The organism is Marinactinospora endophytica, from assembly GCF_054780875.1.
The window spans coordinates 170,047-226,220 of the sequence record NZ_BAAGVM010000008.1 but is presented as its reverse complement, the minus strand read 5'-3'; the positions used below and the strand labels follow the sequence as shown (position 1 = coordinate 226,220).

At 68.8% G+C, this 56,174-nt stretch carries 58 protein-coding genes and 4 tRNA genes (1 of these 62 running past the window's edge); 6 read left to right on the top strand and 56 right to left on the bottom strand.

Annotated features, from left to right (window positions below; translation table 11 throughout):
• Positions 1 to 123 precede the first annotated feature (123 nt).
• The 39 genes from ACYVHU_RS16905 to ACYVHU_RS16715 form a co-directional block, all read right to left on the bottom strand.
• Positions 124 to 576, bottom strand: coding sequence for a DUF1707 SHOCT-like domain-containing protein (locus ACYVHU_RS16905; RefSeq protein ID WP_078763317.1), 453 nt, complete (start codon positions 574 to 576; stop codon positions 124 to 126).
• Between the two features lie 101 nt (positions 577 to 677).
• Entirely contained in the window at positions 678 to 1,502 is an 825-nt protein-coding gene (gene map / locus ACYVHU_RS16900) for a type I methionyl aminopeptidase (protein ID WP_078763277.1), read from the bottom strand.
• Positions 1,502 to 2,152, bottom strand: a complete 651-nt coding sequence (locus ACYVHU_RS16895; RefSeq protein ID WP_078763276.1) for an adenylate kinase — start codon at positions 2,150 to 2,152, stop codon at positions 1,502 to 1,504. Before ACYVHU_RS16895 ends, map begins: the two co-directional genes overlap by 1 nt.
• Positions 2,152 to 3,468: a preprotein translocase subunit SecY gene (gene secY / locus ACYVHU_RS16890; protein ID WP_078763275.1), complete on the bottom strand. Its 1,317-nt coding sequence runs from the start codon at positions 3,466 to 3,468 to the stop codon at positions 2,152 to 2,154. Before secY ends, ACYVHU_RS16895 begins: the two co-directional genes overlap by 1 nt.
• 291 nt (positions 3,469 to 3,759) lie before the next feature.
• The gene (gene rplO / locus ACYVHU_RS16885) at positions 3,760 to 4,224 is read right to left on the bottom strand and encodes a 50S ribosomal protein L15 (RefSeq protein WP_078763274.1); all 465 of its coding nucleotides are present in this window, start codon (positions 4,222 to 4,224) and stop codon (positions 3,760 to 3,762) included.
• On the bottom strand, positions 4,221 to 4,406 hold the full coding sequence (rpmD, locus tag ACYVHU_RS16880) for a 50S ribosomal protein L30 (protein WP_078763273.1): 186 nt from the start codon (positions 4,404 to 4,406) through the stop codon (positions 4,221 to 4,223). The genes rplO and rpmD overlap by 4 nt, the downstream gene beginning before the upstream one ends.
• A gap of 3 nt (positions 4,407 to 4,409) precedes the next feature.
• Positions 4,410 to 5,012, bottom strand: a complete 603-nt coding sequence (rpsE, locus tag ACYVHU_RS16875) for a 30S ribosomal protein S5 (RefSeq protein WP_078763272.1) — start codon at positions 5,010 to 5,012, stop codon at positions 4,410 to 4,412.
• Between the two features lie 49 nt (positions 5,013 to 5,061).
• The gene (gene rplR, locus ACYVHU_RS16870; RefSeq protein ID WP_078763271.1) at positions 5,062 to 5,448 is read right to left on the bottom strand and encodes a 50S ribosomal protein L18; all 387 of its coding nucleotides are present in this window, start codon (positions 5,446 to 5,448) and stop codon (positions 5,062 to 5,064) included.
• A 2-nt stretch (positions 5,449 to 5,450) separates the two neighbouring features.
• Positions 5,451 to 5,987, bottom strand: a complete 537-nt coding sequence (rplF, locus tag ACYVHU_RS16865; protein ID WP_078763270.1) for a 50S ribosomal protein L6 — start codon at positions 5,985 to 5,987, stop codon at positions 5,451 to 5,453.
• Positions 5,988 to 6,002: 15 nt separating this feature from the next.
• On the bottom strand, positions 6,003 to 6,401 hold the full coding sequence (gene rpsH, locus ACYVHU_RS16860; protein WP_078763269.1) for a 30S ribosomal protein S8: 399 nt from the start codon (positions 6,399 to 6,401) through the stop codon (positions 6,003 to 6,005).
• Positions 6,402 to 6,645: 244 nt separating this feature from the next.
• Positions 6,646 to 6,831 carry a type Z 30S ribosomal protein S14 gene (locus ACYVHU_RS16855; RefSeq protein WP_078763268.1) on the bottom strand — a complete coding sequence of 62 codons (186 nt, stop codon included), beginning with the start codon at positions 6,829 to 6,831 and terminating at the stop codon, positions 6,646 to 6,648.
• Positions 6,832 to 6,844: 13 nt separating this feature from the next.
• Positions 6,845 to 7,420 (bottom strand): 50S ribosomal protein L5, encoded by a 576-nt coding sequence (gene rplE / locus ACYVHU_RS16850; RefSeq protein ID WP_078763267.1) that lies wholly within the window; start codon positions 7,418 to 7,420, stop codon positions 6,845 to 6,847.
• The gene (gene rplX, locus ACYVHU_RS16845) at positions 7,420 to 7,725 is read right to left on the bottom strand and encodes a 50S ribosomal protein L24 (protein WP_078763266.1); all 306 of its coding nucleotides are present in this window, start codon (positions 7,723 to 7,725) and stop codon (positions 7,420 to 7,422) included. The genes rplE and rplX overlap by 1 nt, the downstream gene beginning before the upstream one ends.
• A gap of 3 nt (positions 7,726 to 7,728) precedes the next feature.
• Positions 7,729 to 8,097: a 50S ribosomal protein L14 gene (rplN, locus tag ACYVHU_RS16840; RefSeq protein ID WP_078763265.1), complete on the bottom strand. Its 369-nt coding sequence runs from the start codon at positions 8,095 to 8,097 to the stop codon at positions 7,729 to 7,731.
• Between the two features lie 102 nt (positions 8,098 to 8,199).
• The gene (rpsQ, locus tag ACYVHU_RS16835) at positions 8,200 to 8,472 is read right to left on the bottom strand and encodes a 30S ribosomal protein S17 (RefSeq protein ID WP_078763264.1); all 273 of its coding nucleotides are present in this window, start codon (positions 8,470 to 8,472) and stop codon (positions 8,200 to 8,202) included.
• Positions 8,469 to 8,723, bottom strand: a complete 255-nt coding sequence (rpmC, locus tag ACYVHU_RS16830; RefSeq protein WP_078763263.1) for a 50S ribosomal protein L29 — start codon at positions 8,721 to 8,723, stop codon at positions 8,469 to 8,471. Before rpmC ends, rpsQ begins: the two co-directional genes overlap by 4 nt.
• Positions 8,723 to 9,139: a 50S ribosomal protein L16 gene (rplP, locus tag ACYVHU_RS16825; protein WP_078763262.1), complete on the bottom strand. Its 417-nt coding sequence runs from the start codon at positions 9,137 to 9,139 to the stop codon at positions 8,723 to 8,725. The genes rpmC and rplP overlap by 1 nt, the downstream gene beginning before the upstream one ends.
• Positions 9,140 to 9,142: 3 nt before the next feature.
• Positions 9,143 to 9,958, bottom strand: a complete 816-nt coding sequence (gene rpsC / locus ACYVHU_RS16820; protein ID WP_078763261.1) for a 30S ribosomal protein S3 — start codon at positions 9,956 to 9,958, stop codon at positions 9,143 to 9,145.
• A complete protein-coding gene (gene rplV / locus ACYVHU_RS16815) occupies positions 9,958 to 10,335 on the bottom strand; it encodes a 50S ribosomal protein L22 (RefSeq protein ID WP_078763260.1) in 378 nt (125 codons plus the stop codon). The genes rpsC and rplV overlap by 1 nt, the downstream gene beginning before the upstream one ends.
• A gap of 71 nt (positions 10,336 to 10,406) precedes the next feature.
• Positions 10,407 to 10,685: a 30S ribosomal protein S19 gene (gene rpsS, locus ACYVHU_RS16810; RefSeq protein ID WP_078763259.1), complete on the bottom strand. Its 279-nt coding sequence runs from the start codon at positions 10,683 to 10,685 to the stop codon at positions 10,407 to 10,409.
• 12 nt (positions 10,686 to 10,697) lie between these two features.
• Entirely contained in the window at positions 10,698 to 11,531 is an 834-nt protein-coding gene (gene rplB / locus ACYVHU_RS16805; protein WP_078763258.1) for a 50S ribosomal protein L2, read from the bottom strand.
• Between the two features lie 54 nt (positions 11,532 to 11,585).
• Positions 11,586 to 11,876: a 50S ribosomal protein L23 gene (gene rplW, locus ACYVHU_RS16800; RefSeq protein ID WP_078763257.1), complete on the bottom strand. Its 291-nt coding sequence runs from the start codon at positions 11,874 to 11,876 to the stop codon at positions 11,586 to 11,588.
• Complete coding sequence (gene rplD / locus ACYVHU_RS16795; RefSeq protein ID WP_078763256.1) at positions 11,873 to 12,544, bottom strand: 50S ribosomal protein L4; 672 nt, start codon at positions 12,542 to 12,544, stop codon at positions 11,873 to 11,875. Before rplD ends, rplW begins: the two co-directional genes overlap by 4 nt.
• A gap of 3 nt (positions 12,545 to 12,547) precedes the next feature.
• Entirely contained in the window at positions 12,548 to 13,198 is a 651-nt protein-coding gene (gene rplC / locus ACYVHU_RS16790) for a 50S ribosomal protein L3 (RefSeq protein WP_078763255.1), read from the bottom strand.
• 13 nt (positions 13,199 to 13,211) lie between these two features.
• Complete coding sequence (gene rpsJ, locus ACYVHU_RS16785) at positions 13,212 to 13,520, bottom strand: 30S ribosomal protein S10 (RefSeq protein ID WP_013156110.1); 309 nt, start codon at positions 13,518 to 13,520, stop codon at positions 13,212 to 13,214.
• Between the two features lie 224 nt (positions 13,521 to 13,744).
• Positions 13,745 to 14,938 (bottom strand): elongation factor Tu, encoded by a 1,194-nt coding sequence (gene tuf / locus ACYVHU_RS16780; protein ID WP_078763254.1) that lies wholly within the window; start codon positions 14,936 to 14,938, stop codon positions 13,745 to 13,747.
• 54 nt (positions 14,939 to 14,992) lie between these two features.
• A complete protein-coding gene (gene fusA / locus ACYVHU_RS16775; protein ID WP_078763253.1) occupies positions 14,993 to 17,107 on the bottom strand; it encodes an elongation factor G in 2,115 nt (704 codons plus the stop codon).
• A gap of 46 nt (positions 17,108 to 17,153) precedes the next feature.
• On the bottom strand, positions 17,154 to 17,624 hold the full coding sequence (rpsG, locus tag ACYVHU_RS16770) for a 30S ribosomal protein S7 (RefSeq protein ID WP_078763252.1): 471 nt from the start codon (positions 17,622 to 17,624) through the stop codon (positions 17,154 to 17,156).
• Positions 17,625 to 17,626: 2 nt separating this feature from the next.
• Positions 17,627 to 17,998 (bottom strand): 30S ribosomal protein S12, encoded by a 372-nt coding sequence (rpsL, locus tag ACYVHU_RS16765; protein ID WP_078763251.1) that lies wholly within the window; start codon positions 17,996 to 17,998, stop codon positions 17,627 to 17,629.
• 530 nt (positions 17,999 to 18,528) lie between these two features.
• Positions 18,529 to 20,988 carry a DUF4190 domain-containing protein gene (locus tag ACYVHU_RS16760; protein ID WP_498948960.1) on the bottom strand — a complete coding sequence of 820 codons (2,460 nt, stop codon included), beginning with the start codon at positions 20,986 to 20,988 and terminating at the stop codon, positions 18,529 to 18,531.
• A gap of 526 nt (positions 20,989 to 21,514) precedes the next feature.
• On the bottom strand, positions 21,515 to 25,390 hold the full coding sequence (locus ACYVHU_RS16755) for a DNA-directed RNA polymerase subunit beta' (RefSeq protein WP_078763249.1): 3,876 nt from the start codon (positions 25,388 to 25,390) through the stop codon (positions 21,515 to 21,517).
• A gap of 31 nt (positions 25,391 to 25,421) precedes the next feature.
• Positions 25,422 to 28,889: a DNA-directed RNA polymerase subunit beta gene (gene rpoB, locus ACYVHU_RS16750; protein ID WP_078763248.1), complete on the bottom strand. Its 3,468-nt coding sequence runs from the start codon at positions 28,887 to 28,889 to the stop codon at positions 25,422 to 25,424.
• Positions 28,890 to 29,477: 588 nt separating this feature from the next.
• On the bottom strand, positions 29,478 to 29,864 hold the full coding sequence (gene rplL, locus ACYVHU_RS16745; RefSeq protein ID WP_432937098.1) for a 50S ribosomal protein L7/L12: 387 nt from the start codon (positions 29,862 to 29,864) through the stop codon (positions 29,478 to 29,480).
• Between the two features lie 99 nt (positions 29,865 to 29,963).
• Entirely contained in the window at positions 29,964 to 30,485 is a 522-nt protein-coding gene (gene rplJ, locus ACYVHU_RS16740) for a 50S ribosomal protein L10 (protein WP_078763246.1), read from the bottom strand.
• Between the two features lie 366 nt (positions 30,486 to 30,851).
• Positions 30,852 to 31,556: a 50S ribosomal protein L1 gene (gene rplA, locus ACYVHU_RS16735; protein WP_078763245.1), complete on the bottom strand. Its 705-nt coding sequence runs from the start codon at positions 31,554 to 31,556 to the stop codon at positions 30,852 to 30,854.
• 75 nt (positions 31,557 to 31,631) lie between these two features.
• The gene (rplK, locus tag ACYVHU_RS16730; RefSeq protein ID WP_078763244.1) at positions 31,632 to 32,063 is read right to left on the bottom strand and encodes a 50S ribosomal protein L11; all 432 of its coding nucleotides are present in this window, start codon (positions 32,061 to 32,063) and stop codon (positions 31,632 to 31,634) included.
• Between the two features lie 223 nt (positions 32,064 to 32,286).
• Positions 32,287 to 33,051, bottom strand: a complete 765-nt coding sequence (gene nusG, locus ACYVHU_RS16725) for a transcription termination/antitermination protein NusG (RefSeq protein WP_078763243.1) — start codon at positions 33,049 to 33,051, stop codon at positions 32,287 to 32,289.
• Positions 33,052 to 33,180: 129 nt separating this feature from the next.
• Positions 33,181 to 33,429, bottom strand: coding sequence for a preprotein translocase subunit SecE (secE, locus tag ACYVHU_RS16720; protein WP_078763242.1), 249 nt, complete (start codon positions 33,427 to 33,429; stop codon positions 33,181 to 33,183).
• Positions 33,430 to 33,529: 100 nt separating this feature from the next.
• A tRNA-Trp gene (locus ACYVHU_RS16715) sits at positions 33,530 to 33,602 on the bottom strand.
• A gap of 211 nt (positions 33,603 to 33,813) precedes the next feature.
• Between ACYVHU_RS16715 and ACYVHU_RS16710 the strand changes: the two genes are divergently transcribed.
• Together ACYVHU_RS16710 and ACYVHU_RS16705 are read left to right on the top strand one after the other, a co-directional pair.
• The gene (locus ACYVHU_RS16710) at positions 33,814 to 35,022 is read left to right on the top strand and encodes a pyridoxal phosphate-dependent aminotransferase (protein WP_078763241.1); all 1,209 of its coding nucleotides are present in this window, start codon (positions 33,814 to 33,816) and stop codon (positions 35,020 to 35,022) included.
• Between the two features lie 104 nt (positions 35,023 to 35,126).
• Complete coding sequence (locus ACYVHU_RS16705) at positions 35,127 to 36,152, top strand: adenosine deaminase (RefSeq protein ID WP_078763240.1); 1,026 nt, start codon at positions 35,127 to 35,129, stop codon at positions 36,150 to 36,152.
• A gap of 28 nt (positions 36,153 to 36,180) precedes the next feature.
• On the opposite strand, the gene ACYVHU_RS16700 is transcribed toward ACYVHU_RS16705, so the two are convergent.
• The 16 genes from ACYVHU_RS16700 to ACYVHU_RS16625 all read right to left on the bottom strand — a co-directional run bounded on the left by ACYVHU_RS16700 (position 36,181) and on the right by ACYVHU_RS16625 (position 51,541).
• Positions 36,181 to 36,777 carry a TMEM165/GDT1 family protein gene (locus tag ACYVHU_RS16700; protein ID WP_078763239.1) on the bottom strand — a complete coding sequence of 199 codons (597 nt, stop codon included), beginning with the start codon at positions 36,775 to 36,777 and terminating at the stop codon, positions 36,181 to 36,183.
• A gap of 341 nt (positions 36,778 to 37,118) precedes the next feature.
• Complete coding sequence (locus tag ACYVHU_RS16695; protein WP_078763238.1) at positions 37,119 to 38,201, bottom strand: UDP-N-acetylmuramate dehydrogenase; 1,083 nt, start codon at positions 38,199 to 38,201, stop codon at positions 37,119 to 37,121.
• Between the two features lie 71 nt (positions 38,202 to 38,272).
• Positions 38,273 to 38,701, bottom strand: coding sequence for a MaoC family dehydratase (locus ACYVHU_RS16690; RefSeq protein ID WP_078763237.1), 429 nt, complete (start codon positions 38,699 to 38,701; stop codon positions 38,273 to 38,275).
• 11 nt (positions 38,702 to 38,712) lie between these two features.
• Positions 38,713 to 39,174: a MaoC family dehydratase N-terminal domain-containing protein gene (locus ACYVHU_RS16685; protein WP_078763236.1), complete on the bottom strand. Its 462-nt coding sequence runs from the start codon at positions 39,172 to 39,174 to the stop codon at positions 38,713 to 38,715.
• A gap of 171 nt (positions 39,175 to 39,345) precedes the next feature.
• Positions 39,346 to 39,510, bottom strand: coding sequence for a 50S ribosomal protein L33 (gene rpmG / locus ACYVHU_RS16680; RefSeq protein ID WP_159457292.1), 165 nt, complete (start codon positions 39,508 to 39,510; stop codon positions 39,346 to 39,348).
• An 86-nt stretch (positions 39,511 to 39,596) separates the two neighbouring features.
• Positions 39,597 to 39,669: transfer RNA gene (locus tag ACYVHU_RS16675), tRNA-Met, on the bottom strand.
• A gap of 109 nt (positions 39,670 to 39,778) precedes the next feature.
• Positions 39,779 to 39,851: transfer RNA gene (locus ACYVHU_RS16670), tRNA-Thr, on the bottom strand.
• 115 nt (positions 39,852 to 39,966) lie between these two features.
• Positions 39,967 to 42,072: an AAA family ATPase gene (locus ACYVHU_RS16665; protein ID WP_078763234.1), complete on the bottom strand. Its 2,106-nt coding sequence runs from the start codon at positions 42,070 to 42,072 to the stop codon at positions 39,967 to 39,969.
• 179 nt (positions 42,073 to 42,251) lie between these two features.
• Entirely contained in the window at positions 42,252 to 46,613 is a 4,362-nt protein-coding gene (locus ACYVHU_RS16660) for a TIGR02680 family protein (protein WP_498948959.1), read from the bottom strand.
• 181 nt (positions 46,614 to 46,794) lie between these two features.
• Positions 46,795 to 48,018 (bottom strand): TIGR02678 family protein, encoded by a 1,224-nt coding sequence (locus ACYVHU_RS16655; RefSeq protein ID WP_078763316.1) that lies wholly within the window; start codon positions 48,016 to 48,018, stop codon positions 46,795 to 46,797.
• A gap of 94 nt (positions 48,019 to 48,112) precedes the next feature.
• A complete protein-coding gene (locus ACYVHU_RS16650) occupies positions 48,113 to 48,835 on the bottom strand; it encodes a DUF2397 family protein (protein ID WP_078763232.1) in 723 nt (240 codons plus the stop codon).
• Positions 48,836 to 48,987: 152 nt separating this feature from the next.
• On the bottom strand, positions 48,988 to 49,512 hold the full coding sequence (locus tag ACYVHU_RS16645) for a hypothetical protein (RefSeq protein ID WP_078763231.1): 525 nt from the start codon (positions 49,510 to 49,512) through the stop codon (positions 48,988 to 48,990).
• Between the two features lie 266 nt (positions 49,513 to 49,778).
• Complete coding sequence (locus tag ACYVHU_RS16640; RefSeq protein WP_235001108.1) at positions 49,779 to 50,108, bottom strand: hypothetical protein; 330 nt, start codon at positions 50,106 to 50,108, stop codon at positions 49,779 to 49,781.
• A gap of 26 nt (positions 50,109 to 50,134) precedes the next feature.
• The gene (locus ACYVHU_RS16635; protein WP_078763230.1) at positions 50,135 to 50,353 is read right to left on the bottom strand and encodes a hypothetical protein; all 219 of its coding nucleotides are present in this window, start codon (positions 50,351 to 50,353) and stop codon (positions 50,135 to 50,137) included.
• Between the two features lie 56 nt (positions 50,354 to 50,409).
• Positions 50,410 to 50,634 (bottom strand): hypothetical protein, encoded by a 225-nt coding sequence (locus ACYVHU_RS16630; RefSeq protein ID WP_078763229.1) that lies wholly within the window; start codon positions 50,632 to 50,634, stop codon positions 50,410 to 50,412.
• A gap of 825 nt (positions 50,635 to 51,459) precedes the next feature.
• Positions 51,460 to 51,541, bottom strand: a tRNA-Tyr gene (locus ACYVHU_RS16625).
• A gap of 248 nt (positions 51,542 to 51,789) precedes the next feature.
• Between ACYVHU_RS16625 and ACYVHU_RS16620 the strand changes: the two genes are divergently transcribed.
• Positions 51,790 to 52,287 (top strand): YajQ family cyclic di-GMP-binding protein, encoded by a 498-nt coding sequence (locus ACYVHU_RS16620; RefSeq protein WP_078763228.1) that lies wholly within the window; start codon positions 51,790 to 51,792, stop codon positions 52,285 to 52,287.
• Positions 52,288 to 52,379: 92 nt separating this feature from the next.
• Here ACYVHU_RS16620 and ACYVHU_RS16615 read toward each other — a convergent pair whose 3' ends face one another.
• Positions 52,380 to 53,240, bottom strand: coding sequence for a M48 family metalloprotease (locus tag ACYVHU_RS16615; protein ID WP_078763227.1), 861 nt, complete (start codon positions 53,238 to 53,240; stop codon positions 52,380 to 52,382).
• Positions 53,241 to 53,441: 201 nt separating this feature from the next.
• Between ACYVHU_RS16615 and ACYVHU_RS16610 the strand changes: the two genes are divergently transcribed.
• The 3 genes from ACYVHU_RS16610 to ACYVHU_RS16600 form a co-directional block, all read left to right on the top strand.
• The gene (locus tag ACYVHU_RS16610) at positions 53,442 to 53,540 is read left to right on the top strand and encodes a putative leader peptide (RefSeq protein WP_327308997.1); all 99 of its coding nucleotides are present in this window, start codon (positions 53,442 to 53,444) and stop codon (positions 53,538 to 53,540) included.
• A gap of 213 nt (positions 53,541 to 53,753) precedes the next feature.
• Positions 53,754 to 55,607: a 2-oxoacid:acceptor oxidoreductase subunit alpha gene (locus ACYVHU_RS16605; protein WP_078763226.1), complete on the top strand. Its 1,854-nt coding sequence runs from the start codon at positions 53,754 to 53,756 to the stop codon at positions 55,605 to 55,607.
• An 82-nt stretch (positions 55,608 to 55,689) separates the two neighbouring features.
• Positions 55,690 to 56,174, top strand: the beginning of a protein-coding gene (locus tag ACYVHU_RS16600) for a 2-oxoacid:ferredoxin oxidoreductase subunit beta (protein WP_394330073.1). Its footprint extends 502 nt past the window's final position; the window shows 485 of its 987 coding nt (coding positions 1-485); it begins with the start codon at positions 55,690 to 55,692; the stop codon falls past the right edge of the window.

Genomic DNA, 56,174 nt, shown 5'->3' with positions numbered 1-56,174 from the left:
TCAGGTCAACTGCAATAGCATACGCCAACGCGACGAACGGACGCGAATGAAGGCAGACCGACCCAACAGCCCGCGTGTGGGCACACCCAGTCTAGCGGGTTCGACCCGGTCCCCACGCCCTTGTCAGGGCGCGTCGCCCCCACGGCGGGCGATGATCGCGCCGATGGTGATGAAGGCCATGACCACACCCCAGGGACCGGCCACCCACAGGAACCACGGGTAGTCGCTGCCCCCTCCGGCGAGGTAGGCGATCAGCCAGATCAACAGGCACAGGGTGTTGACCCCGGCCCACAGCAGCCACGGGATCAGCAGCGCCGGATCGCGAAGCGCCGAACCGGCACTCCGTCCGGCCGGGACGTGCTCGGGCACCACGGGAAGATCGGCGAGGTCGCGTTCTGGCAGGTCCGCGGTGAGCGGGACGAGCTCGCCGAACGTCCGGGCCTGATAGACCTGTTCCAGCCGGGTGGTGAACTCGCTGTCGTCGAGACGCCCCTGTGCGAAGTGCTCCTGGAGCTGCTTGGCCACCCGGTCACGATCGGAGTCGGAGGCCCTGGTCTCCGGGGAGAACTCGGACATGCGGTTCACCATCCCCATCCTCACGTCGGGCCTCTCGGCCAAGGGTCCGCCACCGATCATCGTAGTCGTGCGGCGCACCCTTCGGTCCGGCTCCTGAGGACTCAGAACCCCGGGTCGGGCAGCCCCAGGCGGGCGATGGTCTCCCGGTTCTCCTCACGCGCGGTCAACACGAGCGGGCCGTCCTCGGTGATGGCCACCGAGTGCTCGAAGTGTGCCGAACGCTTCCCGTCGCGGGTGACGACCGTCCACCCGTCGTCGAGCTGGAGGACGTGCCGGGTGCCGAGGTTCACCATGGGCTCGATCGCCAGGCACATCCCCTCGACCAGCTTGATACCGCGGTTGGGCCGGCCGTAGTTGAGGACATGCGGTTCCATGTGCATCTCGGTGCCGATGCCGTGGCCGCCGTACTCCTGGACGTTGCCGTAACGGCCGCGCGTGTTGATGGCGGTCTCGATGGCGTGCCCGATGTCCCCCAGGCGGTTGCCCGCGCGGGTGGCGAGGATGCCCTGCCACATCGCCTCCTCGCACACCTCCATCACCGTGCGGTCCTCGTCGGAGACCTCGCCGACCGCGACCGTGATCGCGGAGTCGCCGTGCCAGCCGTCGAGGATGGCCCCGCAGTCGATGGCGATGATGTCGCCCTCGGCCAGCACCCTGGTGGCGCTGGGGATGCCGTGGACGACCTCCTCGTTGACCGAGGCGCAGATGGAACCGGGGAAGCCGTGGTAGCCCTTGAAGGACGGCACGGCCCCCGCGTCACGGATGCTGCGCTCGGCGATGGCGTCGAGGTCGAGCGTGGTCATGCCCGGACGGACCGCCGCGCGCAGCGTGTCAAGGGTGCGGGCCACGATCCGGCCCGCGGCCCGCATTTTCGCGATCTCAGCCTTCGACTTCAGCTGCACCGCGTCTTGCCCTTTGCGAAACATCAATCCTTGCCCTTGAGAGCGGCCAGGGCGCGCTCCGTGACCTCTTCCACGGTGCCGGTGGCCGTGATCGCCACGAGGATGCCCTCCTTCTCGTAGAAGGACACCAGGGGGGCGGTCTGTTCCCGGTAAACGTCCAGACGGTGGCGGATGGTCTCCTCGCGGTCGTCATCGCGCTGGAAGAGCTCACCCCCGCAGGAGTCGCAGACGCCCTCCGTCGCCGGCGGGTTGTAGACGACGTGCTGGACGTGGCCGCAGGAACGGCAGGTCCGTCGTCCGGAGAGACGACGGACGACCTCCTCCTCGTCGACCTTGAGCTCCAGCACCACGTCCAGGCTCCGGCCCATCTCCTGCAACATCTTGTTGAGGGTCTCGGCCTGCGCGACGTTGCGCGGGAACCCGTCGAGCAGGAACCCGTTCTGCGCATCCTTCTCGGCCAGCCGGTCACGGACCATCGCGTTGGTGACCTCGTCGGGGACGAGGTCACCGCGGTCCATGAAGGCCTTGGCCTGCTTACCCAGTTCTGTGCCACCGCTGACGTTGGCACGGAAGATGTCCCCGGTGGACACCTTCGGAATCGACAACTCTGACGCCAAGATTTGGGCCTGGGTGCCCTTACCGGCTCCCGGAGGTCCCACCAATACGGCACGCACTATCGCAGAAAACCTTCGTAGTTCCTCTGCTGGAGGTGACTCTCGATCTGCTTCACCGTGTCCAGCCCGACACCGACCATGATCAGGATGCTCGTACCACCGAACGGGAAGTTCCCCGCGGCCCCGGAGGCTCCGAGGGCCAGCATCGGCAGTAGGGCGATCACACCCAGGTAGAGCGCGCCGGGGGTCGTCAGCCGGGTCAACACGTAGTCGAGGTACTCGGCGGTCGGACGCCCCGGACGGATGCCCGGGATGAAACCACCGTACTTCTTCATGTTGTCCGCGACTTCAGCGGGGTTGAAGGTGATGGCCACGTAGAAGAAGGCGAAACCCACGATCAGCAAGAAGAACGTGACCATGTAGACCGGGTGGGTGCCGTTGGGGTTGAAGTAGGTGGAGAGGAAGTTCACCACCGAGTTGTTCGTGTCGTTGCCCAGCAGGCCGATGACCAGCTGCGGCAGGTACAGCAGCGACGAGGCGAAGATGACCGGGATGACACCCGCCTGGTTCACCTTCAGCGGGATGTAGGTGGAGCTGCCGCCGTACATGCGGCGACCCACCATCCGCTTGGCGTACTGGACCGGGATGCGACGCTGGGCCTGCTCGATGAACACGACCCCGGCCATGAGGATCAGGCCCGCGACCACGATGATCGCGAACACCCACGGCCCCTGCTCCTCCCAGATGCGCATCATGGAGGACGGGAACATCGCGACGATCTGGGTGAAGATCAGCAGCGACATGCCGTTGCCCACGCCGCGCTCGGTGATGAGCTCACCGAACCACATGATGATGCAGGTACCGCCGGTCATGACGAAGACCATCGTGATGAGGGTCAGCGGGTCCTGCTGCGGCATGTAGGAGCTGGGCACACAGGCGTTCTGGAACAGCTGCCCGGTGCGGGCCATGGCGATGATGCTCGTCGACTGCAGGACCGCCAGCGCGACCGTGAGATAGCGCGTGTACTGCGTGATCTTGGCCTGCCCCGCCTGGCCCTCCTTCTTCAGGGTCTCCAGGCGCGGGATGACCACCGTGAGCAGGTTCAAGATGATGCTCGCGGTGATGTAGGGCATGATGCCCAGGGCGAACACGGCGAGCTGGAGCAGTGCGCCACCACTGAACAGGTTGATCAGCGAGTACAGGCCCGCGGAATCGCCGGCCTGGACACCCTGGAGACACTGCTTGATGGCCGCATTGTCGATACCCGGCGCGGGAATGACCGAACCGAGCCGGAAGATCGTCAGGATGAATATGGTGAACAGCAGCTTGTTGCGCAGGTCAGGCGTGCGGAACGCACGGACGAACGCTCTTAGCACGTCTCCTCCTGCGAGGCTTCGGCGGCGGCGGAACCGTTTCGAGACATCGCGGCCGATCCTGGATCGTCGTTGAACGTCAGCGCAGGGCGTTCACCCTGAGCCCCGGTAGTTTCTTGGTAAGCAGATGGAACTTTAACAGCCATTCGGGAGCTTGGCAGGAAGAACGCCCCTACGCTGCGGGAACGCCCTTCCGGCGCACCCTCCGCGGAACGCGACAAGGGCGCCCGCCGGCACCGCACTCGCGTGTGGTGTGCCCGGCAGACGCCCCGTGAGCCCACGTGGGGGTCGCCCCTACAGCTCGGTGACCGAACCGCCGGCCGCCTCGATCTTCTCCTTGGCGGAGGCGGAGAACGCGTTCGCGCTCACCTGGACGGCCACGGAGATCTCGCCGGTGCCCAGGACCTTGACGAGCTGGTTCTTGCGAACCGCGCCCTTGGCCACAAGGCTGTCGACGGTGACCTCGCCACCCTCCGGGTACAGCTCGGCCAGCTTGTCCAGGTTCACGACCTGGTAGGTCGTCTTGAACCGGGCGTTGCTGAAGCCCTTGAGCTTGGGAACCCGGCGGATGAGCGGCATCTGGCCACCCTCGAAGCCGACGGGAACGGTGGAACGAGCCTTGGTGCCCTTGGTGCCACGACCCGCGGTCTTGCCCTTGGACGCCTCGCCGCGACCCTTACGGATCTTCGACTTGTTGGCACCCGGGGCCGGGCGCAGGTGGTGGATCTTGAGCAGCTGGTCGGGAGAGTAGTCGCTCATTCGCTGACCTCCTCGACGGTGACGAGGTGCGTGACGACATTGATCTGCCCACGAACCTCGGGACGGTCCTCGCGGATGACGGACGAGCCGATCCGACCGAGCCCGAGCGAGCGCAGAGTGTCACGCTGCTTCTGCTTGCCGCCGATCTTCGAGCGGACCTGCGTGATCTTCAGCTTCGCCATGATCTAGGCCCCCGCCTTCGCTTCCGCACGAGCGCGCAGCATCGCGGCCGGAGCGACGTCCTCGATCGGCAGACCGCGGCGGGCCGCGATCTCCTCGGGACGGTTCAGGCCCTTGAGCGCTGCCACCGTGGCGTGAACGATGTTGATCGGGTTCGACGAACCGAGCGACTTGCTCAGAATGTCGTGGATGCCGGCGCACTCCAGGACGGCGCGGACCGGGCCACCGGCGATAACACCGGTACCGGGAGCGGCCGGACGGAGCAGGACGACGCCGGCGGCGTCCTCGCCCTGGACCTGGTGCACGATGGTGCCCTGGATCCGGGGGACCCTGAAGAAGTTCTTCTTGGCCTCTTCGACGCCCTTGGCGATCGCCGCCGGGACTTCCTTGGCCTTGCCGTAGCCGACACCGACCATGCCGTTGCCGTCGCCGACGACGACCAGGGCGGTGAAGCTGAAGCGGCGGCCGCCCTTGACGACCTTGGCGACCCGGTTAATGGTCACCACACGTTCGATGTAGGAGACACCCTTGTCTGCGGCGCCGCCGCGGCGATCGTCACGGCGGTCACGCCGCTCGCCACCGGCGCCGCGCCGCGGAGCTGCAGCCATCAGTGGTTCCTCTTCCCGTCGATGAAAATGCTCTTGGTCGGAGTCATCACTAGAACTCCAGACCGCCCGCACGCGCGCCCTCGGCCAGGGCGGCGATGCGGCCGTGGTAGCGGTAACCGCCACGGTCGAAGACGACCGCCGTGATGCCGGCGTCCTTGGCACGCTGCGCGAGCAGCGCACCCGTCTTCTGCGACTTCTCGGACTTCTTGCCCTCTTCGCCGCGGATGCTCGGGTCCATGGTCGAGGCCGAGACCAGGGTGATGCCCTTGGTGTCGTCCACGATCTGGGCGATCATGTGCTTGGAGGAGCGGGTGACGACCAGACGCGGCCGCGCGGGCGTACCCGAGATCTTCTTGCGGACCCGCAGGTGCCGCCGCGCACGGGAAGCCGCGCGCGAGGCCGTACCCTTGCGGACAGCCGTCGAGCTCTTCGCCATGCTTACTTACCAGCCTTTCCGGCCTTGCGGCGGATGTACTCACCCTGGTAGCGCACGCCCTTGGCCTTGTAGGGGTCGGGCTTGCGCAGGCTCCGGATGTTGGCCGCGACCTGACCCACGAGCTGCTTGTCGATCCCGTCGACGTGCAGCAGGGTCGGCTTCTCGACCCGGAAGCTGATGCCCTCCGGGGGCTCGACCACGACCGGGTGGCTGTAGCCCAGGGAGAACTCCAGGTTGGAGCCCTTGGCCTGGACGCGGTAACCCACGCCGTGGATCTCCAGGGTCTTGCTGTAGCCCTTGGAGACGCCCTCGATCAGGTTGGCGATCAGCGCACGGGTCAGGCCGTGCAGCGAGCGGTTCTCGGGCTTGTCGTCCGGACGCGCGACCTTGATCTGACCGTCCTCCTGCGAGACGGTGATCGGCGCGGCGACCGTGTGCTTCAGTTCGCCCTTCGGCCCCTTGACTTTGACGTCTTGCCCGTCAATCGTGACTTCGACGCCCTTCGGGACCGAGATCGGCAGTCGACCGATACGCGACATGCTGAAATCTCTCCCTTACCAGACGTAGGCGAGGACTTCGCCGCCCACGCCGCGCTTCTTGGCCTGCTTGTCGGTCATCAGGCCACCGGACGTCGAAATGATGGCCACACCGAGGCCACCCAGGACTCGCGGAAGGTTGTCCTTCTTCGCGTAGACCCGCAGACCCGGCTTGGAGACCCGACGGACGCCGGCGATGGAACGCTCACGCGTGGGCCCGTACTTCAGGTCCACCACGAGGTTCTGTCCAACCGCGGCCTCTTCGGTGCGCCAGCCCTGGACGTAACCCTCCTGCTGGAGGATCTCGGCGATGTGAGCCTTGATCTTGGAATACGGCATGGTCACACTGTCGTGATATGCCGAATTCGCGTTACGCAGACGCGTGAGCATGTCTGCGATCGGGTCGGTCATCGTCATGGCCGATTGGCCCTTCCTCACCGCGGTTTCCCCAAGGACAGACTTTCCCTTTGAGCCTGTTCCCCCGTCTGTGCGGAGGTTCCTCTAGGACCTACGGCGTGGTCATGGGCACCGTGCCGGTTCAGGCACCGTGCCCGGTCGATTTTTCTCTGTACAGCGGAGGTGTCCCACCGTCCGCTTCGTTGCAACGCTCGGCCCTACCAGGACCCGGGGGGCCGGCCCTGAAGGGCCGGCCGCACGAGTACTACCAGCTGGACTTGGTGATGCCGGGCAGCTCGCCCCGGTGCGCCATCTCACGGAAGCAGATGCGGCACAGGCCGAACTTCCGGAAGACCGAACGCGGGCGACCGCAGCGCGAACAACGAGTATATGCGCGAACCTCGAACTTCTGCTTCCGGTTCGCCTTGGCGATCAGAGCCTTCTTAGCCATCCGTCTTCACCCCTCAGGCTTCCTTGAACGGGAAGCCCAGCCGCTTGAGCAGGCTCCGGCCTTCGTCGTCGTTGGTCGCCGTGGTGACGACCGTGATGTCCATGCCGCGCTGCCGGTCGACCTTGTCCGGGTCGACCTCGTGGAACATGACCTGCTCGGTCAGACCGAAGGTGTAGTTGCCACGACCGTCGAACTGCTTCGGGGAGAGCCCGCGGAAGTCACGGATCCGGGGAAGCGCCAGGGAGAGCAGCCGGTCGAGGAACTCCCACATCCGGTCGCCGCGCAGCGTGACGCTGGCGCCGATCGGCTGCCCCTCGCGCAGCTTGAACTGCGCGATGGAGTTCTTCGCCCGGTTGATCCGCGGCTTCTGGCCGGTGATCGCCGACAGGTCGGCGATGGCGCCCTGGATCAGCTTCGCGTCCCGAGCCGCCTCGCCGACACCCATGTTGACCACGATCTTCGTCAGACCGGGGACCTGCATGATGTTGGCGATCTCGAACTCTTCCCGGAGGGCCGGGATGATCTCGGAACGGTACTTCTCCTTGAGGCGCGGCATCGCCGGAGCCGCGGCGTCAGTGGTGACCGTCATCAGATGTCCTTACCGGTACGGCGGGAGATCCGAACCTTGGTTCCGTCTTCCTCGAAGCGGTAACCGACGCGGGAGGGCTTGCCGTCCTCGACGATCGCCACGTTGCTCACGTGGATCGATGCTTCCTGGGTGACGACCTCACCCCGCTGGCCGCCCGCCTGGTTGGCCTTCTTGTGCTTCTTAACGAGGTTGACGCCCTCGACGATGACACGCTGCTCCTTGGGAAGGGCCTTGAGGACCTTCCCGGTGGCACCCTTGTCCTTGCCGGCGATGACGATGACCTCGTCGTCCTTCTTAATCTTCATCGCCTACAGCACCTCCGGCGCTAGCGAGATGATGCGCATGAACTTCTTGTCCCGCAGCTCGCGGCCGACGGGGCCGAAGATACGAGTGCCTCGCGGGTCCCCACCGTCCTTGATGAGCACGGCGGCGTTCTCATCGAAGCGGATGTAGGAGCCGTCGGGCCGGCGGCGCTCCTTGGTGGTGCGCACGACAACGGCCTTGACGACATCGCCCTTCTTCACGCCCGCGCCGGGAAGGGCGTCCTTCACCGTCGCCACGATGATGTCACCGATGCCCGCGTAGCGCCGACCCGAGCCGCCGAGGACACGGATGGTCAAGATCTCCTTGGCCCCCGTGTTGTCGGCGACCTTGAGTCGCGACTCCTGCTGAATCACGTCTGCTCCTGATATACCGCGCGGGTTCACTTCCCGCGCTTGCTAGGTGGTCTCACCCCTTCGGCGGCCGATCTCCACGAACCGGCCGCCGTAGGCAGGGGTTTACTTAGCCTTCTCCAGGATCTCCACGACGCGCCAGCGCTTGGTCGCGGACAGCGGACGGGTCTCCATCAGGCGGACCCGGTCCCCGATGCCGGCGGTGTTCGCCTCGTCGTGGGCCTTGTACTTCGTGGTGCGGCGGATGACCTTGCCGTACAGCGCGTGCTTGACGCGGTCCTCCACCTCGACAACGACGGTCTTGTCCATCTTGTCGCTGACGACGTAACCCTCGCGCACCTTGCGGTAGTTGCGAGCCACGGTCTTGTCTTCGCTCATTCGGCTGCTTCCTTCGTCTTCTCAGCCGACCCAGCAGCCAACGGCATGATGCCGAGCTCGTGCTCCCGCATGACCGTGTAGATCCGAGCGATCTCACGCTTGACGGTACGCAGCCGAGCGTGGTTGTCGAGCTGCCCGGTGGCGGCCTGGAAGCGGAGGTTGAACAGCTCTTCCTTCGCCTCCTTGAGCTTGGTGACCAGGTCCTCCAGGGACTGGTCCCGTAGCTCCTGGGCGGTCAGGGACTTCGCCATCACGCCTCCACTTCGCGCTTCACGAACTTGCACTTCATCGGGAGCTTGTGCATCGCGCGCCGCATCGCCTCCTTGGCGATGGGCTCCGGCACACCCGACAGCTCGAACATCACGCGTCCGGGCTTGACCGGAGCGACCCACCACTCCGGGGATCCCTTACCGGAACCCATGCGGGTCTCGGCGGGCTTCTTGGTCAGCGGACGGTCCGGGAAGATGTTGATCCAGACCTTGCCGCCACGGCGGATGTGCCGAGTCATCGCGATACGCGCCGACTCGATCTGCCGGTTGGTGACGTAGGCGGACTCCAGGGCCTGGATGCCGTACTCACCGAAGTTGACCGTCGTACCACCCTTGGCACGGCCCTTGAGGCTCGGGTGGTGCTGCTTGCGGTACTTGACCTTGCGGGGAATGAGCATTGGTCAGCTCCCCTCGTTCCCGGACTTCTCGGCGCCCTGCGTCGCCTCAGCCGGCGTGTTGGACTTCGCGTCGGCCTGCTGGCCGCCGCCCTGCTGGCCACCACGACGGCGGCGCTGCGGACGCTCGCGGCGCTGACCGCCACCGCCCGGGGCACGCTGCGCGGCCGCCTGGGCGGCCTCGCGCTCGGCCCGGGTCGCCGGGGCGTCACCCTTGTAGATCCAGACCTTCACACCGATGCGGCCGAACGTCGTACGGGCCTCGAAGAAGCCGTAGTCGATGTCGGCGCGCAGCGTGTGCAGCGGCACCCGGCCCTCGCGGTAGAACTCCGAACGCGACATCTCAGCGCCACCGAGACGGCCACCGCACTGGATGCGGATGCCCTTGGCGCCGCTCTTCATCGCGCTCTGCATCGCCTTGCGCATGGCCCGACGGAACGCGACCCGGCTGGACAGCTGCTCCGCGACACCCTGAGCGACGAGCTGGGCGTCGATCTCGGGGTTCTTGACCTCGAGGATGTTCAGCTGGACCTGCTTCTTGGTCAGCTTCTCGAGGTCGCCGCGGATGCGGTCGGCCTCCGCGCCGCGGCGGCCGATGACGATGCCCGGCCGGGCGGTGTGGATGTCGACGCGGACGCGGTCACGGGTGCGCTCGATCTCGACCTTGGAGATCCCGGCGCGCTCCATACCACGGTTCAGCATCCGGCGGATGGCCACGTCTTCCTTGACGTAGTCCTTGTACAGCTTGTCCGCGTACCAGCGACTCTTGAAGTCGGTGGTCACGCCGAGTCGGAACCCGTGCGGGTTGACCTTCTGCCCCACTATCGGGCCCCTTCCTTCGTCTTGGCCGACGAGGCGCCCGCGGTCTCACGCGGCTCGACGACCACGGTGATGTGGCTCGTCCGCTTGGTGACGCGGAACGCCCGGCCGAAGCCGCGGGGCCGGATCCGCTTCAGGGTCGGACCCTCGTCCACCCACGCGCGGCTGACGACCAGCGTCTCGCGGTCCAGCTTGTCGTTGTGCTCGGCATTGGCGATGGCGCTCGCGAGCACCTTGCCCACCGGTTCGCTCGCCGCCTGGGGCGCGAACCGGAGCACCGCCTGTGCCTCGTCAGCGGGCAGCCCGCGAATAAGGTCCACCACTCGGCGGGCCTTTCGGGGCGTAACACGGACGAACCGTGCTTGTGCCCTCGTTCCCATCGCTTTTCCCTCGCTCACGGAAATCACCCCCACGCACCGTGGGGCTTGGCTCTTACTCCTGGATGCAACCGCTAACGGCGGCTACGGCGGTCTTCCTTGACGTGGCTGCGGAAAGTGCGCGTGGGAGCGAACTCGCCGAGCTTGTGGCCGACCATCGACTCGGACACGAACACCGGGACGTGCTTGCGCCCGTCGTGAACGGCGATCGTGTGCCCGATCATCTCGGGGATGATCATCGAGCGGCGGGACCACGTCTTGATGACGTTCTTGGTGCCCTTCTCGTTCTGCTCGTCCACCTTCTTGATCAGGTGGTGGTCGACGAAGGGACCCTTCTTAAGGCTACGTGGCATCAGACGTGCTCCTTACCGCTTCTTCTTGCTACGCCGACGCACGATGAGCCGGTCGCTGGCCTTGCCGGGCTTGCGGGTGCGGCCCTCGGCCTGACCCCACGGGCTGACCGGGTGGCGACCACCGGAGGTCTTGCCCTCACCACCACCGTGCGGGTGGTCGATCGGGTTCATCGCGACACCGCGGACGGTCGGGCGCTTGCCCTTCCACCGCATACGGCCGGCCTTACCCCAGTTGATGTTTGACTGCTCGGCGTTGCCGACCTGTCCGACCGAGGCCCGGCAGGTGACCTCGACCTGCCGCATTTCACCGGAGGGCATACGCAGCGTGGCGTAGGCGCCCTCCTTGGCGAGCAACTGGATCTGCGAACCGGCGGAGCGGCCCAGCTTGGCGCCACCGCCCGGCTTCAGCTCGACCGCGTGCACGAACGTACCCGTGGGGATGTTGCGCAGCGGGAGGCAGTTGCCCGGCTTGATGTCGGCCTGGGGGCCGTTCTCGATCCGGTCGCCCTGCTTGAGGCCGGCCGGCGCCAGGATGTAGCGCTTCTCGCCGTCCACGTAGTGCAGCAGCGCGATCCGCGCGGTGCGGTTCGGGTCGTACTCGATGTGCGCGACCTTGGCCGGGATGCCGTCCTTGTCGTGGCGACGGAAGTCGATGACACGGTAGGCGCGCTTGTGGCCGCCGCCCTGGTGGCGAGCGGTGATCCGGCCGTGGCCGTTACGGCCGCCCTTGGAGTGGAGCGGACGCACCAGGGACTTCTCGGGCGTCGACCGCGTGATCTCGACGAAGTCGCTCACGCTGGCGCCACGACGACCCGGTGTCGTCGGCTTGTACTTACGAATGCCCATCTTCTTCGTGCATTCCTCTACGTATTACTGGAGATGAAGCGGTCGGGCGGCGGATCAGACGCCGAAGATGTCGATCCGGTCGCCCTCGCGCAGGCTCACGATCGCGCGCTTGGTGTCGGGACGCTTCCCGAAACCGAACCGCGTGCGCTTGCGCTTGCCCTGACGGTTGATCGTGTTCACGCTGGTGACCTTCACGTCGAAGATCTGCTCCACCGCGATCTTGATCTGCGTCTTGTTGGCGTCGGGCTTGACGATGAACGTGTACTTGTTCTGGTCGATCAGGCCGTAGCTCTTCTCGGAAATCACCGGTTCGATGATGATGTCCCGAGGGTCGGGGATCCTCACTGGTCGTCCTCCTGAGACGTCGCAGTCTTCGAGGCACCCTGGACGTGAGCCAGGAACTCGTCGTAGCCGCTCTCGGTGAACACGATGTCGTCGGCGACCAGGACGTCGTAGGTGTTGACCTGGCCGGCGTCGAGGATGTGCACCTCGGGCAGGTTCCGCAGCGCGGTCCGGTTGTGCTCGTCGGACTGGGCGAGGACAACGAGGACCTTGTCGGACTCGGTGACCTGGCGCAGCGCCTTCAGAGCGGTCTGGGTGCGCTTGGTGGTGACGTCCTCGGCGAGGAACTCGCTGATGACGTGCACGCGGCCGTGACGGGCCCGGTCGGAGAGGGCGCCGCGCAGCGCGGCGGCCTTCATCTTCTTGGGCGTCCGCTGGCTGTAGTCGCGCGGCTTGGGGCCGTGCACCACGCCACCGCCGGTGAACTGCGGAGCGCGGATGGAGCCCTGCCGGGCACGACCGGTGCCCTTCTGGCGGTACGGCTTCTTGCCGCCGCCGCGCACCTCGCCGCGGGTCTTCGTGGAGTGCGTACCCTGGCGGGCGGCAGCCTCCTGCGCGACCACGACCTGGTGGATCAGCGGGATGTTGACCTGCTGGTCGAAGATCTCACCCGGGAGCTCGACGCTCCGGCCGGTCGCGCCGTCGGGGTTCTTGACCTCGATCGTCGCCATGACTTACTTGTCCCCCTTCGCGGCGGTGCGGACGAGCACCAGCCCGCCGTTGGGGCCGGGAACCGCACCCTTGACCAGAATGAGGCCCTTCTCGGCGTCAACCGAGAACACGGTGAGGTTCTGGACGGTCTTGCGCACGTTGCCCATGCGACCGGCCATCCGCAGGCCCTTGAACACGCGGCCGGGCGTGGCGCAGCCGCCGATGGAACCCGGCGAGCGGTGCTTGCGCTGGGTGCCGTGCGTAGCGCTGAGGCCGCGGAAGCCGTGGCGCTTCATGACACCGGCGAAGCCCTTGCCCTTGCTCTTGCCCGTGACGTCGACGAGCTGGCCGGCCTCGAAGGTCTCGGCGGTCAGCTCCTGGCCCAGCGTGTACTCGCTGGCGTCAGCGGTGCGGACCTCGACGTAGTGACGGCGAGGCGTAAGCTCGTGCTTGCGCAGGTAGTCGCCCAGCGGCTTGTTGACCTTGCGCGGGTTGATGTGCCCGTAGCCGAGCTGAACGGCGGAGTAGCCGTCGGTCTCCGGGGTGCGGACGCGAGTCACGACGCACGGACCGGCCTTCAGAACCGTCACGGGCACGATCTTGCCCGAGTCGTCGAAGACCTGGGTCATGCCGAGCTTCTCGCCCAGAACTCCCTTGATCTGCTTGGTGGCCATGTCTGTGCGTCCCTTAAAGCTTGATCTCGATGTCGACGCCGGCCGGAAGGTCGAGTCGCATGAGCGAGTCGACGGTCTTCGGCGTCGGGTCGATGATGTCGATCAGCCGCTTGTGCGTGCGCATCTCGAAGTGCTCGCGCGAGTCCTTGTACTTGTGCGGCGAGCGGATGACGCAGTACACGTTCTTTTCCGTCGGCAACGGCACCGGGCCAGCGACCTGTGCGCCAGTTCGCGTCACGGTCTCGACGATCTTGCGCGCCGAGCTGTCGATGACCTCGTGGTCATAGGCCTTGAGCCGAATGCGGATCTTCTGTCCCGCCATGGTGGCCTTTTCGTCCTTCGCTTCAGTGTCCGTAGAGGCGCGGTGCCGGTGTCCGGCCCTAAGTCCGACCCGGGGCTGCCCTATTGCTTTCGCTGGCTCTATTCACCTGAGAAACTGCTACAGGGCTGTCCCCTGAGGTGGAATCACCGCTACAGAGCCCGATGACGTCGTTCATGGTGTGGCGGCCGAGCCGACGAGCGGCTCGACCGCCACATACGGTCGTGCTACTTGATGATCTTGGTAACGCGGCCCGCGCCGACGGTCCGGCCACCCTCACGGATGGCGAACTTCAGACCCTCTTCCATGGCGACCGGCTGGATCAGCGCAACCGTCATCTCGGTGTTGTCACCCGGCATGACCATCTCGGTGCCCTCGGGCAGCGTGACGACGCCGGTGACGTCCGTGGTGCGGAAGTAGAACTGCGGCCGGTAGTTGTTGAAGAACGGCGTGTGGCGGCCACCCTCGTCCTTGGACAGGATGACGACCTGGGCCTCGAACTCGGTGTGCGGGGTGGTGGTGCCCGGCTTGATCACGACCTGGCCGCGCTCCACGTCCTCGCGCTTGATGCCGCGGAGGAGCAGACCGACGTTGTCGCCCGCCTGGCCCTGGTCGAGCAGCTTGCGGAACATCTCGACACCGGTGACGGTGGTGCTCTGCTTCTCGTCCTTGATGCCGACGATGTCGACCGTCTCGTTGACGTTGATGACACCGCGCTCGATGCGGCCGGTGACGACCGTACCGCGACCGGTGATCGAGAAGACGTCCTCGATCGGCATCAGGAAGGGCTTGTCGATGTCGCGCTCCGGCTGCGGGATGCTCTCGTCCACAGCGTTCATGAGCTCGATGATGGCCTCGCCCCACTTGGCGTCGCCCTCGAGAGCCTTGAGCGCGGAGACCTTGACGACCGGAACCTCGTCGCCCGGGAACTCGTACTCGTTGAGGAGCTCACGGACCTCGAGCTCGACGAGCTCGAAGATCTCCTCGTCGTCGACCATGTCGGCCTTGTTCAGGGCGACGACGATGTAGGGGACACCGACCTGGCGGGCCAGGAGCACGTGCTCCTTGGTCTGCGGCATCGGGCCGTCGGTGGCGGCCACGACCAGGATCGCGCCGTCCATCTGGGCGGCACCGGTGATCATGTTCTTCACGTAGTCCGCGTGACCGGGGCAGTCCACGTGAGCGTAGTGGCGCTGCTCGGTCTGGTACTCAACGTGCGCGATCGAGATGGTGATACCGCGCTCGCGCTCCTCCGGCGCCTTGTCGATGTCCTCGAACGGCGTGAAGGGGTTGAGGTCCGGGTACTTGTCGTGCAGAACCTTGGTGATCGCCGCGGTCAGCGTGGTCTTACCGTGGTCGATGTGACCGATGGTGCCGATGTTTACGTGCGGCTTGGTCCGCTCGAACTTGGCCTTCGCCACTGGATTTCTCCTAGACGTACGAGTTGCTAGCTGACTGGTTACGTGTCGCGGCGACTATTCGCCGCGGGCCTTCGCAACGATCTCCTGCGAGACGTTGGAGGGGACCTCCGCGTAGGAGTCGAACACCATCGTGTAGTTGGCCCGACCCTGGGTACGGCTGCGCAGGTCGCCCACGTAGCCGAACATCTCCGACAGGGGCACCTGAGCCTTGACGACTCGCGCCCCGGCGCGCTCCTCCATGCTCTGGATCTGACCGCGTCGGCTGTTCAGGTCGCCGATCACGTCGCCCATGTAGTCCTCGGGCGTCGTGACCTCGACCGCCATGACCGGCTCCAGCAGAACCGGACTGGCCTTGCGCGCCGCCTCCTTGAACGCCATCGAACCGGCGACCTTGAAGGCGAGCTCGGAGGAGTCGACGTCGTGGTAGGCACCGTCCTGCAACGTCACCTTGACACCCACGAGCGGGTATCCGGCGAGTACGCCGAACCCGGCGGCCTCCTGGCAACCGGCGTCGACCGACGGGATGTACTCCCGCGGGATGCGACCACCGGTGATGTTGTTGACGAACTCGTAGCCGGCGCCGTCGCTGTCGCCGTCGGCCGCGATCGGCTCGAGGTCGATGATGACGCGACCGAACTGGCCGGAGCCACCCGTCTGCTTCTTGTGGGTGTACTCGACCTTCTCGACCTTCTTGCGAATGGTCTCGCGGTAGGCGACCTGCGGCTTACCGATGTTCGCCTCGACCTTGAAGTCGTCGCGCATACGGTTGACCAGCACCTCGAGGTGCAGCTCGCCCATACCCGCGATGATGGTCTGGCCGGTCTCCTCGTCGGTGGAGACCTGGAAGGAGGGGTCCTCCTCCGCCAGACGCTGGATCGCGATACCCAGCTTCTCCTGGTCGCTCTTGGTCTTGGGCTCGACCGCGACCTGGATGACCGGAGCCGGGAAGGTCATCGACTCGAGGACGATCGGGTCGGCGGGGTCGCACAGCGTCTCGCCGGTGGTCGTGTCCTTCAGGCCCATGACGGCGACGATGTCACCGGCGCCGACACGCGAGATCTCCTCGCGCTTGTTGGCGTGCATCCGGTAGATCTTGCCGATGCGCTCCTTGCGCCCCTTGACGCTGTTGAGCACCTGCGTGCCGGCCTCCAGAACACCGGAGTAGACGCGCACGTAGGACAGCTTGCCCAGGTGCGGGTCGCTCATGATCTTGAAGACCAGGGCGGAGAGCGGAGCGCTCTCGTCCGGCTTGCGGCTGAGCATGGTCTGCTCGGTCTCGTCCTTGGGGTCGTGGCCCTCGATGGCCTCGACGTCCAGGGGCGAGGGGAGGTAGTCGACGACCGCGTCGAGCAGGGGCTGGACGCCCTTGTTCTTGAACGCGGTGCCGCACAGGACCGGGATGGCGGTGCGGGCGATCGTCGTCCGGCGGATCGCGGCGATGGTCTGCTCCACGGTGGGCTCCTGGCCCTCCAGGAACAGCTCCATGACCTCGTCGTCGGCCTCGGCGAGGGTCTCGATCAGCTTCTCGTGAGCCTCGCGAGCGGCCTCGGCGTGGGTCTCGGGAATCTCGATCGTGTCGTACATCTCGCCCTTGGCGGCCTCGTCGCTCCAGACGTAGGCCTTCATGCGGACGAGGTCGATGACGCCCTTGAAGTCGGACTCGGCGCCGATCGGCATCTGGATCGCCAGCGGGTTGGCACCGAGGCGGTCGGAGATCATGTCGACACAGCGCTGGAACTCGGCGCCGATCTTGTCCATCTTGTTGACGAAGCAGATCCGGGGCACGTTGTAGCGGTCAGCCTGCCGCCACACCTGCTCCGACTGGGGCTCGACGCCCTCCTTGCCGTCGAACACGGCAACCGCACCGTCGAGGACACGCAGCGACCGCTCGACCTCGACCGTGAAGTCGACGTGGCCGGGCGTGTCGATGATGTTGATCGTGTGGTCGTTCCAGTGAGTGGTGGTCGCGGCGGACGTGATCGTGATGCCGCGCTCCTGCTCCTCCTTCATCCAGTCCATGGTGGCAGCGCCTTCATGGACCTCACCGATCTTGTAGTTCACACCGGTGTAGAAGAGGATCCGCTCGGTCGTCGTGGTCTTGCCCGCGTCGATGTGCGCCATGATCCCGATGTTGCGGACCTTGGCAAGGTCAAGAGCAGTGGTAGCCATGTGGCTCGTCTTCTCTCGGTCTCTCGTATCGAAAAGGCCGCGGGGATTACCAGCGGTAGTGGGCGAAGGCCTTGTTGGACTCCGCCATCTTGTGGGTGTCCTCGCGGCGCTTGACGCTCGCGCCCAGACCGTTGCTGGCGTCCACCAGCTCGTTCATCAGACGCTCGGTCATGGTCTTCTCGCGACGCTGGCGCGAGTACTGGACCAGCCAGCGGAGGGCGAGCGTGGTGCTGCGCGACGAACGGACCTCGACCGGCACCTGGTAGGTGGCGCCACCGACACGGCGGCTGCGCACCTCAAGGGCGGGCTTCACGTTGTCGAGCGCACGCTTGAGAACCACGAGCGGGTCCTGGCCGGTCTTCTCGCGGGCGCCCTCGAGAGCGTCGTAGACGATGCTCTGGGCGATGGAGCGCTTGCCGTCCAACAGCACCTTGTTGATCAGTGCCGTGACCAGCGGCGAGCCGTAGACCGGGTCGGTGATCAGCTGGCGCTTCGGCGCCGGCCCCTTGCGCGGCATACTTACTTCTCCTTCTTGGCGCCGTAGCGGCTGCGCGCCTGCTTGCGGTTACGAACACCCTGGGTGTCGAGCGAGCCACGGACGATCCGGTAGCGAACACCCGGCAGGTCCTTCACACGACCGCCACGAACGAGCACGATCGAGTGCTCCTGGAGGTTGTGGCCAACGCCGGGGATGTAGGCCGTGACCTCGATCCCGCTGCTCAGCTTCACACGGGCGACCTTGCGCAGGGCGGAGTTCGGCTTCTTCGGCGTGGTGGTGTAGACACGCGTGCACACGCCACGCCGCTGCGGACTCCCCTTCAGCGCCGGGGTCTTGTTCTTCGAGACCTTGTCCTGTCGGCCCTTACGGACCAGCTGCTGGATGGTGGGCACCGCGTCTCCGTCTTCCTCGTGACCTACGCCGGTTCTCTTAGCCGAATTCGCTATTGACCTGCTGGATTTCCCGTTCTCCCCGACCCCCGCACTCGGGCGTGTCGCGCCTTTCCCGAACATGGGGGCGTCGACCACAGCCCGACCGGACGGTCGATTCTCATGGGAGGAGGTGTCACGCGCCGCTCTCGTCCGCCGTCCATCTAGCGGGATCGGCCATAAAAGCGCACACGTGTGACCCGCTGACTCACGGGCACGAAGTTAAAGAGTACCGAAGAGCGACTACCCGGTCAAAACGACGCTGGTTGCCGTCGGCACCCTCACTCCGCAGCCGCATGCTGCCGTAGGTCTCCGTCCAGTGTACGACTCGGCAGGAGTGCTCGCGTAATTTTTCCACCACGGTCGAGGTGGGAGGCCGTGTTCCCGAGCGCCCTTCGCGACATTGTCATCTCTCGGACACCTGCGCCGTCCGCGGTTGACGGGCGCGGTGGCCCACCGGGAGGTTCCGGCGGGCCACCGCGAAATGACCAGCGTCACAGCACCAGGTAGAGGACGACCTCCACGACGGTCAGCACGGCACCGACGACGGCGAGAACCGTGCCGGCCTTCACCAGTCCGAGGCCCTCCAGCTCTCCGCGGGACTCACGGATGTCGCGTCGCGCCTTGGGGCCGACGACGAACACCCCCACCGCGGTGAACAGACCGATGACCGGGATCAGCGACGCGATGCCGAGCCACAGCGCGGCGGACGCCTTCGGCTCGGTCTCCGGCAGGGTGTCGAGGTTGTCGTAGCCGGGGTAGCCGTCCCCGGGGGAGGCGCCGAGCGGCCGGTCGTCGAAGCCGGGGAACTCCTCGGCCAGTTTGTCCCGTCGCCGCCCACGCGGCGCGCGCCGCGACGCGGCCCTGTCGGACCCGTAGTCGTCGTCATCGTAGCGCTCGTCTTCGACGTAACGGTCCTCGTCCACGGCCCCGCGGCCGCGGTCGTCCCGACCGTACTCCTCGTCGCGGTCGTCGTAACCGCGCTGCCCGTAACGCTCGTCTTCGACGTAACGGTCCTCGTCCACGGCCCCGCGGCCACGATCGCCCCGACCGTACTCCTCGCCACGGTCGTCGTAACCGTAGCCGTAGCCGTCGTCGTCCCCTTCATCGGAACGGAGATCCGGGCCGCCGGCCCTGTCATAGTCCTCGCGACCGTAGTCGTACCCCGGCTCATCCGAACCACGACGACCGTCCACACCGAGCTCATCCCCGGCCCACCGGTCACCCGGACCACGACCGTAGTCGTACCCCGGCTCATCCGAACCACGACGACCATCGACACCGAGCTCATCCCCGGCCCACCGGTCACCCGGACCACGACCGTAGTCGTACCCCGGCTCATCCGAACCACGACGACCATCGACACCGAGCTCATCCCCGGCCCACCGGTCACCCGGCCGGTCGGTATCCGGCCCCATCTCGGGAGCGCCGTGGGGACCGGGGACTCCCACCGAGGGCGCGCCGTCCTCGTGGCGGCCTCCCAGCGCGCCGAGCGCGGGGAACTCCCGGGTCCCGTCCTCGCCGTCGAAGACGCGGGGACCGTGGTCCCGCTCCTCTTCCCACGCACGGGCCCGGGCCTGCTGTTCGGCGATCGCGGTGAGGGGATCGCTGACGGAATCTCCGCCGTAACCGCCGGGGGCATCGCCGTAGCCCTCCTCGGGACCCGCGGCCTCGTCCGCATACCCGAGGGGGTCGTCGCGGCGGCGCCGGTCCTGCGCCTCGGCCCCGATCCGGCGCACGCTCTCGGGCAGTCGGGGATCGTCCCGGCTGAAGGCCCAGGTGTCACCGCTTCCCATCGCCGGCTCGCCGGCGGGTGCGCCGGAGGACGAGGGCTCGTACCCCGCTGTGGGAACGTCGGGAGAAGCGGGAGCCTCGTCGCCGTATCCGGCCGTGGGCGCCGTACCGGTGTGGCCGGCGATCCGCTCGTCGGATTCCTCCGGGCCGGCACCGGCGCGCCGTCCGCTCGGTTCATCCCAGAACGGGACATCCGCCTGCTGACTCGGGGCGTCGCCGATGGAGGGGCCCCGTTGCGCGGCGTGGGCGCCGGCGGCTCCGTGGTCGGCGCCTCGCCCTGGAACGTCCGGCCGGGGCGTCTCCCGTTCGTGGGAGCCGTCCAGGTAGATCAGTCCGGTGGACAACGGGTCGTCATCGTGTCGCTCCGGACCGTCCAGGGGCCGGTCGTCCCCGGGGCCGGGAGAAGCCGGAGCGTCCGCGGGACCATATCCACCGTCCCCGAACCCCTCCGGACCCGAAGCGACATCCCCACGCCGCCCCGGCCCCTCATCCACCCGATCCCGATCCAGGTAGATCAGACCCGTGGACAACGGATCCTCACCACGACGATCCGAACCCCCCACATACGAATCCCAGGCGACATCCCCGCCCGGCTGCGCACCACCGTCCTGTGGGAGGCGTGCGGCCCCCTCCTCGCGGGCGTCGAGGGGGGACGCCGGGGTGGCGGGACCGCCGTCCTCCGTCCAGCGCGACGGCACGTCGCCGTCCCTCCAGAAGGGGAGTTCGCCGGTGGTGTCGCCGTCACGTCCCGAGAAGGCGGTCGCCGTCGCGGGGTCGGCATCGCTCTCCCACCGGTCGTTCCCGCGGTCCTCTCCCGCCCGCGGGTGCCGCTCGGTGGAGACCTCGTCCCGCCCCCAGGCGGTGTCGAACGGCCCGTTCCCGGTGTTCTCCCACACGGGGCGTTCCGGGGAGGAACGGTGGGCGTCCACGGAGGTGTCGGGGCCCGCGGGCGTGCCCTCCGGGGCCGGGTGGCGTTCCCCCGTCTGCTCCCAGGTCTGCTGCGGCTGGTGCCCTCCCGCCTCATTGCCGACCCCCTCACCGAAGGCCAGCAGAGCCGTCGAGGTGGTCTCCTCCGGCCGCGACGGAGCGGCCGGTTCGGCGGGGTCCGCCGGCCCGGCGAGAGAGGGGCCGCCCAGGGCCTCGGGGTAGGGCTCGGCCATCCCCGGCCGCGTGGTGCCGTATCCGAGGGACGGGTAGCCCCCGGTTCCGGGATAGCCGTCCAGCCCCGGGTACCCCCCCGTCGCTGTCTCCTCCCGGCCGCGTGCGCGGTCCTCCGCCTGAGAGCTCCCATAGGGGTACCACCCGGGCTCCTCCGCGGGCCTGGGTGTGGCGTCCCCTCCGGGAGCCTCACTCGCGGCGGTACCGGGCGCGCCCTCGGCACCGCTACCCGTGAGGTACGGATCCTGGTACTGCGCCTGCGTCCGGTGGCGTTCCCCGCTGGGCGTGAACCACGAGCCCGACTTCGGGGCCGGGGACTCGGGTTCCCCGTCCTCCGGCCTGTAGGGGCCTCCCCCGTTTTCCGTCACTGTGTCCGATCTCCCGACCGCGCCTGAGCGCTCTGCGAACTGTCCCCATCCGAGTATGGCGATGGACAAAGACGAACGGCGGTAGTACCGCCCCTTCCGGGGTGGACCACCGCCGTCGCCGGATCAACCGATCAATCTCATCGGCTGGTCTTCGTCAAGGTCACCTGTTGTAGGGACCGAAGTCGTACTCCTCCAGCGGGACGGCCTCGCCGGATCCCTGACCGAAGGTGTACTCGCTGGGCTCCTCGTACGCCGAGACGGAGTACATGGATGCCTTCGCCTCTTCGGTCGGCTCCACCCGGATGTTGCGGTACTGCGGCATACCGGTACCGGCCGGGATGAGCTTACCGATGATGACGTTCTCCTTGAGACCGAGCAGCGGGTCGCTCTTGCCGTGGATGGCGTTCTCGGTGAGGACCCGGGTGGTCTCCTGGAAGGAGGCCGCCGACAGCCACGACTCGGTGGCCAGCGACGCCTTGGTGATGCCCAGCAGGACGGGACGTCCGGCGGCCGGCTGGCCACCCTCCGCCACGACCTGGCGGTTGATCGCCTCGAACTTCGGACGCTCGACCATCTCGCCCGGCAGCAGCTCGGTGTCGCCGGACTCGAGGATGTTCACCCGCTTGAGCATCTGCCGCACGATGATCTCGATGTGCTTGTCGTGAATCGAGACACCCTGCGACTTGTAGACCTCCTGGACCTCCGACACCAGGTGCTGCTGGACCGCGCGCGGGCCCAGGATGCGCAGCACCTCGTGCGGGTTGATCGCACCCTGGATGAGCTGCTGGCCGACGGTGACGTGGTCGCCCTCGTTCACCAGCAACCGGGCCCGCATGGGCACCGGGTAGGCGATCTCGTCCGAGCCGTCGTCCGGGATCAGGACGATCTTGCGGCTCTTCTCGGTCTCGTCGATGCGGATACGGCCGTCCACCTCGCTGATCGGCGCCACACCCTTGGGGATGCGGGCCTCGAACAGCTCCTGGACACGCGGCAGACCGTGGGTGATGTCCTGACCCGCCGAACCACCCATGTGGAAGGTCCGCATGGTGAGCTGGGTACCCGGCTCACCGATGGACTGGGCCGCGATGATGCCGATGGCCTCACCGACGTCGACCGGCTTGCCGGTGGCCAGCGAACGGCCGTAGCAGGTCGAGCAGACGCCGATCTTGGCCTCGCAGACCAGCGAGCTGCGGATGCGCACCCGCTCGACGCCGGCCGCGATCAGCTTGTCGATGACGCTCTCGGTGGTGTCGGTCAGCGCCGGGACGATGACCTCGCCGTCCACGACGACGTCCTCGGCGAGCGTCCGGCCGAAGCCGGTGTTCTCGACGTTGTGCTTGCGCACGACGACGCCGTTGGCGTTCTTCTCGCCGATCTCGTGCCACAGCGACCGGTCGGTGCCGCAGTCGACCTCGCGGACGATGACGTCCTGCGCGACGTCCACCAGACGCCGGGTGAGGTAACCGGAGTCGGCGGTGCGCAGGGCCGTGTCGGCCAGACCCTTCCGCTGACCGTGGGTGGAGATGAAGTACTCCAGCACGGACAGGCCCTCGCGGTAGGAGGACTTGATCGGACGGGGGATCGTCTCACCCTTGGTGTTGGACACCAGGCCGCGGATACCGGCGATCTGGCGGACCTGCATGGGGTTACCACGGGCACCGGAGTTGACCATCATCCACACCGGGTTGTCGGCGGGGAAGTTGGACTCCATCTCCTTGGCGACCTCGTTGGTGGCCTTGGTCCAGATCTCGGTCAGCTCCTGACGACGCTCGTCGTCGGTGATCAGACCGCGGTCGTACTCGCGCTGGATCTTGTCGGCCTGCCGCTCGTAGCCGTCCAGGATGGTCTGCTTGTTCGGCGGCGCGACGACGTCGCTGATGCCGATCGTCAGACCGGACCGGGTGGCCCAGTGGTAGCCGGCGTCCTTCAGGGCGTCCAGCGTGGTGGCGACCTGGACCTTCGGGTACTTCTCGGCCAGCTCGGTCACCAGGGCGGACACCTGCTTCTTGCCCACCTGGTAGTTGACGAACGGGTAGTCGACCGGCGTGGTCTCGTTGAAGAGGTAGCGGCCCAGCGTCGTCTCAAGGACGTAGGGGCTGCCGGCCACGTGGCCCTCGGGCGCGACCCAGTCGCTCGGCGGCGGGACGTCGCCCTCGATCCGCAGCTTGATCCGCGCCTGCAGGTCGAGGTCACCCAGGTCGTAGGCCATGATCGCCTCGGCCGGCGTGTGGAACGCGCGGCCCTCGCCCTTCGCACCCTCCTTGAGGGTGGTCAGGTAGTACAGGCCGATGATCATGTCCTGCGTCGGCATGGTGACCGGCTTGCCGTCGGAGGGCTTCAGGATGTTGTTCGTGGCGAGCATGAGGATGCGCGCCTCGGCCTGGGCCTCCGCCGACAGCGGCAGGTGCACCGCCATCTGGTCGCCGTCGAAGTCCGCGTTGAACGCGGTGCAGACGAGCGGGTGGATCTGGATGGCCTTGCCCTCGACGAGCTGCGGCTCGAACGCCTGGATGCCCAGGCGGTGCAGCGTCGGAGCACGGTTGAGCAGCACCGGGTGCTCGGTGATGACCTCTTCGAGGACGTCCCACACCACCGGGCGGGAACGCTCGACCATCCGCTTGGCGCTCTTGATGTTCTGCGCGTGGTTCAGGTCCACCAGGCGCTTCATCACGAACGGCTTGAACAGCTCCAGCGCCATCTGCTTGGGCAGACCGCACTGGTGCAGCTTGAGCTGCGGACCGACGACGATGACCGAACGACCGGAGTAGTCGACACGCTTGCCGAGCAGGTTCTGGCGGAACCGGCCCTGCTTACCCTTCAGCATGTCGGACAGCGACTTCAGCGGACGGTTGCCCGGGCCGGTGACCGGCCGGCCGCGACGGCCGTTGTCGAACAGCGCGTCGACGGCCTCCTGGAGCATCCGCTTCTCGTTGTTCACGATGATCTCGGGCGCACCGAGGTCGAGCAGACGCTTGAGCCGGTTGTTGCGGTTGATGACCCGGCGGTACAGGTCGTTGAGGTCGGAGGTCGCGAAACGGCCACCGTCCAGCTGGACCATGGGACGCAGGTCCGGCGGGATCACCGGGATGCAGTCGAGGACCATGCCGTTGGGGCTGTTGCGCGTGTTGAGGAACGCCGAGACGACCTTGAGCCGCTTCAGGGCGCGGGCCTTCTTCTGGCCCTTGCCCGTGCGGATCGTCTCGCGCAGCTTCTCGGCCTCGGCGTCGAGGTCGAAGTTGGCCAGACGCTCCTGGATGGCCTGGGCGCCCATGCCGCCGCGGAAGTACTTGCCGAAGCGGTCCCGCATCTCGCGGTAGAGCAGCTCGTCGCCCTCGAGGTCCTGGACCTTGAGGTTCTTGAAGCGGTTCCAGACCTCTTCGAGGCGGTCGATCTCGCGCTGGGCGCGATCGCGGATCTGGCGCATCTCACGCTCGGCGCTCTCGCGGACCTTGCGGCGCGCGTCGCCCTTGGCGCCCTGCTCCTCCAGCTCGGCCAGGTCGGCCTCGAGCTTGCGGTGGCGCTCCTCGACGGAGGAGTCGCGCCGCTGCTCCATGTGCTGGCGCTCGACGGAGATGCGGGCCTCCAGGGACTGGAGGTCGCGCTCGCGGGCCTCGGTGTCGACCCACGTGACCATGTACGCCGCGAAGTAGATGATCTTCTCGAGATCCTTCGGGGCGAGGTCGAGCAGGTAACCCAGGCGGCTGGGCACACCCTTGAAGTACCAGATGTGGGTCACGGGCGCGGCGAGCTCGATGTGGCCCATGCGCTCACGCCGGACCTTGGCCCGGGTGACCTCGACACCACACCGCTCACAGATGATGCCCTTGAAGCGGACCCGCTTGTACTTGCCGCAGTAGCACTCCCAGTCCCGGGTGGGGCCGAAGATCTTCTCGCAGAAGAGCCCGTCCTTTTCCGGCTTGAGGGTGCGGTAGTTGATGGTCTCCGGCTTCTTGACCTCACCGTGCGACCACTGACGGATGTCGTCGGCCGTGGCGAGGCCGATTCGCAGCTCGTCGAAGAAGTTGACGTCGAGCACTTAATTCGTCCCCTGCTCTTGGATCGCGGAATTAGACCTCTTCGACGCTGCTCGGCTCGCGCCGACCCAGGTCGATTCCGAGTTCTTCCGCCGCACGGAAAACGTCCTCATCGCTGTCCCGCATTTCGATGGACATGCCGTCACTGGACAGCACCTCCACGTTCAGACAGAGCGACTGCATCTCCTTGATGAGCACCTTGAAGGATTCGGGGATACCCGGCTCGGGGATGTTCTCGCCCTTGACGATCGCCTCGTAGACCTTGACCCGGCCCACGACGTCGTCGGACTTGATCGTGAGGAGCTCCTGGAGCGCGTAGGCGGCACCGTAGGCCTCCAGCGCCCAGACCTCCATCTCGCCGAACCGCTGACCGCCGAACTGCGCCTTACCACCCAGCGGCTGCTGGGTGATCATGGAGTACGGGCCGGTGGAACGGGCGTGGATCTTGTCGTCCACCAGGTGGTGCAGCTTCAGGAAGTAGGTGTAGCCGACAGCGATCGGCTCCTTGAACGGCTCACCGGTGCGCCCGTCGTACAGCCGCGCCTTGCCGTTGGCGTCGACCAGGCGGTCGCCGTCGGCGTTGGGCAGGCTGGAGGCGAGCAGGCCGCCGATCTCGTCCTCACGCAGGCCGTCGAAGACCGGCGTGGCGACCTTCGTCCCCGGGGAGATGTCGTCGGCGCCGATCTCGCGCATGGCGCGCTTCCAGCCCTCGTCGTCCCCTTCGATCTTCCAGCCGCTCTTCGCCAGCCAGCCCAGGTGGATCTCCAGGATCTGACCGACGTTCATGCGGCCGGGCACGCCCAGCGGGTTGAGCACCATGTCGACCGGCGTGCCGTCCTCCATGAACGGCATGTCCTCCTGGGGAAGGATCTTGGCGATGACGCCCTTGTTGCCGTGCCGGCCGGCGAGCTTGTCGCCGTCGGTGATCTTGCGCTTCTGCGCGACGTAGACGCGCACCAGCTCGTTGACGCCCGGGGGCAGCTCGTCGCCGTCCTCGCGGCTGAACACGCGGACGCCGATGACCTTGCCGGACTCGCCGTGCGGCACCTTCAGGGAGGTGTCGCGGACCTCGCGCGCCTTCTCACCGAAGATCGCGCGCAGCAGGCGCTCCTCGGGGGTCAGCTCGGTCTCGCCCTTCGGGGTGACCTTACCGACGAGGATGTCGCCGTCGACCACCTCGGCGCCGATGCGGATGATGCCGCGGTCGTCCAGGTCGGCGAGGACCTCCTCGCTGACGTTGGGGATCTCGCGGGTGATCTCCTCGGGCCCCAGCTTGGTGTCACGGGCGTCGACCTCGTGCTCCTCGATGTGGATCGAGGAGAGGACGTCGTCTTGGACGATGCGCTGGGACAGGACGATGGCGTCCTCGTAGTTGTGGCCCTCCCAGGACATGTAGGCCACCAGCAGGTTCTTGCCCAGCGACATCTCGCCCTTGTCGGTGGACGGGCCGTCGGCGAGGACCTGACGCTCCTCGATCCGCTGCCCCTCCTCGACGATCGGGCGCTGGTTGAAGCAGGTGCCCTGGTTGGTGCGCTTGAACTTGGCCACGCGGTAGGTCTTGCGCGTGCCGTCGTCGTGCATGACGGTGATGTAGTCGGCGGTGACGTCCTCGACGACACCGGCCTTCTCCGCCAGGACCACGTCACCGGCGTCGGTCGCGGCGCGGTACTCCATGCCGGTGCCGACGAGCGGCGCCTCGGCACGCAGCAGCGGCACGGCCTGACGCTGCATGTTGGAGCCCATGAGCGCGCGGTTGGCGTCGTCGTGCTCCAGGAACGGGATCATGGCGGTCGCGACCGACACCATCTGGCGCGGCGAGATGTCCATGTAGTCGACCTCGGTGGCCGAGACCGCCTCGAACTCCCCGCCCTTCCGGCGGACGAGCACCCGCTCCGTGGCGAACGAGCCGTCGGCGTTGACCGGCGTGTTCGCCTGGGCGATGACGTACCGGTCCTCCTCGTCGGCGGTGAGGTAGGAGATCTCGTCGGTCAGCCGACCGTCGACGATCTTGCGGTAGGGGGTCTCGACGAACCCGAAGGAGTTCACCCGGCCGTAGGCGGCGAGCGAGCCGATGAGGCCGATGTTGGGGCCTTCAGGGGTCTCGATCGGGCACATGCGGCCATAGTGGGACGGGTGGACGTCACGGACCTCGAAGCCCGCCCGCTCACGCGACAGACCACCCGGGCCCAGCGCCGAGAGGCGACGCTTGTGGGTGAGGCCCGCGAGCGGGTTGGTCTGGTCCATGAACTGCGAGAGCTGGCTGGTGCCGAAGAACTCGCGGATGGAGGCGGTGACCGGCCGGATGTTGATCAGCGTCTGCGGCGTGATGGCCTCGACGTCCTGCGTGGTCATGCGCTCGCGGACGACGCGCTCCATACGGGCCAGACCCAGGCGGACCTGGTTCTGGATGAGTTCGCCGACGGTGCGCAGACGACGGTTGCCGAAGTGGTCGATGTCGTCGACCTCGATCGGGAACGTGTCGTGCGGACGCTGCAGCTCCTCCTCGCCCGCGTGCAGCCGGACGAGGTAGTCGATGGTGGCGACGATGTCCTCTTCGGTCAGCGTCCCCTGGGTGTACTCCTCCTGCAGCCCCAGCTTCTTGTTGAGCTTGTAGCGGCCGACCTTGGCGAGGTCGTAGCGCTTGGGGTTGAAGTACAGGTTCTCCAGCAGGGTCTGCGCCGACTCCTTCGTGGGCGGCTCGCCCGGGCGCAGCTTGCGGTAGATGTCCAGCAGCGCGTCATCGGTCCCCGCGGTGGGGTCCTTCTCCAGCGTGTTGCGGATGGACTCGTACTGACCGAAGCGCTCGAGGATCTGGTCGGTGGTCCACCCCAGCGCCTTGAGCAGGACGGTGACGCCCTGCTTGCGCTTGCGGTCGATGCGGACGCCGACGAAGTCGCGCTTGTCGACCTCGAACTCCAGCCAGGCACCCCGCGACGGGATGATCTTGCACCCGTAGAGATCCTTGTCCGAGGTCTTGTCGACCTGGCGGTCGAAGTACACGCCCGGCGAACGGACAAGCTGGGACACGACGACGCGCTCGGTGCCGTTGATGATGAAGGTGCCCTTGGCGGTCATGAGCGGGAAGTCGCCCATGAACACCGTCTGGCTCTTGATCTCACCGGTGTCGTTGTTGATGAACTCCGCCGTGATGAACATCGGGGCGGAGTAGGTCATGTCCTTGTCCTTGCACTCCTCTTCGGAGTACTTGGGCGGCTCGAACCGATGGTCGCGGAACGACAGCGACATCGTGCCCGAGAAGTCCTCGATGGGACTGATCTCCTCGAAGATCTCTTCGAGGCCAGACTGCTCCGGAACGTCCTTACGGCCTGCGTTACGGGCCGCCTCGACTCGGGCACGCCACTTCTCGTTGCCGAGCAGCCAGTCGAAGGACTCGGTCTGCAGGGCGAGGAGGTTGGGGACCTCGAGTGGTTCCTTAATGCGGGCGAAAGAAACGCGGTTCGGACCAAGGGCGTTAGCGGAGGCGTTGCGCGAGGCTGCCAACAGGGGTCCTTCCGAAGGCTTGTGGCGGTTGATGCGCGCGCACGCCGGACGACCTGAGTGGCGAGGAACCACCGGACAGGGGCGGTGCTCGTCTCAGAGCACGTGCGGACCGGGCCAATCACGTAAGAATTGGACACCAGACACGGACTCTGGCACAGAAGTCGTCAAAGGGCAGCGCAAAAGGGCAGTGTAGCCGAATACTACACCGCTGTCCAACAGCAGCCCCCCGAGTCAGTCACGACACCTGGCAGCATCGCCGCAACGAGCGAATCCGTCAAGCCCAGATCCGGCAGATCCGGCTATTCCACGCCCGTGAGAGGTCCCACAGCACCCGGTAGGTGTGAGCGAGCAGACATCCGGGAAGGAACTCCTGTTCAAAAGGAGACCACACGAGGGTCAAGATCCCCCTCGCGTCCCGCTCGGGCCGGCCCACTCACGCGTCCCGCCTCTCCCGATTATTTCAGGTATCCGGCGCTCCGTGTGCCGCCCGAGCCGCCACATCCCTCTTCCCACCAGGTCACAGGCCCCTGAGAACGGGAAAGGGCGACCGCCCCCGAAGGGACGGCCGCCCGAAGCAGCCGGAAACGACTACTTGAGGGTGACCGTGGCGCCGGCGCCCTCCAGGGCGGCCTTGGCCTTCTCCGCGGTCTCCTTGTTGACGCCCTCGAGCAGCGGCTTCGGAGCGTTGTCGACCAGGTCCTTGGCCTCCTTCAGGCCCAGGCTCGTGAGGCCACGGACCTCCTTGATGACCTGGATCTTCTTGTCGCCGGCGGCCTCGAGGATGACGTCGAACTCGTCCTTCTCCTCCTCGGCGGCGGCCGGAGCACCCGGGGCGCCCGCGGCGGCCACGGCCACGGCCGGGGCGGCGGCGGTGACGTCGAACTTCTCCTCGAACTTCTTCACGAAGTCGGAGAGCTCGAGAAGGGTCATCTCTTCGAAAGCGCCGAGCAGCTCTTCGGTGCTGAGCTTCGCCATGATTGGGGTCTCTCTTTCTCTTCCAGCGCGGACGCCTGTTGGCACCGCACCGAGTCTTTGCCGGCGACGGCCCGTGCCGCCCGCCGGTTGTTCGGGTTCTTAGGCTTCCGCTCGCTTGTCGTGCAGTGCCTGGGCCAGGCGCACGGTCTTGGACGGCAGCGCCTGGAACAGCGCGGCGGCCTGACCCTGCTTGGCCTTGAGCGCACCGGCCAGCTTCGAGAGCAGAACCTCGCGGGACTCGAGATCGGCCAGCTGGTTGATCTCGTCGGGGGTCATCGGCTTACCGTCGATGACACCGCCCTTGATCACCAGCGGCGAGTTCGCCTTCGAGAAGTCACGCAGGCCCTTGGCGGCCTCGACCACATCGCCCCGGACGAAGGCGATGGCGGAGGGACCCTCGAACAGGTCGAGAACCTGCTCGTCGAGGCCGGCCTCCTTAGCCGAGATCTTGCTCAGCGTGTTCTTCACGACGCGGAAACGCGCGTTCTGGCCGAGGCTACGGCGCAGCTCGGTCAGCTGCGCCACAGTGAGCCCACGGTATTCGGTCAGCACGGCGCCCTGGGAGCTACGGAATTCCTCCGTGAGCTCCGCGACGGCGGCTGCCTTATCCGGCCTCGCCATGGGACTCCTTCCAACAGTGAACACCGGTTAAGGAGCCAGGCGAACGGGGAGCAGGCGCATGAAAAAACGCCCCGGCGCAGGCGCGCGGGGCGTGGGGAACACGTGTACCCGTCACGGGGCACACGGCCACAGCTCGCATCTCACCTGCGCAGGCCGCCCATTCGCATGGGACCTTAGGTCACCCGACGGGTGACGACCGGCGGTCTTCGGCAATTACCAATGTTAAGCGATGACCGCGAATGGGCAAAACCAGGAATGCCGGGGCTCTCTGCGGGGAGCCCCGGCACCACCGCGCCCTTTCGCGGCCGGTAGGCGAAGGGGCGCCCCGGCCCGAGGACCGGGGCGCCCGCCTCACCCGGGGTCGAACTAGGCGGCGGCCGTAACGCGCGTCACGTTGGGGTCGACCGGGATGCCCGGGCCCATCGTGGTGGTCACGGTCGCCTTCTTGATGTAGCGACCCTTCGCCGCGGACGGCTTGAGCCGCAGCACCTCCTCCAGGGCGGCGGCGTAGTTCTCGACGAGCTGCTGCTCGCTGAAGGACGCCTTGCCGATGATGAAGTGGAGGTTGCCGTGGCGGTCGACACGGAACTCGATCTTGCCGCCCTTGATGTCGCTGACGGCCTTGGCGACGTCGGGGGTGACGGTGCCGGTCTTGGGGTTCGGCATGAGACCACGCGGACCGAGGACGCGGCCGAGGCGACCGACCTTGCCCATCAGGTCCGGGGTCGCGACGACGGCGTCGAAGTCGAGGAAGCCCTTCTGGATCTCCTCGACCAGGTCGTCGTCACCGACGAAGTCGGCGCCCGCCGCGCGGGCCTGCTCGGCACGCTCACCGGTGGCGAAGACCAGGACCCGAGCGGTCTTGCCGGTGCCGTGCGGCAGGTTGACGGTGCCGCGGACCATCTGGTCGGCCTTGCGCGGGTCGACACCGAGACGCAGGGCGACCTCGACGGTCGGGTCGAACTTGACGCTGACGGTCTCCTTGGCCAGCTTCACGGCCTCGGCCGGCGCGTAGAGCCGGTCGCGGTCCACCAGCTCACTGGCCTTGCGGTAGTTCTTGCTGCGCTTCACTGAAAACTCCTGTCAGGGGCTCTGTGGTGTGGGCCAGCGCCTGGCCCTGCCACGGATGTTCTCGGCCGAAGAGGGTCAGCCCGTGACCTCGATGCCCATGGAACGGGCGGTGCCGGCGATGATCTTCTCGGCGGCGTCGAGGTCGTCGGTGTTGAGGTCGGGCAGCTTGGTCTGCGCGATCTCACGCACCTGGTCGCGGCTGATGGAACCGGCGACGGTGCGGCTCGGGTCCGTGCTGCCCTTCTCCTGGCCGATCGCCTTGAGGATCAGCTTCGGCGCCGGCGGGGTCTTGGTGACGAACGTGAACGTGCGGTCCTCGTAGATGGTGATCTCTACGGGGATGACGTTGCCGCGCTGGGACTCCGTGGCAGCGTTGTACTGCTTGCAGAAGTCCATGATGTTCACGCCGTGCGGACCAAGAGCGGTACCGACGGGCGGAGCCGGGGTGGCCTGGCCAGCCGGAAGCTGGACCTTGACCAGGGCGGCGATTTTCTTCTTCGGAGGCATTTCGGGTCCTTTGCCTGATTGCGAATTGCGTTGGTCCCTGCCGGCCCGCGCGGAGGCGGGCTCCGTCACGCTCGCGCGAGCGCGGCGGCCTCAAGTGGGATCGCCCCCGGTGTACGGGGGCGGCGTGACCCGCCGGGACCCGAGCGGATCGCGAATAAGCCCCGCCGGGGCGGGGCGTGACGGGCCCGTCCTCGGGACGGGCCCGTCCAGTCTACGCGCCGGATCAGATCTTCGAGACCTGGTTGAACGCGAGCTCCACCGGGGTCTCGCGGCCGAAGATCGACACGAGCACCTTGAGCTTCTGGGTGTCGGGGTTGATCTCGCTCACCGTGGCGGGCAGCGTCGCGAACGGGCCCTCCATGACGGTGACGGACTCACCGATCTCGTAGGCGACGTCGGAGCGGGTCTCCGTCTCCTTCTTCTTCGCCTGCTCGGTCTCCTGCTCCGGCTCCGGGGCCAGGAGGTCGGCGACCTCCTGGATGCTCAACGGAGCGGGGCGGTTGGACAGTCCGACGAAACCGGTGACGCCCGGCGTGTTACGGACCGCGGCCCAGGACTCGTCGGTGAGGTCCATCCGGACGAGGACGTAGCCGGGCAGCACCTTCTCGGTGACCTGCTGCCGCTTGCCGCTCTTGACCTCGGTGACCTCCTGCGTGGGCACCTCGACCTGGAAGATGTACTCCTCCATGTTGAGCGACTGGGTGCGGCTCTCGATGTTGGCCTTGACCCGGTTCTCGTACCCCGCGTAGGTGTGCACCACGTACCAGTCGCCCGGCAGCATGCGGAGCTCGATCTTGAACTCCTCGACGGGGTCGAGCTTGGGAGCAGCGTCCTCCTCGGACCCGCCCTCGGCCGGCGTCACCTCGTCGGCGGCGTCGGAGGACTCGGCGGTCTCCGCCTGCTCGGTTCGCGGACCGGTCTCTTCCGCCGACGACTGATCCCGCTCCTCGTTGGGGAGGTCGTCAGAGGTCAGTGGGGACTCGGACACGGCTGCTCTTTCTCTCGTCGGGTACGCGCTCTCGGCTGCGCGGAGGCAGCCGATATGGCCAGCTTACGGTCTCGATCGACATGACGGGACCACCGCACCCACAAAGGTCACCGCGCGGTCCGAGCGCTCTTAGGAGGGGCTGCCGACAGTCCCGTAGAGCCAGGTGACGGCCTCGCCGAAACCGAAGTCCAGCAGCGAGATGTAACCGACCAGGATGAGGACGAACACGATGACGACGATCGTGTAGGTGATCAGCTCGCGGCGCGTAGGCCAGCGAACCTTGCGGAGTTCGCCGACGACCTGCTTGGTGAAGGTCACCGGACCGGTACGACGCTTGCGCTCCTTCTCGGGCTTGGCGTCGGCGTCAGTCTGTGTCACCTGAGGTCCTTAGAGGGTCGACGGGGCAACTGGTGCTTCCTGGCGGACGGCAACAGCCGGGCGCCGATCTTCTCGACTGCGCTCCTTCGGAACGTTCTTGCAGGGCAGGAGGGACTCGAACCCCCAACCGCCGGTTTTGGAGACCGGTGCTCTACCAATTGAGCCACTGCCCTTGGGTACCGCTTGGTTCCCACCATAGCCGGTTCCGGTTCCAGGCGCGCGTGGAAATCACCACCCCTTGGTCCCGTCCACCGGTCTATCGGCGGCATGAGTCTATGCCCTATCGGCCCGAAGGACCAACCCGCGGCCCTCGCCGCGGCGCCACGCGGCGGTTGTTCCCCCTTCGGGGGAGACCACCGGGAGCACGCATGGAACCATGGGGGCATGACTGACCGACCTCGTATCTCCGCACGTATCGGCGGCATCTCCGAGTCAGCGACCCTGGCCGTGGACGCGAAGGCCAAGGCCATGAAGGCCGCGGGCCGACCCGTCATCGGGTTCGGCGCCGGGGAGCCCGACTTCCCCACGCCCGACTACATCGTCGAGGCGGCGGCGCAGGCGTGTCGGGAGCCGCGTTTCCACCGCTACACCCCGGCCGGCGGCCTGCCCGAGCTGAAGGAGGCGATCGCGGCCAAGACGCTGCGCGACTCCGGTTACCAGGTCGAGCCGAGCCAGGTCCTGGTGACCAACGGCGGCAAGCAGGCCATCTACGAGGCGTTCGCCACGTTGCTCGACCCGGGCGACGAGGTCATCGTCATCGCCCCGTACTGGACCACCTACCCCGAGTCCATCAAGCTCGCCGGCGGTGTCCCGGTCTACGTCGTCACCGACGAGACCAGCGGTTACCTCGCCACCGTCGAGCAGCTGGAGGCGGCGCGCACCGAGCGCACCAAGGTCCTGCTGTTCGTCTCCCCCTCCAACCCCACCGGCGCGGTCTACTCCCCGGAGCAGGTCCGCGAGATCGGCCGCTGGGCCGCGGCCAACGACCTGTGGGTCCTCACCGACGAGATCTACGAGCACCTGGTCTACGGGGACGCGCGCTTCACCTCGATGCCGGTCGAGGTGCCCGAGCTCGCCGACCGGACGGTCGTCGTCAACGGTGTCGCCAAGACCTACGCGATGACCGGTTGGCGCGTGGGCTGGATCGTGGGCCCCAAGGACGTCGTCAAGGCCGCGGGCAACCTCCAGTCCCACGCCACGTCCAACGTGGCCAACGTGTCCCAGGTCGCCGCGCTCGCCGCGGTCTCGGGGGACCTCAGCGCCGTCGACGAGATGCGGACGGCCTTCGACCGCCGCCGGCGCACGATCGTGCGGATGCTCAACGAGATCCCCGGTGTCGTGTGCCCCGAGCCCCAGGGCGCCTTCTACGCCTACCCCTCGGTCAAGGGCGTGCTCGGCCGGGAGATCCGGGGCAGGCGCCCGCAGAGCTCCGGCGAGCTGGCCGAGCTCATCTTGGAGCAGGCCGAGGTGGCGGTCGTCCCCGGCGAGGCGTTCGGCACCCCCGGCTACCTGCGGCTGTCCTACGCGCTGGGCGACGCCGACCTCGCCGAGGGGGTCGGCCGCATCGCCAAGCTGCTGAGTGAGGCGCAGTAGGCTCCGGCCTCTCGGTCCGCCCCGGCCCCCGAGCGGGTGCCGGGGCGGACATGTTTTTGCCCACAGCGGCGACCACGCGGCCCGGCATGGGGCAGAGTTGGGACATGGAACGCCCGATCTCCCAACTCCCCAAGGCACACCTTCACCTGCACTTCACCGGCTCGATGCGGCACTCCACCCTGGTGGAGCTCGCCGACCGTCACGGGGTGCACCTGCCCCACGCGCTCGTCGAGGAGTGGCCGCCCCGGCTGCGGGCGACCGACGAGCGCGGCTGGTTCCGCTTCCAGCGGCTCTACGACATCGCGCGTTCGGTGCTGCGGACCCCCGAGGACCTGTACCGGTTGTTGCGCGAGGCCGCCGAGGACGAGCGGGCGGCGGGGTCGGGCTGGCTGGAGATCCAGGTCGACCCCAGCGGGTACGCCTCCCGCTTCGACGGGCTCACCGCCACCCTGGAGCTGATCCTCGACGCCGCCGGCGTCGCCGAGGCCGAGACCGGGGTGGGCGTGGGGATCGTGGTGGCCGCCAACCGGACGAAGCACCCGTTGGACGCCAAGGCGCTGGCCCGCCTGGCCACCCAGTACGCCGGGCGCGGGGTCGTCGGCTTCGGCCTGAACAACGACGAGCGGCGCGGACGCGCTCTCGACTTCGAGGGCGCGTTCCGCATCGCGCGGCGCAGCGGGCTGCTGTCGGTGCCCCACGGGGGCGAGTTGATGGGCCCGCGCAGCGTCCAGGAGTGTCTCGACGTGCTCGACGCCGACCGGATCGGGCACGGTGTCCGCGCCATCGAGGACCCCCACCTGGTCGAGCGCATCGCGACCCAGGGCGTGACCCTGGAGGTCTGCCCGAGCTCCAACGCGGGCCTGGGGGTGGTGGACGACGTGGCCCAGGTGCCGCTGCGCCGGCTCTTCGACAACGGGGTCCCGATCGCGCTGGGGACCGACGACCCGCTGTTGTTCGGTCCCCGTCTGGCCGCCCAGTACGAGACCGCCCGCGAGGTGTTCGGGTTCGACGACCGCGAGCTGGCGGAGTTGGCGCGCATGTCGATCCGGGGCTCGGCGGCCCCCGAGGGGCGTAAGAAGGAGCTGCTCGCCGGGGTCGACGCCTGGCTGGCCACCCCTGTGGGCGCCTGACCCTCCCGCGCCGCCCGCTGGAGCGGGGTCAGGCGGCCAGGGCCAGCATGCGCACCCCCTGGATGGTCATCGCCGCGCCGGCGACGAAGAACAACAGGGCCGCGCCGATCTGGATGGCCCGCTCGGGCAGCCGCTTGCCCAGCGCGGCGCCGAGCGCGATCGCCACCGCGTCGGCGGCGACCATGCCGACGGTCGAGCCGATCCACACCGGCAGCCAGTCGTGCTGGGTGCCGACGGTGATGGTGGCGAGCATGGTCTTGTCCCCGAGCTCGGCGACGAAGAAGACCACGCAGACGGTGATGAACCCCGACCTGATGCGGCGGGACGCCGCGCGTTCCTCGTCCTTGTCCGTGAGCTCGTCCCCGCGCAGCGTCCACAGCCCGAAGACGATGAACGCGATCCCCGCGATGAGGGTCACCCAGTCGGTGGGGATCGCGAGACCGAGCACCTCGGCGATGAGGACGCTGAGTCCGTGCACCACGACCGTGGCCGCCGTGATCCCGAGCAGGACCGTGACGACCCGATAGCGGGTCGCGAGGGACATCGCGACGAGTTGGGTCTTATCACCCATTTCAGCGAGAAAAACGACTCCCGCGCCAACGGTGAGTGCTGTGAGAAACTCCACGGAGGTCTTCCACCCTTCAACTTGAGGACCGGGCAGAAGCGAAAGGCGGACGCCACACTTCGGCCCGGCATCACCTGCCGGGCCGAAGGTCTCGTCCGCCTGGAGTTCGAGGCTCGCGCGACCGGGCCAGCTGGATGACCAGGGCCAGTGTGTCGACCACGCGAATTGAGGACTACTCCCCTTCGACGAATTCCACTTTACCAGGGAATTGGCGAGGGGCAATTTCTCGGTTCGCCGAGGAATTCTCGAAAGCCGTCCGAATAAAAGAGTTCGGCGCCCCTAAGAAAAAAGAACGGCATTCCGCCGTCCGGTCGGACCGGGTCCGACCGGACGGCGCGGGCTCACAGCGCGACGCCCACCATCACCGGTTCGTTGACCAGCGTGACGCCGAACGCCTCGGCCACCCCCGCGCGGACCTCACGCGCCAGCGCCAGCAGGTCCTCGGTCCTGGCGCCGCCCCGGTTGGTCAGCGCGAGCGTGTGCTTGGTGGAGATCCGGGCCGGACCTGCGCCGTATCCCTTGCCGAACCCCGCGCGGTCGATCAGCCAGGCCGCGGAGGTCTTGGTCCGGCCGTCGGGAGCGGGGTAGGCCGGGGGCTCCGCCTCCGGCCCCAGACGGTCGGCGACCCGCTTGCGGAACTCGGTGAACTCCGCGGGGGAGAGGATCGGGTTGGTGAAGAACGAGCCCGCGCTTCGCGTGTCGGGGTCGGCGGGGTCGATGACCATCCCCTTCCCCCGGCGCAGCTCCAAGACCGCGGCCCGCGCATCGGCCAGCGGGACCCGGTCGCCGGCCTCGACGCCGAGCCTGCGGGCGAGCTCCGCGTAGCGGATCGGCCGGCTCAGCTCCGATCGGGTCAGGGCGAACACGACTTCGCAGACGACATAGCGGTCGTCCCCCTTGAACACGCTGTCGCGGTAGGCGAACTCGCACTCCGCGTTGGTCAGCGTGCGCGTGGCGCCGAGCTCGCGGTCGTAGACGACCACCTCGGCGATCGTCTGGCTGACCTCCTGGCCGTAGGCGCCCACGTTCTGGATCGGGGTGGAGCCGACCCGGCCCGGGATGCCCGAAAGGCACTCGATCCCGCTGAGCCCGTCCTCGACGCAGCGCCGGACCAGGGGCTCCCACTCGACACCGGCGGCGGCCCGGACCCGCACGGTCGCGGCCTCCTCGCCGTCCGCGGCCGGCTCGACGGCGACACCACGGGAGTCGACGTGGACGACGGTCCCGGCGAACCCCTCGTCGGCGACGACGAGGTTGCTGCCGCCGCCCAGGACGAGCAACGGCTCACCGGCCGCGTCGGCCTCGCTCACCGCTTCGATCAGCGCGTCGGTGTCGCCGACGGTGAGGAACGTCGCGGCGGGGCCGCCGAGGCCCAGCGTGGTGTAGCCGGCCAGCGGGACGTTACGGGCGGGGACAACAGGCACGGGACACCTCTGGGTGGGACGAAGTGCCCGCGGCGGCCGAGGACACCGCGGGCGGATCGATGCGGACGCGGTCAGGCCAGGCGGACGACGGCGGTGGAGCGGGCCAGGACCTTGACACCGCCCGAACGCGCGGTGATGGCGATGACCACCTGGTTGTCCCCGCGCTTCTCGGTGACCTTGCCGCTGACGACGATCTCGGCGCCCTGGTCGTCGTCGGGCACCACCACGGGGGCGGAGAAGCGGACGCCGTACTCGACGATGGCGCCGGGGTCGCCCACCCAGTCGGTGACCAGGCGGCCCGCCTCGGCCATCGTGAGCATGCCGTGCGCGATCACCCCGGGCAGCCCCACCGACTTGGCGACGCGCTCGTTCCAGTGGATGACGTTGAAGTCGCCGGAGGCGCCCGCGTAGCGGATGAGGTCGAGTCGCCGGACCGGATAGGTCTGCTCGGGCAGTTCCGTGCCGACTTCGACGTCGTCGTAGCGAACGGTGGTGGTCATGGCGCGATCCCCTACTTCTCCCCCTGCGCGGCACCGCCACGCACAACCAGCATGTTGACCGACGTGACGACGTGCTCGCCCGCGAGGGTGGAGATCTCGCTCTCCAGGGTGATGAGCTCGTTGCCGCCGAGGACCTTGATGTCGGAGATGGTGGTGACCGTGGTGACCACGTCACCGGCCTGGAGGGGACGGCTGTAGCGGAACCGCTGGTCGCCGTGGACCACCATCGAGAAGTCGAGCCGCAGTTCAGGATCGGTGACGGCCTGTCCGGCCGCCTCCATGCCCATGATGATCGGGAACGTGGGGGGCGCGATGACGTCGGCGTAGCCGGCGGCCTTCGCCTCGGCCGTGTCCCGGTACACCGGGTTGGGATCCTGGATCGCGTCGGCGAACTCCCGGATCTTCCCACGTGTCACCTCGTAGGGTTCCGGGGACCGATACACCCGCCCCAGGAGGTCGCGGTTGATCGCCATGGACGTCCTTTCCGGCTGCGTCGTCTCGTCGTGCCCGGTCACGCGGCCGGGGCACCCCCAACACAGTAGTAGCCCAGTGAGCCTGAAACGCTCACTGGGCTACGTGATGCCTAGGGGCACTGCCGTTCTGCCGGGCGGCCACGCCATCCGTCCCGTCCGGGACGGAGAGACCTAGCGGGTCTCCTTGTGCTCGCGGTGGGAGCGGCAGTTCGGGCAGTACTTCTTCAGCTCAAGACGGTCGGGGGTGTTCCGACGGTTCTTGCGCGTGATGTAGTTACGGTGCTTGCACTCCTGGCAGGCCAGGGTGATCTTCGGCCTCACGTCGGTGGCAGCCACGTTGGAGTGCCTTTCTGCTGAACGACATTCGAACACTGAAAAAGACCCGCGGTGACCCCTGAACGAGTCAGGGGTCGCGCAGGTAGTAGCGGAGGCCGGACTTGAACCGACGACACAGCGATTATGAGCCGCTTGCTCTACCGACTGAGCTACTCCGCCAAGAGCCGGGAAACCGGACAACCATCAGGATACCGGAACCCGATCAGACCGGCGAATGGGACCACCGCCGGCCACCCACCTGAGTGGACCGGATCTCGTCAAGTGGTAGAGCCCCTTTACGGAATCGAACCGTAGACCTTCTCCTTACCATGGAGACGCTCTGCCGACTGAGCTAAAGGGGCACGCTCCTGCGGCTTCCCCCCTCTGCGGGGTTCCGCCCTTCGCGTTGGTCATGACTATACAGGGGTTTCGGGGTGCAGTGCCAAATCGGCGGCCCACGCCCCCTCCACCCGCCCCTCACACCCCCACTGAGCTGGCCTCATCCGCGATCCACACGTTCGACATCGCGTCGCGCTGGATGGTCCGGATCATGGCGGGCAGCCCGAGCCTGCGCAGCGCGTCGGGCAGCCGGGTGTCATGGGTGAAGACGATGAGCTGGCGATGACGCCCCACTTCCGCGAGGACCGCCGACAGCCCCTCCACGGTCTCGGTGTCCATCGCCTGCACCGGGTCGTCGAGGACGAGGAAACCGAAGGGGTTGCCCGGGGCGAGCGTGCGCGGCAGGCAGATCGACAGGGCCAGCGCCTGGAACTCTCCCTGGCTGAGCAGCCCCGGGGAGGTGCCCGACACATCGGCGCCGTCGACGGCGACGTCCACGGCCACGCGGCGTTGGGCACCCCTGCCCACCAGGCGCAGCGCCTCAAGGTCGATGTGACGCTCCTGCCGGAGCCGGCGCCAGACCCGTTCGGCGTGCGCGGCGAGCGGCCGCAGCCGTTCCTCGCGCAGCGCGCGGGCGGTCGCGGCGAACCACTCGAGCGCCCGCGCCGCCGGTCCCAGGGTCTCGCGCGCCTTCACCGCCTCACGCGCGTCGTCGGTCCAGGCCGCGAGCTGTTCGGCCAGCGCGGCCCAGCCGTCGGAGGGGTCGTTGAGCCGCTCCGTGGCGGCCTTGCGGGCGGCGATCGCCGTGGAGCGCAACCGCCGCCCCGTCTCCTCGATGTGGGTGGCCAGCTCGCCGAGGTCGGTGATGGCGGCCCCGGCCGCCCAGTCGGCCCAGACGCGCCCCAGATCGCTCTCAGGCGGCAGCCAGGAGGGCGGCGGGGCCATGAGGAAGCGGGCCTGGTCCCGGGCCGCCTCCGCGCGTTCGTAGGCCGCCGAGGCGCTGGCCGCCACCGGTTCCAGCGACGCGATCTGCGCGCGGGCGCGGTCCGCCCAGTCGGGACCCAGCGCCCCGCCGGTGCCGCAGGCCGGGCAGTCGCGCTCGGCCGGATGACGCCGGTGGTGTTCCAACGCCTGGTTCAGCAGCTCCACGAGGCCGCGCGCCCGCGCCCCCTTGCTGTCGGCGACCATCGCGAGTTCCATGGCCGCGCCGCGCAGCTCGTTGACCACGTCGGTCATGAGACCGCGCTCGGGGACCGCGAGACGGCGCAGCCGCCGCAGCACGACCTCCTGGGCGGGGTCGGCGGGCCCGTCGTCCGCCGCGATCGAGGCGAGACGGTCGAGGTCGATCGAGGAGGACCCGATGATCTCCAGGGCGCGCCGGGCACGCGGGTCGGCGCTTCCGTTCAGCTGCTCGACCAGGTAGGGCAGGTCGCGGCCGGGGCGGCTCTCCTGTTTGGCCAGCCGGTCGCACGCCTTGGCCAGCCGCCGCTCGGCCTCGGCCAGTTCGGTCAGGCCCAGCAGCGCGGTGAGGGTGTCGTAGAGCTCGGCCGCGCGCCCGGTGACGGTCCGGCCGAGCTCGTCGTAGGACAGGAAGGGGCGGTAGCGGACGAGCTCCTCACCCCACCCCAGGTCCCCGAGCCGAACGGTCTCGCCCGAGGGCAGGACGACCCGACCGCGCGCCGAACGCACGCTGTCGCCCGTCCAGGTGCGCGTGACCCGGGTCGGGTGCTCCTCCCCCGACAGGTACAGGTCGACGCTGACCTCGGTGCGGTCGTCGAAGTGGAGGTTGCGCCAGCCGTCGCGCCACGCCGTGGGCATCGCGTCCCACCGCAGGTTGCGGCCGGTGAGGGCGGCCTCGATCGCCTCGGCGAAGCTGGACTTGCCCGAACCGTTGCGCCCGACGATGACGGTCAGGCCGGGCCCCGGTGGGAACTCCAGCGCGGAGGAGCGGCCGATGCCGCGAAAACCCTGGACCTCGACCCTGCCCAGGAACCCGCGCCGCGGGCGGTTCCCGGCCGGAGCGGGACCGCCCGGATCGGGGACCTCGATCTGCTCGCCCCGGGTCCGGGCGGCCAGCGCCTCGTCCCCGAGCAGGGCCGCGACGACCCACTGCCGGGCCTCGTGGTCGAGCCCCGAGTGGGCGAGACGCTCTCGGAGCGAGGCCTCGGGGCCGGCCCCGCTCTCCCGCCACCGTGGAGCCCGTCCGGTGAACGCTGTATCGGCCGACGTCACGGTCGTCACCACACCCGCTCCGTATCTCGACTTCGTCTTTGCAGAGTAGAGCCTGATGTACGAATTTTCCGCCCTGTCCGCGTGAAGCCGTTCGGGCGCCCGCCGTCTCCACGCCGCTGACCGGGAAGGAGTCCGTGCCCGCGGCCGAGGGCGGCCGCGGACACCCCTTCGAGGAGGCCGGCGGCGGAGGGTCAGACCCCGACGAGGCGCCGGCGGGTGCCGTCCCAGGTGAAGTGCAGCGTCGCGATCCCCGGGACCGCGGGATCGCGCAGACACTCGTAGACGTGCAGGCTCGGCACACTCGGGAAGCATCCCCACAGACGTTCCGAGGTCAACACGAAGTCGAGGTCGAGCTGGACGAGCAGCCCGAGCAGACGCCCGTGCGTGGGCTCGTCGACCTTGGCGAAGGCGTCGTCGAGAAGGATCAGCCGGGGGGCGTGCGGCGCGAGCGCCCCGAACCGGGCCGCGGCCGCCGCGAAGAGCACCAGATAGGCGATGACGCGCTGCTCGCCCTGGCTGAGCGCGGTGCGGTGGGTGAGCCGGCGCTCCCGCCCCGGGTGGGCGGCGTCGGTCACATAGACCGTGAAGGCGAACCAGGAGCGGTAGTCCAGCGCGGCGCGAAGTTGCGCCCCGTTGGCCGCGGTCGGGTCGAGGCGGCGGATGGCCTCGATGCAGCGGCGCAGCGCGTCACGCAGTCGGGTGGTCTCGACCCTGGTGCGTTTCTCCGCCGGGCGTTGCAGCAGCGGCACGACCGCGCTGACGTCCTCGTCGGCGTCGGGGGCGAGCGCCCATTCCAGGCGCACCCCCAGCCCCTGCGACGTGGTGACGTCGCCGAGCACCTCGTTCATCGTCGCGATGAGCTCGCGGGCCTCGGAGATCTGGCGGGAGAGGTGGGCGGCGAGCTCACCGAGGAGGTGGCGTTCGAACGCCTCCTCCTCGCGCAGCGCCGCCGTCTCCTCGGCCTCGGCGATGGCCGTGTCGAGCCGGGCCGCGTAGGCGGTGATGTCGTGGGCTCCCTCGTCATCGTGGACGGTGAGCCGTTTGACGCCGGCCGGCTCGGTCAGCTCGGTGCGCGCCGCGGCGGCGCCTCCGCCGGCCAGCAGGCGGTGGAGTTCCTCGCGGCTGCGCAGAATGCCGCTGTTGTCGACGTCGTGGGCCGGGTCGGGGTCGAGCCGTTCCTCCAGGACCGTGACGAGCGTGTCGAGCGCGCGCACCCGCGCGTCGACGTCCTCCTCCCCCTCCTCTCCGGCGCGCGCGGCGGCTTCGGCCGCGCTGAGGGCGTCCAGCGCGGCGCGCAGGCCGGAGTCGTCGTCGGCGTCGTCGAGGCCCGCCGCGACGAGCAGCTCGGAGTCGACGTGGCCGTCGGCCGTGCAGAGCATCGCCCGCAACCGGTCGCCCGCGGCCAGGACGCGTTCGGCCTGCTCGACCCGCTCGCGCAGGGCCGTGGCGTGGCGTGTCTCGGCCGCGACACGTTCGTCCCTGGCCTCGCGCGCGGCCCGTTCGAGTTCGGGCAGCCGCTGGGCCGCCTGGTCCATGCGGGCCCGCACCTCGGCGACGGCGCTGCCGATCTGCTCGGGGGAGGCGGAGCGTGCGCGGTCGGTGAGCTCGGTCTCGCGACGCACCGTGATCATGTCGCCGATGGCCGCGGTGCGCACGTCCTCGGCCACCACCCGATCGGCGCGGGCGCGTTCCCACTCGGCGACGTGGCGGTGGTAGTCCTCCAGGCGTCCGGCGATGTCGCCGAGGTCGCGGTAGGCCGCCGCGACGTGGACCCGCAGCCGCGCCAACGCCGACAGGATCGCCACGAGCTCCTCGCGCCCCTCGGGCAGGACGTGCTCGCGCGCGTGCGCGGCGACCTCGGCGCGCAGCTCCAGCACGGTGGCGCGGGCCGTGTCGGCGGCGCGGCGGGCCGCCGCGGCGTCGCGGTTGGCGGTCACCAGCCAGGCGCGGGCGTTGTCGAGGGCGGCCCAGGCCGCGGCCAGCCCCGCGCCCGAGGGGACGGAGCGGGCCACCCGCACCAATGCCTCGTGCCGTTCCTCGACGGCTCCCCTGCGCTCTCCCGCCTCGGCCAGCAACGCCTCGGCGATCGCGATACGCCGGTCGATGTTGGCCAGGAGGCGGTCGTGGGCGTCGGCCCGCGCGGCCTCGCCGATGTACTCGGCGCGGTCCTTGTGGTGCGCCCCGCCCGCGACGCCGAGCCGCCAGCGCCCGTCGGTCCCCACCATCCCGCCGGAGGCGTCGTGGTCACCGGTCGGGGCCGCCCCGCTCTCGTCGGCCTCGGCCAGCCTGACCGCCCGCAGCAGCGCGGCGACGGTCGCGGTGGTCACGCCGGACCCGGGCACCTCGACCGGGGTGAGCGCGTCGAGGAGCGTGCGTCCGGCGGTCGGCGCCGTGGGGCGCAGGACGAGGTCACGGGTCGCGGGGTCGACGACCGTGCCGTCGGCGGCGATCCAACCGGACAGGATCCCGCTGGTCTCAAGCGCGGCCTCCAGTCCCGCGCGTTCGGCGGCGGAGAGGTGGTCGGCGAAGTCCACCGCGAGGTGGAAGGCGACGCCCCGGGCGTCCCCGCGCTCGGCGGTGGCCCAGGCCGGCGGCGGGGCCAGATGCCCGTTTTCGAGGGCCTTGCGGCGCTCGGAGAGTTCGTCCAGCTCGGTCACGAGCTCGCGCTCCTCGCCGACGGCGGTGTCGCGCCGGGCCCGCAGCTCGGAGACGAGGGGGGCGACGATCTCGTGGGCGTGCCGGATGACCTCCGCCGGCACCTCGATGTCCAGCACCCGCAGCTCCTCGTCGAGGGGGAGCTCGACCCGCTGTTCCAGGTCGGCGAGGGGCCCGGAGAGGTCGCCGCCGGCGTCGGCCACGGCGTCGCGCAACGCGGCGCTCCACTCGCGCACCGCCGCCGCGTGCGCGGCGCTGGCCGCCCGCACGGCCTCGATGGCGGCGCGCTCGCGTTCAAGAGCCCGCTCCAGGTGCCCGTCGCTCCACTCGGCCTCGTCGGCGAGCGCGCTCGCCCGGCGTTCGGCCTCGGCCAACTCGACCGTGCGGTCGTACAGGGCGGTCGCGGCGGCCGTCCGACGGGCGGCCCAGTCGTCGACCGCGGTGAGGCGGTCGTGCAGTTCGGCCAGGCGTCCGCGCAGACGCGCGATGTCGATCCCCTGGACCGGTTCGCGCTCGACGGCCTGTTCCAGACCTTCGAGGTCGACATGGGTCGTGCTCTCGCGCGGGGCCAGGGTGACGGCCATGACCTGCGGGATCTCCCCCAACGCGCCGGGAGGCGCCCCCGCGGCCCGGGCGAGGGCCGTCGCCTCGGCGTGCGGGGCGCGCATCGCGGTGATCCGACGCTCGATGCCGGCGATGCCGGAGGCGAGCTGTGCCGCGGCGTTGCGCTCGTTGGTGAGGGCGTGGCCCGCGGCGGCCCAGGCGGACTCGGCGGCCCGGATATAGGCGACGACCGCCGCGTAGCGGGCCTGGCGCTCCCCTTCCTCGGGGGGAGGCGAGCCGGGCTCGCTCGAACCGAGCGTGGCGGCGTCGGCGGCGGCGGTGTCGCGCGTGCGACGCGCGCGGTCGCGCTCCTCCTGCACTTCGGCCTCGGCCGCCACCAGATCGGTCAGTTCCGTGGCGAGCCGGGCGACCTCGGCGTCCCGACGGGCGTGGTCGTCGATCTGGGCCCGCACGGCGGCGGCCTGGGCCCGCAGCGCGCCGTGCAGGTAGCGGCGGTAGTCGTCCAGGAACCCGGTGACGCCCTCCTTCGCCGAGCGCAGCACCGCCAGGCGGGCGCGGGCGGAGTCGAGGTCGGAGATGTTGCGGGCGACCTCGTCGAGTACCCGCTCGTCCATGGGCGGGAGCGCCTCGGCGAGGACCGAGACGAGTTCCCCCGCCTCCAGACGCTCGCCCACGGTGGGCCGGCGCAGGCGGTACAGCAGGTGGACGAGGTTGCGGTAGCGGGTGGGGTCGTCGATGCCGAAGAGCTCGTCCATGACCCGGGCCCGGTAGGCCGTTGCGGCGTCGTAGCAGTTCTCGGGCCCGACCTCGGCGCGCAGACGTTCGATGGGCAGGGGGCGTCCCTCGACGACGAGATCGAGGTCGGTGCCGACGGACCGGTCGGTGACGAAGAAGACGCACCTGGCGTCGGCGTCGTCGGGGGAGGCCGCGACGGCCGCGCCGAGCGTGCGGCGGCGCGGCCGTTCCTCGTCGTCCTGTCCGGCGAACTCGACCCACAGGTAACCGAGGGCGGTCGTGTGCGCGCCCTCGTCCCGCCCATCGTCCTCACCGGAGGCGGTCTGTCCGCCCAGCATGAGCCAGCGCAGACTGGTCCGGCTGGTCCCCGTGGTGTCGAGGCGGCGGGCGTCGCCGTCGAGCAGGAACGGCAGCAGCATCTCCAGCGCCTTGGACTTCCCCGCGCCATTGCGGCCGCGCAACAGCAGCCGTCCCTCGGCGAACTCGAAGACGTGGTCGTCGTACTGCCAGACGTTGTGGATGCCGGCCCGGTTGAGTCGATAGCGATGGGGGTCGGCGGTCCGCGCAGGTGTCGTCTCGGGGTGACCCGCGTCGCTCATCGACCGCCCTCCGCTCTGTACCGACCAGCCGCGCCGCCGCGCCGGGATCGCCATGCGCGGGCGGCACTGCCATTGTCCCGGATCCCCGGTGCGCGCCGGGCGCGCACCGGCACGTCCCGTCCCATCCGCCGTGGTGACGTCCGCGCCCGGGGCCCGACGCGGCCCACGTGTGATCGGCCTCTCACCGGTCGGCCTCCCCGGTCCCGGACTCGCGGGGCGAGGAGGCGTAACGGGCGGCTGCGGGGAGCAGCCTCCACCCGTCGAGCTGGGAGGGACCCGGGTCGGGGCGGTCCACCAGCCGCGCGTCACCCAACAGCGCCAGGACCCGCGCGGCCACGTCCCCGGGATCGGGCGGGCAGCCCACGGCGGCGCGGGGCCAGTAGCGCGCGGCGTCCTCCTCGTCGAGGAGGTCGGCGAGCTGGGCGCTGAGCAGGTCGGCGGGGATCTCGACGGGTCCGCGCGAGCCGGGCTCGGGGCGCAGGAGCGCCGCGAGCCGGCCGATCAGCAGCAGCGCGGCCCGGCCGACCGGGCCCGGCCCCGGGAACACGGCGGACCGTCCCGCCCAGCCGCCGTCCTGCGTCCCGTCCCGGGGCAGCACCAGCGCGATCCCCTCGGCCCGGATCTCGGCGTCGCAGCCGAGGAGCTCACCGAGCTCGGCCACCGCCCGCCACTGGTGGTGGGCCAGCCAGACACGCTGCGGGGCGGGAAGGTCGTCGCGGTAGAGCACCGCGGTCTCGGCGAGCCGGCGGCGGATCGTGAGTTCGGCGTTGTGCGGGTCGCCGGCCGCGTCGTCGCGCGCCGCCTCGGCCAGGAACACGTCCGGTTCCTCGACCGCGTGCGGGGGATGGGCGACGACCCTGCGCGCGATGTCGGCGCGGACCTCCAACCGGACCTCGTGTTCACCGTCCGCCGCGTAGCCGGCGAGCGAACCGTCCCGTTCGCCGACCACCCCCCGACGGGACAGGACCCGCAACGCCGCGGTGAACGCCCTCCGTTCGGCGGCGCGGTCCGCGGGGTCCAGGTCCAGGCCCGCCTCCACCGCCGCCTCCCGCACCCACGCCGCCAGTTCGGCCAGTCGCACCACGGGCGGCGCGTCGACGAGCGCGGCGAGCGCGAGCGCGAGGTAGGCGTAGGAGCGGGGGGTGAACTCCGCACCGCTGTCGCGGACCAGCGGGGTCACCACCGCGTCGTGGATTCCGCTCTTGACCAGTCGGGCGTGGTCGGCGGCCACGACCAGGCGGTAGCCGAGAACCCGCTGGAAACGCTGGACCAGCCACTCCGAGTGGGCGCTGACCAGCGTGAAGTCCTCGGGATGACGGTGAGCGGTCACCAGGGGGTCGGCGAGGAGCCGCCGGGCCGCCGTCTGCCGCTCCACGATGAGTGCGATGTCGTCCTTGGCCGCCACGGCCGCCGCCACCTTCCCTCGATCCCTCTTCCCCCGGACACCGGGCCGTCTCCGCTCGCCCGCCCCCGCCTCGCGGGTCTCGCCCGCGGTGACGTCACGCGGGGTGCGCCAGTTCCGAGGAGGACTCCGTTGGGGAGTCCGGTTCCACGGATGGGTCCGTACCGCCGGCGTAGCGGGTCGCGTGCAGGCTCAGGTCACGGAGCACGAGTTCGCCCCCCGCCTCGCGCAGCGTCAGCGTCGCTCCCGGGGCGGGGATGACGCGCAGCCTGATGTCGAGTTCGAGGTCGGCGGCGGTCCCGGCCCCCGACGCGGCGTCGTCCGTGCCGAGCGCCGCGGTGAGCAGGCCCATGAGCACCTCCAGGGCGGCCCCGCTCAACTGCGGGCGGTCGCCGTCCCGGGTGGGCTCGGCCAGGAGGTCGCGCACCTCCTGCGCCGCGGAGCGGCGCCAATGGGCCGCGGCCTCGGCCGCGTCGCGCAACCGCGTCTGCTGTTCGGTGTGGTCGTGGACCGGTCCGGGCGCGGAACGCCGGGCGGACCTGACCGCGACGCCGGCGGAGGGCGGGGCGTCCCACCACCCCGTGGTGGCCGCCACCGTGTCCTCCCCCTGCCCTTCCAGATGCCGGGCGGGGTACAGCGCGAACGCCGCGGTGAAGAGCCGATGGGCCGCCTCGGGGTCGGCGCCCTCGAACCATCTGGCCAGTCGCAGCAGCGCGGCACGCCCGTGCCGCGGCGCGGAGCGGCCGTCGTCGAGCGCCCCCTCCCCTGGCCGGGGTGGGAGCGCAGCCGGGTCGGGGTCCGTCGGACCGGTCTGCGTCATCTGAGCCGCGTCATCACCCACAATTCAGCAGCCTAGGGACTCCTCACGGCACCCGTGTCCCGATTCGGGCCCGGGGACCCGGCGGAACCTCTCCCCGAAGGCCGCTGAACTGCGGTTTCCGCGTCGATGGCGGTTCGCGATCCGAATCCGGATCAGGAGGCGGACGGCAGCATGAGAGCGCTGTCGTCGGCCTCCTCCATCTTCTCCCGCATCTCCTCGGGCAGCTCCTCGGACTCGACGGTGTACCCCGTGTAGTAGAGGGTGCCGTCGACCTCCTCGGGCTCCACGAGGGTGATCGTCGCCGCGTAGGGGTCGTCCTGGCACTCGGGCAGGCACCAGGTGCCGAGGATCTCCCCCTCGGCGGTCGCGGAGGCGCCGTCCCACGACGTCCACTCCAGGTTCTGGAACGTGGTGTGCTCCGAGGCGGTCAGCGTCGCGGGCTCGCGATCCGCCCGCCCTTCCTCGGCCTGGTAGGTATTGTAGACGAAGACCTCGCCGGCGCCCTGTCCTGCGTCGTCCTCGGGGGTGCGCGCCGTACCGGAACGGCCGTGTCCCTGGTGCGGCGCGGGTTCCTCCGCAGCCTCGGGCACGGCCTCGTCGCGCTCCTGTTCCGCGGCCTCCTGTCCACCACAGCCACCGAGCAGCACCAGCGAGCACAGCGCCCCAATGGCGGTCACTTGGGTTCTCCTCATGACTTCCTCCCGTTCGTCCGTTCCGCCGCCACTTTTCCGTTCACTGTGAGTAACCCTAGGTTCGCGGTTTCCGTCTCCCTGGGAGCGACGCGCCTACTCAGCCTTCCCCCAGGCGCGCGGCCCATGTGGGAGCACACGGAAAAGGGGTTCCCCGCCCTCCCTTCGCGGGAGAACGGGGAACCCCGATAGGCACGAGGCCGAACCGGCGGGTGAGGGAGCGGGGCCCCGTCCCCTCACCCGGGCACCGGCGGTCAGTAACCGCTGGGCTTGTCGGTCTCCTTCTCGGAACCGGCCTGCTCCTCGGTCTCGGAGCCGCCCTTGGGCTTCTCCGGGGTGGACTCGCTCTTCTCGGACTCAGACTCGGTCACGGTCTGCTGCGGCCCGTTGACACACTGGTCGATGGGCTGGTTGGACAGCAGGTTGACCGGAACGCCGACGACGTTGATCGAGCTGTTGCACTGCTGGAGCGTGATCACCTGGACGTTCTGGTTGAACGTGTGCCCGTCGGCCGCCGCGGGCGCGGCGGCGAATCCGAGCGCGGCACCGGCAAGCAGGCCGGCGACGACGAACTTACGCAGCATGGTGCGCGTCCCTTCCGTCGTACGTACTAGTCGTTGACGGTCTGCTGCGGACCGTTGACGCACTGGCCGATGGGCTGGTTGGACAGCAGGTTGACCGGAACGCCGATGACGTTGATCGAGCTGTTGCACTGCTGGAGCGCGACAACCTGGCCGTTGTTGTTGCTCTCGTCCGCGTGGGCGGGGGCGGCGACGAAACCGAAGGCGGCACCCGCGAGCAGGCCGGCAACAGCGATCTTGCGAAGCATGGAAGGTACTCCTTGCACCAGAAGAGAAAAGGGAAAGAAAAAGAATTCAGGGACTATTAGTCGTTCACGGTCTGCTGCGGACCGTTGACGCACTGGCCGATCTCCTGGTTGGACAGGGCGTTGATCGGGATGCCGATGACGTTGATCGAGCTGTTGCACTGCTGGACCGCGGCCACCTGGGCGTTGTCGTTGTCGTCTTCGGCGTGGGCGGGGGCGGCCATCAGAACCGAACCGAGAGCCGCACCGGCGATCAGACCGACAACCGAGAACTTCTTGAACACAATTACCCCTGAAGAGTCGATTCGAGGTTGGGTGACAGGGCGTTGATCAGCGCCCCTCAATCGCGGCGGACATCGGTAATCATTGAGCACCGGCCGGATTTTGTCAAAGCCCAAAAGCGAGAAATCATTATGTCCGGTTCGCTCATTTGGTCGCCATTGTTCAAAGAAATTGACAATGGCGCGAAATGGAAGTGGTTGATTTTTCCGACTTTCCGGCGCCTTCTCCGGACAGGAGGCTGGAACCGTCGCGGGCGGTGAGGAGCGCGGACCCCTCCCCCTCTCGGGCCGTGAAACCCCGTGCCACCGGCCGGGAGAGGCCCGTCCGACCCACAACGGAGCGGCCGGACCGCCCCTGGCGCGAGAGCGCACGGACCCCAGGGAGGAAAGCCGCGAAGCGGTCTTTGGGCATGGCGAAACGCCGCGGCGCCGGGTTAGGGACATGCCTTAACCCCGGCTCCGCGGGACGGCACACGGTATCCGGGAACACGGAAACGAGGACATCGGCGGCCGGCAGAGGGCACGGCACACCGGACGACCGGGACGACGGAGGACGGACACGGGCCGGCCCAGGCCGGCATCATGCACAAGGGATCGGTCCGCCCGCAGGACAGGGCGGCACGGGACCACACCTCACTCGCGGGCAGAAGGCCCCACGTCGTCCTCCGGCGCTTTACCGGAGTCCGGGGGATTTCCCGCGGTGACACACCGATGGTAACCGAGAGTGACGGCACGAGGGAGGGGTTTTCCGAGAAACCGGATGCCCCCGCTCCCGCACGGGAACAGAAAACGAGGCCCCGATCGGATCGATCGGGGCCTCGCTCGAAGTGGCAGGTGCAGGGTTCGAACCTGCGTAGGCTGAGCCGACGGTTTTACAGACCGTTCCCTTTGGCCACTCGGGCAACCTGCCGGGTCCGTCGCGACGCGGTGTCGGCGACGTGAAAGAGGATAGCGGAGATCGGGCCCGGACACGAAATCGGCGCCCGACGTGCCCGATCCGGCGCCCCGAGTGTGAGAACGGGCGGGATGGCGCCCCCCGGCTAAGCTCTGTCTCTGCCGTGTCCGGACGGCCGCCGACAGCGGCCCGGGGCAACGGCACCAGTCGTCGGCCGCGCGCAGAGGCGGGGCCCAGCAACCATCTCGGGGGTGCGAGCACACGTGGCGTCCGAATCCAGTTTCGACATCGTCTCCAAGCTTGATCGGCAAGAGGTCGACAACGCCCTGACACAGACGAGCAAGGAACTGTCCCAGCGCTTCGACTTCAAGGGGACCGGCGCGTCCATCGCGTGGTCGGGCGACAACGGCGTGGAGATCAGGGCGAACTCCGAACAGCGGGTGACCGCGGCCCTGGACGTCTTCAAGGAGAAGCTGGTCAAGCGCAAGGTCTCCCTGAAGGTCTTGGACGCCGAGGGCGAACCGAAGCCGTCCGGCAAGGAGTACCGCCTGATGGTCGGCCTCAAGGAGGGCATCTCCACCGAGGACGCGAAGAAGATCTCCAAGATCATCCGCGACGAGGGCCCCAAGGGGGTCAAGCCGCAGGTCCAGGGAGACGAGTTGCGCGTCACCTCGAAGAAGAAGGACGACCTCCAAAGCGTCATCGCGATGCTCAAGGAGAAGGACCTCGACCTCGCGTTGCAGTTCGTGAACTTCCGCTGACAGGCTCGCACGACGGCGGGAGGGCGGGTCCCGGCTCGGGGATCCGCCCTCCCGCCGTTTCGGCGCGCGGCTCCTCCCGGCACGCCGCGGGGCTACAGGAGCGGGAAGTCCCGCATGTCCCGCAACCTGCGGATGCGCTCGGTGGTCGGGGGGTGCACCGCGAACAGGCGCAACACCCCCCGCTCGGGGAACGGGTGGGCGATCATCAGATGCCCGGCGGCCAGCAGCCGGCCCTCGGCCGGGAGCGGATGGATGCGCGTGCCGATCTCGATCTTGCGCAGCGCCGCCGCCAGGCCGTCGGGATCGCCCGTGAGACGCGCCGCCTCCTCGTCGGCGCGGTACTCGCGTCCACGGCTCACACCGGCCCGGATCACCATCGCGGCGGCCGGCCCGACCACGAGGAACAGCAGGCCGCCGAGCAGGCTCGGCACGTCCTCGTCCTCGGAGTCGCCCAAGGGGAGCAGCAGCGCCAGCGCGGTCAGCGAGGTGATGATCGTCCCCAGCGTCGCGGCGACCGAGCACACCAGGGTGTCCCGGGCCCGGATGTGGGCGAGTTCGTGGGCCAGCACACCGCGCAGCTCCCGCTCGTCCAACAGGCGCAGCAGACCCGTCGTACAGCAGATGGCGCCGCGGCGGGGTCCCCGGCCGGTGGCGAACGCGTTGGGCGAGGCCGTGGGCGACAGATAGAGGCGCGGCATGGGCTGACGGGCCCGGGTGGCGAGCTCGCGCACGATCCGGTACAGCTCGGGCTGCTCGATCTCACCGACCGGGCGGGCCCGCATGGCCCGCAGCGCCATCGTGTCGCCGAAGAGGAAGACCAGCCCGTTGAGGGCGATCGCGAGGGTCACGCCGAGTTGCAGGCCCGGCTCGCCCCAGACGCCCCAGCCGATCAGGATGACCAGCGCGGAGAGCCCGACGAGGAGACCCGCTGTGCGGAGCGTGTTGTGGCGCACGACGACTCACGGCCTCCCTGTGTCCTTCGGCCCTTGTTGGCCCCGTCCACTGTTACGAACGTCCGATCCCATGTCCGGCGTTCCCCACCCTGCGCGGCGAAGCTCACGCGCTCCTCCGGCGGGCAGCCCCGCCACAGGCCGCGATGTGACTTCCGACACCCGGCCCGAACCCCGCCCGAGCCGACGACCTATAGTGCGAGAGTGGTCATCATCACCCTGGAGGCCCTGCCCGGCGCCCTACTCGTCAGCAGGAGACACGTGGACCTCTCGCGTGTCGCCAGCGCGCTGTGTAGCCGCTGACGCCTCCCATGAGCACCGCGCACGGGCGGGCACCGGAAGGCCGCCGCCCCGGCCCGCCGCAACGCGCCGCCCGCGCCTACCGTCCCATGACCAACGCCCGCCGCACGCGGACCCATCGTGCTCCGGCCCCGGTCCGTCCCCGCTGCGGCGGCCCCAAGACCCGTCCGAGCCGCCGCCCGCGCCGGCGGCTTCCCGAGGAGGTCGGCGATCCCAGTGACCAAGCAGGTCCGACAGATCGATCGTGTCATCATCCGCTTCGCCGGTGACTCCGGTGACGGCATGCAGCTGACCGGCGATCGCTTCACCCAGGAAACCGCGTCGTTCGGCAACGACCTGTCCACCCTGCCGAACTTCCCCGCAGAGATCCGCGCACCCGCCGGAACCCTACCGGGGGTCTCCAGCTTCCAACTCCACTTCGCCGACCACGACATCATGACCCCGGGCGACGCCCCCGACGTACTGGTCGCGATGAACCCCGCCGCGCTCAAGGCCAACGTGGAGGACCTGCCACGCGGTGCCCTGGTGATCGTCAACACCGACGAGTTCACCAAGCGCAACCTCGCCAAGGTCGGCTACGCCTCCAACCCCCTTGAGGACGGCTCGCTCGCGGGACACAAGGTCAGCGCCATACCGCTGACCTCGATGACGGTGAAGGCCCTGGAGGACTTCGCCGTCTCCAAGAAGGACGCCGAACGCGCCAAGAACATGTTCGCGCTCGGCCTGCTGTCGTGGATGTACAACCGTCCCACCGAGGGGACGCTCGGCTTCCTCAAGACGAAGTTCGCCCACCGGCCCGAGATCATGGCCGCCAACCTCGCGGCCTTCCAGGCCGGGTGGAACTTCGGCGAGACCACCGAGGACTTCGCCGTCTCCTACGAGGTGAAGCCCGCGGCGCTGCCCCCCGGCACCTACCGCAACATCACCGGCAACCTCGCCATCGCCTACGGGTTGATCGCCGGCTCGGAGCTGTCGGGGCTGCCCCTGTTCCTCGGCTCCTACCCCATCACCCCGGCCTCCGACATCCTGCACGAACTGTCCAAGCACAAGCGCTTCGGCGTGCGCACCTTCCAGGCCGAGGACGAGATCTCCGGGGTCGGCGCGGCGCTGGGCGCGGCGTTCGGCGGCGCGCTGGGGGTGACCACCACCTCGGGCCCGGGCATGGTCCTCAAGGCCGAGACGATCGGCCTGGCGGTCATGACGGAGCTCCCGCTGGTCGTGATCGACGTCCAGCGCGGCGGCCCCTCGACCGGGTTGCCCACCAAGACCGAACAGGCCGACCTGTTGATGGCGCTGTACGGCCGCAACGGCGAGTCCCCGGTTCCCGTGCTCGCACCGCGCTCGCCCGGCGACTGCTTCGACATCGCGATCGAGGCGGTCCGCATCGCGACGACCTACCGCACCCCGGTCATCGTGCTGTCCGACGGCTACCTCGCCAACGGCTCGGAACCCTGGCGGATCCCCGAGGTGGACTCCCTTCCCGAGATCCGGGTGGACTTCGCCTCGGGTCCCAACAGCGAGGACGGCACCTTCCAGCCCTACCTGCGCGATCCCGAGACCCTGGCGCGCCCATGGGCCGTACCCGGGACCCCCGGCCTGGAGCACCGCGTCGGCGGCATCGAGAAGAGCGACCGCACGGGTGACATCTCCTACGCCCCGGCCAACCACGACCTGATGGTGCGGACCCGCCAGGCGAAGATCGACGGCATCGCACGCGACATCGCCCCCCTGGAAGTGGACGACCCCGACGGCGACGCCGACGTGCTCGTGCTGGGCTGGGGCGGCACCTACGGCTCGATCGGCGCGGCCGTGCGCCGTGTCCGCCGGGCCGGGGGCCGGGTCGCCCAGGCGCACCTGCGCCACCTCAACCCGTTCCCGGCCAACCTGGGCGAGGTCCTGCGCGGCTACGACCGGGTCCTCGTCCCCGAGATCAACCTCGGCCAGCTCGCGCTGCTGCTGCGTGGCAGGTTCCTGGTCGATGTCATCGGCTACACCAAGGTCCGCGGCCTGCCGTTCAAGGCCGAAGAGCTGGCCGGCGTGATTCAGGAGGTCATCGACCGTGTCGAATAACCCCCCGGTTTCCCCCACCGCCCCGAACGGGCGGCCGTTGCGCGGGCTGAAGCTGGTGCCGCGCAGCGACACCGCCTACAAGATGAAGGACTTCAAGTCCGACCAGGAGGTCCGCTGGTGCCCGGGCTGCGGCGACTACGCGATCCTCGCCGCCTTCCAGGGGTTCCTGCCCGAACTGGGCGTCCCCCGGGAGAACATCGTCATCGTCTCGGGGATCGGCTGCTCGTCCCGTTTCCCCTACTACCTGAGCACCTACGGGATGCACTCGATCCACGGCCGCGCGCCGGCGATCGCGACGGGGTTGGCGGCGAGCCGCCCCGACCTGTCGGTGTGGGTGATCACCGGTGACGGCGACGGGCTGTCGATCGGCGGCAACCACCTCATCCACGCGCTGCGCCGCAACGTCAACATCAACGTGCTGCTGTTCAACAACCGCATCTACGGGTTGACGAAGGGCCAGTACTCCCCCACCTCCGAGACCGGCAAGATCACCAAGTCCTCGCCCATGGGGTCGCCCGACTCGCCGTTCAACCCGTTGTCGCTCGCCCTCGGCGCGGAGGCCGGCTT

Excerpts from the sequence above, each read along its gene's own strand:
- ACYVHU_RS16905 (WP_078763317.1), bottom strand. The coding sequence starts at position 576 with ATGTCCGAGTTCTCCCCGGAGACCAGGGCCTCCGACTCCGATCGTGAC.
- map (WP_078763277.1), bottom strand. The coding sequence starts at position 1,502 with ATGTTTCGCAAAGGGCAAGACGCGGTGCAGCTGAAGTCGAAGGCTGAG.
- rplO (WP_078763274.1), bottom strand. The coding sequence starts at position 4,224 with ATGAGCGACTACTCTCCCGACCAGCTGCTCAAGATCCACCACCTGCGC.
- rpmD (WP_078763273.1), bottom strand. The coding sequence starts at position 4,406 with ATGGCGAAGCTGAAGATCACGCAGGTCCGCTCGAAGATCGGCGGCAAG.
- rpsE (WP_078763272.1), bottom strand. The coding sequence starts at position 5,012 with ATGGCTGCAGCTCCGCGGCGCGGCGCCGGTGGCGAGCGGCGTGACCGC.
- rplR (WP_078763271.1), bottom strand. The coding sequence starts at position 5,448 with ATGGCGAAGAGCTCGACGGCTGTCCGCAAGGGTACGGCCTCGCGCGCG.
- rplF (WP_078763270.1), bottom strand. The coding sequence starts at position 5,987 with ATGTCGCGTATCGGTCGACTGCCGATCTCGGTCCCGAAGGGCGTCGAA.
- rpsH (WP_078763269.1), bottom strand. The coding sequence starts at position 6,401 with ATGACGATGACCGACCCGATCGCAGACATGCTCACGCGTCTGCGTAAC.
- ACYVHU_RS16855 (WP_078763268.1), bottom strand. The coding sequence starts at position 6,831 with ATGGCTAAGAAGGCTCTGATCGCCAAGGCGAACCGGAAGCAGAAGTTC.
- rplE (WP_078763267.1), bottom strand. The coding sequence starts at position 7,420 with ATGACGGTCACCACTGACGCCGCGGCTCCGGCGATGCCGCGCCTCAAG.
- rplX (WP_078763266.1), bottom strand. The coding sequence starts at position 7,725 with ATGAAGATTAAGAAGGACGACGAGGTCATCGTCATCGCCGGCAAGGAC.
- rpsQ (WP_078763264.1), bottom strand. The coding sequence starts at position 8,472 with ATGAGCGAAGACAAGACCGTGGCTCGCAACTACCGCAAGGTGCGCGAG.
- rpmC (WP_078763263.1), bottom strand. The coding sequence starts at position 8,723 with ATGGCGAAGTCCCTGACCGCCCAGGAGCTACGGGACCAGTCCCTGGAG.
- rplP (WP_078763262.1), bottom strand. The coding sequence starts at position 9,139 with ATGCTCATTCCCCGCAAGGTCAAGTACCGCAAGCAGCACCACCCGAGC.
- rplV (WP_078763260.1), bottom strand. The coding sequence starts at position 10,335 with ATGGGAACGAGGGCACAAGCACGGTTCGTCCGTGTTACGCCCCGAAAG.
- rpsS (WP_078763259.1), bottom strand. The coding sequence starts at position 10,685 with ATGCCACGTAGCCTTAAGAAGGGTCCCTTCGTCGACCACCACCTGATC.
- rplB (WP_078763258.1), bottom strand. The coding sequence starts at position 11,531 with ATGGGCATTCGTAAGTACAAGCCGACGACACCGGGTCGTCGTGGCGCC.
- rplD (WP_078763256.1), bottom strand. The coding sequence starts at position 12,544 with ATGGCGACGATCGAGGTCAAGAACCCCGACGGCGCGACCGGCCGGAGC.
- rplC (WP_078763255.1), bottom strand. The coding sequence starts at position 13,198 with ATGGCCACCAAGCAGATCAAGGGAGTTCTGGGCGAGAAGCTCGGCATG.
- rpsJ (WP_013156110.1), bottom strand. The coding sequence starts at position 13,520 with ATGGCGGGACAGAAGATCCGCATTCGGCTCAAGGCCTATGACCACGAG.
- fusA (WP_078763253.1), bottom strand. The coding sequence starts at position 17,107 with ATGGCTACCACTGCTCTTGACCTTGCCAAGGTCCGCAACATCGGGATC.
- rpsG (WP_078763252.1), bottom strand. The coding sequence starts at position 17,624 with ATGCCGCGCAAGGGGCCGGCGCCGAAGCGCCAGCTGATCACCGACCCG.
- ACYVHU_RS16760 (WP_498948960.1), bottom strand. The coding sequence starts at position 20,988 with ATGGCCGAGCCCTACCCCGAGGCCCTGGGCGGCCCCTCTCTCGCCGGG.
- rplL (WP_432937098.1), bottom strand. The coding sequence starts at position 29,864 with ATGGCGAAGCTCAGCACCGAAGAGCTGCTCGGCGCTTTCGAAGAGATG.
- rplJ (WP_078763246.1), bottom strand. The coding sequence starts at position 30,485 with ATGGCGAGGCCGGATAAGGCAGCCGCCGTCGCGGAGCTCACGGAGGAA.
- rplK (WP_078763244.1), bottom strand. The coding sequence starts at position 32,063 with ATGCCTCCGAAGAAGAAAATCGCCGCCCTGGTCAAGGTCCAGCTTCCG.
- ACYVHU_RS16710 (WP_078763241.1), top strand. The coding sequence starts at position 33,814 with ATGACTGACCGACCTCGTATCTCCGCACGTATCGGCGGCATCTCCGAG.
- ACYVHU_RS16705 (WP_078763240.1), top strand. The coding sequence starts at position 35,127 with ATGGAACGCCCGATCTCCCAACTCCCCAAGGCACACCTTCACCTGCAC.
- ACYVHU_RS16690 (WP_078763237.1), bottom strand. The coding sequence starts at position 38,701 with ATGACCACCACCGTTCGCTACGACGACGTCGAAGTCGGCACGGAACTG.
- ACYVHU_RS16685 (WP_078763236.1), bottom strand. The coding sequence starts at position 39,174 with ATGGCGATCAACCGCGACCTCCTGGGGCGGGTGTATCGGTCCCCGGAA.
- ACYVHU_RS16660 (WP_498948959.1), bottom strand. The coding sequence starts at position 46,613 with ATGAGCGACGCGGGTCACCCCGAGACGACACCTGCGCGGACCGCCGAC.
- ACYVHU_RS16650 (WP_078763232.1), bottom strand. The coding sequence starts at position 48,835 with ATGACGCAGACCGGTCCGACGGACCCCGACCCGGCTGCGCTCCCACCC.
- ACYVHU_RS16640 (WP_235001108.1), bottom strand. The coding sequence starts at position 50,108 with ATGCTGCGTAAGTTCGTCGTCGCCGGCCTGCTTGCCGGTGCCGCGCTC.
- ACYVHU_RS16635 (WP_078763230.1), bottom strand. The coding sequence starts at position 50,353 with ATGCTTCGCAAGATCGCTGTTGCCGGCCTGCTCGCGGGTGCCGCCTTC.